This is a genomic window from Veillonella parvula DSM 2008 (assembly GCF_000024945.1).
GTDB classification, from domain to species: Bacteria; Bacillota; Negativicutes; order Veillonellales; family Veillonellaceae; genus Veillonella; species Veillonella parvula.
This window is the reverse complement of record NC_013520.1, coordinates 57,672-105,000: the sequence shown is the minus strand read 5'-3', so window position 1 is coordinate 105,000 and position 47,329 is coordinate 57,672. Positions and strand designations below refer to the sequence as shown.

The 47,329-nt window shown below is 40.5% G+C and carries 10 protein-coding genes, 1 rRNA gene and 1 pseudogene (1 of these 12 running past the window's edge); 2 read left to right on the top strand and 10 right to left on the bottom strand.

The window, feature by feature from the left end; all coding sequences use genetic code 11:
- The 5 genes from VPAR_RS00265 to VPAR_RS00245 form a co-directional block, all read right to left on the bottom strand.
- Positions 1 to 1,373: ribosomal RNA gene (locus VPAR_RS00265) — 16S ribosomal RNA — on the bottom strand; it reaches 190 nt to the left of the window's first position.
- 543 nt (positions 1,374 to 1,916) lie between these two features.
- On the bottom strand, positions 1,917 to 2,666 hold the full coding sequence (locus VPAR_RS00260) for a hypothetical protein (RefSeq protein WP_012863663.1): 750 nt from the start codon (positions 2,664 to 2,666) through the stop codon (positions 1,917 to 1,919).
- 90 nt (positions 2,667 to 2,756) lie between these two features.
- Complete coding sequence (locus tag VPAR_RS00255) at positions 2,757 to 13,040, bottom strand: ESPR-type extended signal peptide-containing protein (protein WP_012863662.1); 10,284 nt, start codon at positions 13,038 to 13,040, stop codon at positions 2,757 to 2,759.
- A gap of 520 nt (positions 13,041 to 13,560) precedes the next feature.
- A complete protein-coding gene (locus VPAR_RS00250) occupies positions 13,561 to 24,348 on the bottom strand; it encodes an ESPR-type extended signal peptide-containing protein (protein WP_012863661.1) in 10,788 nt (3,595 codons plus the stop codon).
- A gap of 464 nt (positions 24,349 to 24,812) precedes the next feature.
- Complete coding sequence (locus VPAR_RS00245; RefSeq protein WP_012863660.1) at positions 24,813 to 30,851, bottom strand: ESPR-type extended signal peptide-containing protein; 6,039 nt, start codon at positions 30,849 to 30,851, stop codon at positions 24,813 to 24,815.
- Between the two features lie 702 nt (positions 30,852 to 31,553).
- On the opposite strand from VPAR_RS00245, the gene VPAR_RS00240 reads away from it, so the two are divergent.
- On the top strand, positions 31,554 to 31,820 hold the full coding sequence (locus VPAR_RS00240) for a hypothetical protein (protein ID WP_004692901.1): 267 nt from the start codon (positions 31,554 to 31,556) through the stop codon (positions 31,818 to 31,820).
- A gap of 112 nt (positions 31,821 to 31,932) precedes the next feature.
- Here the strand turns inward: VPAR_RS00240 and VPAR_RS00235 are convergent, their stop codons facing one another.
- The 5 genes and pseudogenes from VPAR_RS00235 to VPAR_RS00215 form a co-directional block, all read right to left on the bottom strand.
- Positions 31,933 to 32,577, bottom strand: a complete 645-nt coding sequence (locus VPAR_RS00235) for a hypothetical protein (RefSeq protein ID WP_012863659.1) — start codon at positions 32,575 to 32,577, stop codon at positions 31,933 to 31,935.
- A 106-nt stretch (positions 32,578 to 32,683) separates the two neighbouring features.
- Entirely contained in the window at positions 32,684 to 38,131 is a 5,448-nt protein-coding gene (locus VPAR_RS00230) for an ESPR-type extended signal peptide-containing protein (protein ID WP_012863658.1), read from the bottom strand.
- A 419-nt stretch (positions 38,132 to 38,550) separates the two neighbouring features.
- Positions 38,551 to 39,192 (bottom strand): hypothetical protein, encoded by a 642-nt coding sequence (locus VPAR_RS00225; RefSeq protein WP_012863657.1) that lies wholly within the window; start codon positions 39,190 to 39,192, stop codon positions 38,551 to 38,553.
- Between the two features lie 75 nt (positions 39,193 to 39,267).
- Positions 39,268 to 45,705 carry a YadA-like family protein gene (locus VPAR_RS00220; RefSeq protein ID WP_012863656.1) on the bottom strand — a complete coding sequence of 2,146 codons (6,438 nt, stop codon included), beginning with the start codon at positions 45,703 to 45,705 and terminating at the stop codon, positions 39,268 to 39,270.
- A 99-nt stretch (positions 45,706 to 45,804) separates the two neighbouring features.
- Positions 45,805 to 46,233: pseudogene (locus VPAR_RS00215) on the bottom strand (YadA-like family protein); the annotation flags it as partial.
- 725 nt (positions 46,234 to 46,958) lie between these two features.
- Here VPAR_RS00215 and VPAR_RS09770 point away from each other — a divergent pair.
- A complete protein-coding gene (locus VPAR_RS09770; protein ID WP_012863654.1) occupies positions 46,959 to 47,225 on the top strand; it encodes a hypothetical protein in 267 nt (88 codons plus the stop codon).
- Positions 47,226 to 47,329 lie beyond the last annotated feature (104 nt).

Genomic DNA, 47,329 nt, shown 5'->3' with positions numbered 1-47,329 from the left:
GATTACTAGCGATTCCGACTTCACGTAGGCGAGTTGCAGCCTACGATCCGAACTGAGAGAGTGTTTCTCGGGTTTGCTCCATCTCGCGATCTCGCTTCCGTCTATTAACTCCCATTGTAGTACGTGTGTAGCCCAGGTCATAAGGGGCATGATGATTTGACGTCATCCCCGCCTTCCTCCGCATTGTCTGCGGCAGTCTCTCATGAGTTCCCACCCAAAGTGCTGGCAACATAAGATAGGGGTTGCGCTCGTTGCGGGACTTAACCCAACATCTCACGACACGAGCTGACGACAACCGTGCACCACCTGTTTTCTGGCTTCCGAAGAAGAGGAACCATCTCTGGTTCTGTCCATCAATGTCAAGACCTGGTAAGGTTCTTCGCGTTGCGTCGAATTAAACCACATACTCCACCGCTTGTGCGGGCCCCCGTCAATTCCTTTGAGTTTCAACCTTGCGGTCGTACTCCCCAGGCGGGGTACTTATTGCGTTAACTCCGGCACAGAAGGGGTCGATACCTCCTACACCTAGTACCCATCGTTTACGGCCAGGACTACCGGGGTATCTAATCCCGTTCGCTCCCCTGGCTTTCGCGCCTCAGCGTCAGTTTTCGTCCAGAAAGTCGCCTTCGCCACTGGTGTTCTTCCTAATATCTACGCATTTCACCGCTACACTAGGAATTCCACTTTCCTCTCCGATACTCTAGATCAGCAGTTTCCATCCCATCACGGGGTTAAGCCCCGAACTTTTAAGACAGACTGACTGATCCGCCTGCGCGCGCTTTACGCCCAATAATTCCGGACAACGCTTGCCACCTACGTATTACCGCGGCTGCTGGCACGTAGTTAGCCGTGGCTTTCTATTCCGGTACCGTCAATCCTTCTAACTGTTCGCAAGAAGGCCTTTCGTCCCGATTAACAGAGCTTTACAACCCGAAGGCCGTCATCACTCACGCGGCGTTGCTCCGTCAGACTTTCGTCCATTGCGGAAGATTCCCCACTGCTGCCTCCCGTAGGAGTCTGGGCCGTGTCTCAGTCCCAATGTGGCCGTTCATCCTCTCAGACCGGCTACTGATCATCGCCTTGGTGGGCCGTTACCCCTCCAACTAGCTAATCAGACGCAATCCCCTCCTTCAGTGATAGCTTATAAATAGAGGCCACCTTTCATCTTTCCTCGATGCCGAGGTTAGATCGTATGCGGTATTAGCAGTCGTTTCCAACTGTTGTCCCCCTCTGAAGGGCAGGTTGATTACGCGTTACTCACCCGTTCGCCACTAAGATTGATAGAAGCAAGCTTCCATCGCTCTTCGTTCGACTTGCATGTGTTAAGCACGCCGCCAGCGTTCGTCCTGAGCCAGGATCAAACTCTCCAAGATATCTTGAAGCTATTTGAATAGCTCATTATTTGTTGTCGTTACATTGAAGTAACTTTGAATTATGGTTGGTTTTGACTGTGTCAAAACCCGCACTCTGGCATATGTTCAATCATTATGATTGATTACCTATCATTGTTCAGTTTTCAAAGATCTGTGCCCCTTCATATGGGGTACTTGAATATAATAACATTTCCATATACTGATGTCAACAAAATTTGGACAAATTTTACGACAAATTTCAGGAAAATTTTACCATTATTTTTGTACAGTTTTACAAACTAATTTTACAGATTCAAAACTTAAGTTATATCACTTTTTCAAACATATCATATAGGGAGAATTTAAAATAAAAAGAAGCCGCAACAAGAATACATCTATTGCATTCTGTTGCGGCTTCTTGTCTATATGACAGTGTGTTTATAGAATCCCTTATTTGTGTCTCAACACTGTATATTAAAAACTTTTATATATAAGGTTATTGCAACTGCACATTCCTTATAACAAAAGCTATACATATAATGTGATTATATATGTATTAGATGATTAGTTATCTGTCTGAATCGCTTCACGAAGGTTAATTTCGTGCATGTCTCCAACAGAAGGTTCTTCTGCAGACATATTTTTTACAGTTTGTTTTGTAGCAAACCAAACTGCTTCGTTCATGTAATAACGCAATTCTTCATTAGATACATGTTCTTGATCTTGAGCCATGATATCAAGCATAGCATCTTCCAATGCTTGTGCTTCTTCATCAGTCAAAGGACCGCCAACGGCCTTTTGTTTTTGAAGCAATTCATTCATGCGATCAACCATGCTGCGCAATACATTGTAACCATAGCTATTTGTGTAACCTTGGTCCTTATCATATTTAGGGAATGTGTAATAGCTATACTCGTTTTTATTACGGTTTTCACCATTCCAGTTCAATGCAGTTTCTTGGCCATGTACATAACCTAAAGAATGTTTACGGAAATAATCAGCATAATTATGCTTATCTTTAGAATGTAACCATTTAGCTTCTTCTTTAGTTAACGCTTGATGATTATTCTTTTTGCTTTCAGCTAAAGCAATATGTTTTTCCGCATTTTCCCATGCTTTCACAAATTCATGGATACCTTGCACAGCCTGAGGGCTAGCCACAGGAACCAAGACAACAGAACCTGTTGTAGGCACTTTAGCTGGATTTGGTAAAAGCAATGGATCATCAAATGTAGCAGATGCCGCATTAACATGGAATACGCCACTGCCGAATAATACTGCCGCTGTGAAAGCAAGCAAAGTGGATTTTTTCATTATATATTCCTCTTTTCTATCAACGAATTAAATCGGGTGAGAGGACCCCCAAAAGGGAATCCTCAACCCGTAATGTTCAGCATGAACGTATTATAAACCTAGTCTTGCCATCATTGCAGCAATATTAGCTTTCATTTGTTCATTTTCAGCTTTCAAATCAGCTACTTCACCTTTTAATCCTTGATTTTCAGCTTTCATTGCAGCAAGTTCACGTTGCATTGCATATGTAGAACTGATAGGTCCTTTACGATAACGATCTGCAGTTTCTGCTTCGCCGTCTCTGTTACCTACTTTCCAAGTTACACCAGCATTTGCCATCATATGGCTATTGCTGCCTGCCCAAGCTACACCAGCATGTAACATCATGGATTCATTTTTATAATGAGCCACACCTAATGCCAATGCGGAGTCGCCACGGTAGTTACCGTAACCTGCCATGATTTGAGTAGGTTCGTAAGGGTCATAAGCCATAGGTTTCAATGCGGACAACGCGGAGGACATCGCACCAACTTGACGAACTTCGTTTACAACATTATTCATGCTGTTTGCAACACGATTAAGTTGGGAACCATTAACAGCATCAGTAGAAGTAGAGCTAATTTCGCCTGGAGCCACGTTAGTAATCTTATTACCGCCGTTGTTCAAACCAGAGCTTGTTAAGGATACGCTGCCACCACCATTATTCTTAATTGTGATACCGTTACCATTTGTCACAGTTGTATGACCGGAGTTATCCATAGTTGTAATGGAGTTAATACCAGTAATATCTTTTGCCAAACGAACATTCAAGCTGCCGTTGTTATCGGAAATAACACCGATATTGTTTGCAGTGGAAAGTTTGCTTTCATCAGTAACGCCACCTTTAACAGTCACTTTTTGACCTAGGTCACGATGGAATTCGCCTTTATCACCTGCAAAGTCTAAGCCAGCTTTCTTAAGGCCGTCGATACCTTTCTTCAAGTCACCGATGTTAGCACCATTTGTTAAGCTGCTGCTATTATCAGCAATATTGTTGATATCTTCGCCTTCGCCATAACCGCTTGCCATGTTAACAACTTTATTACCACCATTATTCAAGCCGTCCTTAGTCAATGTTACTGCACCAGTACCATCTTTAGGGGAACCTTGACCTGCTGGAGGAGTAGTAATTGCAACACCGTTGCTGCTAACAGTAGTAGTTACTTTAGTACCACCCATGCCGGATGTTACTACCATGCCATCTGCAGTTGTTCTTGTGCTCTTAGTCCGTTTATCAGTAGTTACAACACCATCAGCAGTCAATTCAGTGGCCTTAGTTGGATTATCTACAAGTACACCTTTAGCTGTTGTTTGAGTTGTATTATTTTGATTATCGGATACTTTCACATTACCTGCAGTAAGAGCAGTCGTATTACCTAATGTATCAGTGCTTGTAACACCTACACCATTTGTTACAGTAGAGTGTTGTTGATCGTCAGTAGTTGTAGTTACACTACGTAGGTTCAAGTCTTTTTTGATATCTACAGTGTATGTTTTGGACTTATCCGCATTTGTTGTAGATGTTACAGTTGTATTGCCGCTATCACCAGCTTTCACTGTTGTAGTTGCCGCCGCCATGCTGCTCTTTAACTGTTGAACGTTAACTGCATCTGTATCATTTACACCAGCTGCCACGTTAGTAATCTTTTGATTATTTGCGTTTAAGCCTTCGTTAGAAATGTATGTTTTACCGCCTACAGATACGCCCTTATCATCAAGAACAACTTGTTTGTTTGGATCGGAACCAACAGTTACGGAATCAAGACCTTTAAGGTTCTTAGCGAGTTTAACGTTCAAGTTGCCGTTTTCATTAACTACGCCAATGTTACCATTTGAAAGTTTAGAAGCATCAGCTTCGCCACCAGTAATATTCAATGTATCGCCAAGATCTTTATGAATTTTATCTCCAGAGTCGCCTTTGAAGTTCAAGCCTTTCTTAGTCAAGTCTTCAGTATTTTTATCAATTTTGTTGTCTACAACTTTCAATTGATCTTCTGTTGCAGCTTGACCGTTAGTGATCTTATTAGGATCCCAAGTTCTGTTAGTCAAATCATTAACAGTACCAGAACCACCATTGATAGTTACCTTACCGGAGTTGATTGTACCGTTTGTACCATTGATATTTACAGCATTAGCACCTTCGCCAGCTCTAATGATACCTGTTGTACCATCGAAATGAACTGATGTATTGCCAGAGCCCAATGTCACTGTGTCTTTCAAGTTTACAGTGTATGTTTTAGCTTTTGTAAGATCGTTGATTTCTTCTTCAACATGAATGTTCTTGCTACCTTTTACCTTAGTATCGGACGCAGCTTTTACTTCGTTCAATTGTTTAAGGTTAACAGCATCGCTATCTTCTGTACCAGCTTTAACGTTTTTGATTTGTGTATTGTTTGCATTGAAGCCATTGTTTGTAACAAATGTATTACCGCCAATTGTCAAACCATTATTGTTAATAGTTGTTTGACCAGTTGTTACGCTATTCAAGCCTGTTAAATCTTTTGCAAGTTTAACATTCAACTTACCGTTTTCGGATACAACACCGATATTGTTGTCAGACAATTTAGCTTTATCAGTAATGCCACCTACAACATCCAATGTTTGACCAAGATCTTTATGGATTACTTCGCCAGAATCAGCTTGGAAGTTCAAGCCCTTCTTAGTCAAGTCTTCAGTGTTCTTATCGATTTTGCTATCTACAACTTTCAATTGATCTTCTGTTGCAGCTTGACCAGAAACAATATTTCCTGGAGTCCAAGTTTTGTTAGTCAAGTTGTTTACAGTACCGTTTGCACCGTTAACTAGAACTTTACCTGCATTAATGTTGCCTGTTACACCATTGATAGTTACTGCATTCGCACCGTTACCAGCTTTTACGATACCAGTTGTACCGTCGATGTTAACAGCTGTGTTACCGGAACCTAATGTTACAGTGTCTTTCAATGCAACTGTGTAAGTTTTAGCTTTTGTAGTTGGATCTACAGCTTCATCAACGTCGATGTTTTTACTACCTTTTACTTTTGTATTAGATGCAGCTTTTACATCGTTCAATTGTTTAACATTTACAGCATCATTATCTTCCACGCCAGCAGTTACGTTTTTAATTTGCGTATTGTTAGCGTTGAAGCCATTATCTGTAACGAATTGTTTGTTGTTGATTGTCAAGCCATCGTTGTTGATAGTTGTTTGACCAGTTGTTACGCTGTTCAAACCTGTTAAGTCTTTTGCAAGTTTAACATTCAACTTACCGTTTTCGGATACAACACCGATATTGTTGTCAGACAATTTAGCTTTATCAGAAACGCCACCTACAACATCCAATGTTTGACCAAGGTCTTTATGAATTAATTCACCAGAGTCAGCTTGGAAGTTCAAGCCTTTCTTACTGTTGTCTGTAACTTTTTGATCTACAGATTTCAATTGATCTTCTGTTGCAGCTTGACCGTTAGTGATGTTATTAGGATCCCAAGTTCTGTTAGTCAAGTTGTTTACAGTACCGTTTGCACCGTTAACTAGAACTTTACCGGAAGTGATATTACCAATTGCACCATCAATTGCAACTTTACCAGCATTGATTGTGCTGTTTACGCCGTTGATAGTTACTGCGTTAGCGCCGTCACCAGCTTTTACAATACCTTTTGTACCGTCGATGTTGACTGCATTATTACCGGAACCTAATGTTACAGTGTCTTTCAATGCAACTGTGTAAGTTTTAGCTTTTGTTACATTATCTACAGTTTCATCAACATTGATGTTTTTGCTACCTTCTACTTTTGTATTAGATGCAGCTTTTACATCGTTCAATTGTTTAACGTTAACAGCATCATTATCTTCTACGCCAGCTGTTACGTTTTTGATTTGCGTATTGTTAGCATTGAAGCCATTTGCTGTAACGAATTGTTTGTTATTGATTGTCAAGCCATCATTATTGATAGTTGTTTGACCTGTTGTTACACTGTTCAAGCCTGTTAAATCTTTTGCAAGTTTAACATTCAACTTACCATTTTCGGATACTACACCGATGTTGTTGTCGGACAATTTAGATTTCTCAGTAATGCCACCTACAACATCTAATGTTTGACCAAGATCTTTATGAATTAATTCGCCAGAATCAGCTTGGAAGTTCAAGCCTTTCTTTGTCAAGTCAGTGCTGTTGTCAGTGATTTTCTTATCGACAACTTTCAATTGGTCTTCTGTTGCAGCTTGACCGCTTGTGATATGTGCAGGATCCCAAGAAATGTTTGTCAAGTTGTTTACAGTACCAGTAGCACCGTTGACAGTCACTTTACCGGAGTTGATAGTGCCGTTTGTACCATTGATAGTCACAGCATTAGCACCGTCACCAGCTTTTATGATACCTGTAGTACCGTTGATGTTGATTGCATTATTGCCAGAACCTAAAGTTACATTGTCTTTCAACGCTACTTTGTAAGTTTTAGCTTGTGTATTAGGATCTACTGTGGAGTTAACATTGATGTTTTCGCTACCTTCTACTGTAGTGTTGGATGCATTTTTAACTTCATTCAATTGATTCAAGTTAACTGCATCATTACCGTCAGTACCAGCTTTTACGTTTTTGATTTGTGTATTGTTAGCATCAAAACCGTTAGCTGTAACGAATTTCTTACCACCAATTGTTAAACCTTCGTTATTAATTGTTGTAGCGCCAGTTGTTACACTTGTTAAGCCAGTCAACTCTTTAGCGAGTTTAACGTTCAACTTGCCGTTTTCAGATACTACACCGATGTTATTGTTGGACAATTTAGATGCATCAGAAATGCCACCGTTGATATCCAATGTTTCGCCAAGATCTTTATGAATACTTGTAGCGTCATCGCCTTTGAAGTTCAAGCCCTTCTTAGTCAAGTTGCTACCGTTGTCAGTGATTTTCTTATCAACAACTTTCAATTGGTCTTCTGTTGCAGCTTGGCCGCTTGTGATATGGTCAGCATCCCAAGTGATATTTGTTAAGTTATTTACAGTACCTTTAGCACCGTTAACAAGAACTTTACCGGAATTGATATTGCCTGTTGCACCGTTAATCGATACGTTACCAGCATTAATTGTGCTGTTTGTACCGTTGATAGTTACAGCATTATTGCCTTCGCCGGCTTTCACAATACCTTTTGTACCGTCGATATTAACAGCTGTATTGCCGGAACCCAATGTTACTGTGTCTTGTAAGCCAACTGTATAAGTCTTAGCTTTAGTAAGTGGATCTTCAGAATCAGTTACATTGATGTTTTTGCCTGCTTTTACAACAGTTTTAGCTGCCGCTGCGTTGTTGGATACTTCTTTCAACTGTTTAAGGTTAACTGCATGGTTATCCTCAGTACCAGCTTTCACGTTTGTGATTTGAGTATCGTTAGCATTGAAGCCATTACTTGTAACAAATGTGTTGCCACCGATTGTCAAACCATTGTTGTTAATAGTTGTAGCACCAGTTGTTACGCTGTTCAAGCCTGTCAAATCTTTAGCAAGTTTAACATTCAATACGCCGTTGTTATTTACTACGCCGATATTATTTTCTGAAAGTTTAGATGCATCAGCTTGACCGCCAGAGATTTTCAAAGTTTGACCAAGGTCTTTATGAATTGCAGTACCTGCATCACCTTGGAAGTTCAAGCCTTTTTCTACGATTTCAGTTTTTGTAGTATCAATTTTATTATCTACTACTTTCAATTGATCTTCTGTAGCAGCTTGACCATTAGTAATAGCTTTAGGGTTCCAAGTTCTGTTAGTTAATTCGTTAACAGTACCTGTAGTACCATTGATAGTTACTTTACCGGAGTTGATAGTACCATTTGTGCCATTGATAGTCACAGCATTATCACCAGTGCCAGCTTTCACGATACCTGTTGTACCGTTAATATTGATAGCTGTATTACCAGAGCCTAATGTTACTTCATCTTTCAAGCCTACAGTATATGTTTTAGCTTTAGTTACATTGTCGATGCTTTCATCAACTTTAATGTTTTTGCCTTCAGCTACTTTCGTATTTGCTGCAGATGCACTGTTGGATACTTCTTTCAATTGTGCCAAGTTTACTGCATCGCTGTCGATTGTACCACGAGCAACGTTAGTAATCTTGTTACCACCATTATCTAAACCGGATTTAGTAAGGGATACGGATGCATTGTTTGTAGCACCGTTGCTGATAGTTACACCGTTAGAAGTAACTTTTGTATCGCCTACAGTTACGCTATTCAAACCTTTAAGGTCTTTTGCCAAACGAACTTTCAAGTCGTTAGAACCATCAGATACAACACCGATATTGTCTTCTACAGTTAATTTGGATGCATCTGTGATACCACCTTTAACGTTTACTTGTTCACCAAGTTTTTTATTGATTACGTTACCGGAGTCAGCACCGAATTTCATGCCTTTATTGATCAATTCTTCTTTAGTTTTGAACAATTGGCTGCCATTGATAGCATCTTTAGATGTAGCTGTTACAGCACCGTCTTTTACATTTGTAATTGTAGTACCGTCAGCACCTTCCAATGTTACCTTAGTTTTATCAACAACACCGTTATTGATGTCATATTTAACAGCACGATCTGTCAATTTATCTACGGAAGATTTGGATGCAATGTTATTGATTGTAACTTGTTCTTTAACACCTGCATGGTTTTTATCCTCTACAGTCAAGGATACTTCACCATTGTCGTTTACCTTGTAGGAACCGTCAGCGCTAGAGTTTCTTACAAGACGATAGTCAGTTGCACTGCTACCTTGTTGAGTAATTTGTTCGCTAACTTTTTTCAACTGATCTTCAGTCGCAGCACGACCGGATACGATAGATGTGGAATCCCAGTTTTTATTGCTCAAGTTAGTTACATAATTACCAGTTTCGCTTGCATGTTTCGTATTTTGAACAGTTTGAGAGCCCATTACAACAGCACCAGCAGTCACTCTGCCTGCAGTACCATCAAGAACTACTTGATTGTTACCACTACCCAATGTCACTTTGTTGTTCAAACGAAGATCATATTTAGCACCTTCAGTGCTTGTAGCAGGAGTAGTTGTCAATTTGAGGTTATCATCGGAAACAGTTACTTTTGAATGTTTACCTGCTTCAATTTTCACATCATGTAATTGACTACCATTTACAGCATCTGTAGAAGTAGAGGATACTTCGCCGGCTTTCAAGTTAGTAATTGTTGTGCCACCTTGGCCTTCCAAAGTAACCTTGTTTTTATTAATAGTAGTACCGTTAAGATCATATTTAACAGCACGTTCTGTCAATTTATCCAATTCAGTTTTGGATGCGATATTGTTGATTGTTACCGTATTAGCAGGGTTGTTAGGATGAGCTTCATCTTTAACTTTCAAATCAACTTTATTGTTTTCTACAGAGTAAGAACCATCTGCAGAATTTGTATTGTTGATCAAGCGGTAATCTGTTTTAGCTGCATTAGTAGTCTTGATTTCATCAGACACTTTTTTCAACTGATCTTCAGTTGCTGCACGACCAGATGTGATAGTAGGGTTTTGAACATTCCACTCTTTATTGTCCAAACCAGTTACATAGTTTTTATTGTCGCTATGTTTACCTACACGAACAGAACCTGCAGTTACGCTGTTCAAACCTGTTAGATCTTTTGCCAACTTAACATTAAGGTTACCGTCTTTAGCTACAACACCGATGTTGTTGTCTGTTAAAGCACCGGTATTTGCACCACCTGTAACGCCCAATGTATCACCAAGTTGTTTATTAATTTTAACATTGTCATCGCCTCTGAAGCTCAAGCCTTTAGCGATTTTATTAGTGTTATTTGTGATATTAGTAGTATTGATATCTTGTTGCTCTTTAGAAGCAAGGTTCGTCAACTTAACTTGTCTAGGGTTGGAACCATCAGCATCAGCAACAGTCAATGTCATGCTACCATCAGCAGCTACTTTATATTCGCCGTTGCTACCAGCTGCAGGGTTTGCAATCAAACGGTAGTCAGTTTTGGAAAGACCGTTAGAGATTTTAGAGATATCAACATCGAATGTTTGATTGTCATTACGTGTCAATGTCAATCTCTTACCGTCATTGGATACTGTACCGGATGTAACATACGTATTTTTCAAACCTGTTACTTCAGCAGTCAAACCATTTGTACCGGTCATGTTAATTTTGCCGTTACCGTTTGCTTCATACGTAGCAGCACCACGTTGTAAGTATTTATCGTATTTTGCAGCAATACGAGAAATATCACCTATATTAGCCGCATTTGTTAATGTATCGCCGCCAGATTGTACATTCGTGATTTGATAACCACCAGCATTGATACCGGTTCTGCTCATAGAAACTTTACCAGTTGTAACGGAGTTGAAGTTTGCATCATCAACTGTTGCAACCGTAACATTATCTCCGGCGCCTTCTAATTTAATATTATTACCAGCGTTAAAGTTCACTGTACGATTAGGAGCTTTTACGTCTTTAACCTTTTGGCCATTAACTTGAAGTTCCCAACCGGAGTTTGCGGATTTAATTGCTTCATGAACAGTGTTTTTACCTGTATCACCAATGTTAGTCATGGTGATAGTACCGTTTTGGTCAACTTTAGCATTACCGCCTAAGATATTCTTAGTGCTGTTAGCTACATTGCCCACTGCATTAGCAACGCCATATAATTGGCTACCGTTAATAGCATCTGTAGATTGTGCATTCACACGACCAGCTGCTACGTTAGTAATTGTACGTTTTGTAGAAGTATTACCTACGCTAACTGTGGAATCAGCAGTATCACCAGCATAGTTATATTTCAAACCATTAATTGTTTCACTAGCTGTGCTTACAGGGGCAGCTGTTGCAGAATTAGCACCTAATGCAACGCCACGAACGTTATTTACTGTTGCTTTGCTACCGAGAGCTAAGCCTTCGTTTTCTTGTACGCTTGCTTCGCTACCAATTGCTACCGCATCAGTTACTTCTTTTTTCGCTTTAAGTTGTGTAATTAATTGATCGTTATCTTTATAAACTCTGCTATCTCGAACACGTTCTAATGTACCAGCTTGAGCGCTTACGCCCAATGCGATAGAACGGGAACCAGTTGCTTGTGCATCATCACCGATAGCCACAACATTTTTCTTGTCCCCATCTTGAGTGCTTAAAGCACTCGCTTCACGACCCATAGCAATAGAACCGTAACCTTCGGAATGAGCATTGTTACCGATAGCTGTGGAACGTTCGCCTAAAGCCCATGCTGCATTACCTGCAGCCACAGAAGACCCGCCTAATGCATATGTATCATTACCAAGAGCAACGCCGGAACCACCATGAGCACGTGCAGAGTTACCTACAGCAACGGAGTTATTTACTTTATATTGAGGGTCATTTTGAATACCTGCTTCAGCATTATTACCAATCGAAACACCGTCTACCGCATATGTTTTAGCATTGTTACCAATTGCTACCGCGTTATCACGATAATGAGCAGCACGATTACCAATGGCTACACCTTGTATTCCCTGAGAAAGGGCATTACTACCGATAGCTATGCCATGAGTAAAGTTTTCGCCTTTATAATTTTTACCAGCTACAACATTAGCACCTGTACCCATAGCTATGCTATCATCAGTATTTGATTTAGCACCTTGACCGATAGCAATAGCACGATCTGCATTAGCTTGAGTATTAGTTTTTTCATCATATGCTGTATACGGTGTACCTTTTGCGTCTGTCAATGGATCAGGATTTGCAGAACCGATAGCAATAGATTGATTACCTGTTGCTAATGCAGAGTGCCCCATAGCCAAGCTAGCTTTACCCTGTGCAGATGCAGCTGTACCGATAGCTGCCGCATATTGTTCGCCAGCATAGGCTTGACGCATCATAGCCAAGGAGTTAAAACCTTTTGCTTTAGCAGCAGAGCCAACAGCAATAGCACCGATTTGTTCAGATTGAGCATAATGGCCTAAACCGATACCCAACGCACGAGATTGAGAATAGTCACCGATAGCAATACCGGACACAGACCCATCATTAGAACGGGCACTAGCATTATTACCAATTTGAATGCCGAACACTTTATCATTGGTATATAAATGGCCATTACCTTTATTGCCCGGAGTTTTATAATCATACATCTGAATATTAGGGGCACCTTCATCAGGTTTCAACCAAGTCAACCCACGATCATCTTTAGGCCCAGGACTGATGGAAAGCCCTCTATCCGCAGTATAAGCAGATGCCAACCCACTACCGCAGGTTAAAACCATAGCCGCTAAGCCAACTTTTACCGAAGCTTTTGCGGAATTACTAACAAAGCTTTTGGAGCCACGAGTATGGCTTTTTGCAATTTCAGATACAACGACATATGCGCCCCGTACCTGACTCCAAATTACCCTATAAATACGATTCATTTAGTAGTACCTACCTTTCACACAGTTTTATAAGGGATTCTAAAACCAACACTAAAACACTAAAAATAATAAAATTTTCATCAAAAATTTAATTACTATACATATAAAATATCAGATTAGTTTATGAATGTAAATATATTTTTTTCATATTTCGCTCATTTATTTTCAGAACTTTAAACTTCTTTTAAAAATTGATTTTCTTACTCATTTAAATATATTTTCAATCATAAAAACCCTTACAACAATGGGCCAAACAACACTTATAATCTAAAGCTAATGATTTTATAGTAAATTAATCACATTTATAATTTTCGATTAAAATTATATGTTCTGTATTATACACTATTATGAAAAGTTTGTGAAGTCAAACACAAAAAAAGAACGAAAGTCCTTTCACAGTAGACTTTCGTTCTTTCATTTTATATACCATATAGGGTTAAAATCATCTAATTTTCATGGGTATTTTCTGGTACATCAGCTCGCTTTTTATCACATGAACGTAAGATGAAACAGATATGAATTACATGCCTAAACGACTCATAATAAGAGCCAATTGTCGCTTAGTTTCTTCGTTATCTTTCTGTAGACGAAGATTATCTTCTTTTAATGCCGCATAGTCTGCAGTTAATTTTTCATCCTGCGCTTTCATGCGTGCATTTTCAGCTTTCAAAGCAGTCATTTCATCCTGCATTACGTACATAGAACTGATAGGACCGCCCTTGTAGCGTTCAGGAATAGCCTTCTTCTCATCAGAAGAACCGAATTTACGAGTTACACCAGCATTCACCATATTATGACGACTACCAACAGATACGCCTGCATGGAACATAGTGTCTTCCGATGTGTAGTGAGCAACACCTAAAGCTGCTGCAGTTTCGCCTCTGTAATTACCAATACCAGCCATCACTTGAGTTGGTTCTAACGGATCATATTGAATCGGTTTCAACGCAGACATAGCCGCCGCATGAGCACCTACACGTTGCGTTTCGCCCGCCACGGAATTAATAGCATTGGCCATGCCCTCCGTAACTCCTTTCAATTGATTTACGTTAACCGCATCCGTACCGTTTACACCAGGACCTACATTGCTAATTGTTTTACCACCATTATTCAATCCGTCTTTAGTAAGACTTACAGTGTTACCGCTAGCAGGAGTAATAGTTATACCACTGCCGTTTACAACCGTAGAGTTACCTGCAGCATCCTTAGTCGTTACGGACGTAAGACCTTTCAAATCTTTCGCCATACGAACTTTAAGATTAGTGCCGTCAGATACAACGCCTACATTATCTTCTGTAGTCAACTTGCTAGCATCAGTAATACCACCGATTACGTTTACCTGTTCGTTAAGCTTTTTGTTAATCACATTACCGGAATCACCACCGTATTTCATACCATCGTCTTTGGTTGCCACTTGATGTGTCTTGCCCTGTTCATCTTGGTACTTAATACGAGTAATAGCATTACCTCCTAGATCAGAATCGCCCTTATCAGCAGTAATATCTGCATTGCGACCATCTTTACCGGTTAAACCGATATGACCAACGCCGTCTTTACCGAACATAGATACAGCATCTTTACCGTCTTTACCTGTAATAGCTACTTTACCGTCTGTACCATTCGCAGCGTCTGGACCTGTAATGGAAACGCCATCTTGACCGTTTTTTCCGACTTTCACCTTATCAGTCGTTACCGTATCGGCAGTGACCGTTTTGGTAGTAACGCTATCGGTCTTAAGATTCTTAGCCATTTTAATAGTAACATTACCATTTTCGGCTACTGTTTTGATATTTTCACCGGAATAATCACTATCAGCCCCTTGACCTTCACCTTTGATAGTAACCTTTTGACCTAAATCACGGTGGAAATCGCCTGTATTACCGGCAAAATCCATACCTTTCTTCGTAATGTCATCACCTAAGTTATTAATCTTATTATCCAAGGTTTTATGGGACTTCTGCAATTGATCTTCTGTAGCAGCACGACCACTTGTGATATTGTTAGGATCCCAATCTTTGTTTTCCAAACCTGTCACATGACCGTCCTTGCCATCAACAGCGACTTTACCTGCAGCAATCTTACCATCTTTACCGTCGATAGTTACCTTATCACCGGCCTTAATTGTACCGTTTGTACCGTCAATCGCAACATTGCCAGCCTTGATTGTCCCCTTATCGCCATCGATTTCAACTTTATCACCGGCTTTGATGATGCCTTTGTTGCCATCGATGGTAACCTTGTCACCAGCTTTGATAGTACCTGTTGTACCATCCATTGCAATTTGTTTCGTAGGATTAGTCCCCATTGTTACTTGGTCTTTAAGGCCCACTTTGTAATTTGTAGAACCATCCGCATTAGTGGTCTTATCTACTTGGACATTATTACCTGCCGTTACTGTTGTAGTAGCTGCTGCTGCCGCTTTATCCAATTGGGATTTATTAACCGCATCCTTAGAATCAGTACCATCAGCTACATTCGTAATCTTCTTATTAGACGCATCGATACCGCCCTTCGTCATGGATGGACCGTTGGTAATCTTTACGCCGTCTTTTGTAACAGCAGTCAACGGATTGCCATCCTTATCTTGAATGGTCATACCTTCACCATTTACAACGGTTTTACCGTTTGCACCATTAGTACCATTGTTGAAAGTTATGGAATCTAGACCTTTCAGATTTTTTGCCAAACGAACATTAAGGATATTATTTTTACTAATAACACCAATATTGTTTTCGGTCAACTCAGATTCATTAGTGACACCACCCTTAATGTCCAATTGTTCATTAAGTTTCTTCTTGATGGTAGTACCGGAGTCGCCACCATATGCCATGCCATCATCTTTGGTTGCCACTTCATGAGTTGTGCCATTTTCATCTTTGTATTTAATGCGCGTAATTTCATTTCCATTGAGATTAGCAGACCCTTTTTCAGCAATAATATCCGCACTTTTACCGTCTTTACCGCTTAATCCGATGTGACCAACACCGTCTTTACCGGACATGGACACAGCATCCTTGCCGTTTTTATCTGTAACAGCTACCTTACCGTCGGTGCCATTCGCCGCATCTGGACCTGTAAGAGATACGCCATCCTTACCGTCTTTACCGACTTTCACGGATTCAGCCTTAAGATTTTTGTTCATCTTCACATCGATAGTCGTGTTACCTGTTGCTGCATCTTGTTTGATGAAAGTCTTAATATTGTCACCACTATAGTCGGTATCAGCAGCTTTACCTTCACCTTGAACAGTGACAGTAGAGCCTAATTTATTGGTTTGTACACCGCCTACATTGGCATTGAATTTGAGACCTGTATCAGTTTGACCTGCCAAGGCTTGTTTCAATTGATCCTCTGTTGCTGCACGACCGGATACGACTTTACCTACATCCCAAGTCTTATTATCAAGACCTGTTACATAATTACCAGTATTAGCAGGAGTTGCGCCATCAGATTGTTTACCCATAGTTACAGTGCCGGCTTTCACAGTTTCCGCTGCAGTAACAGATGTAACATTAAGATTTTTCTTCAATTTAAGGCCAATCTTTGTATCATCGCCAGTTTGACTAATTTCTGTCGTAATATTATCGTCGCCGTTTACCGTTACCTTAGAGCCTAGTTTATTAGTTTTTTCAGCGTTATTATCCGCATCAAAACGAAGGCCTTTATTGGTAAGTTCAGTCTTAGCGTCACCAATATTTTTGTTGAGTTCAGTTTTAGTATCACTGATATTTTTATTCAACTCAGTCTTAGTATCGCTAATGTTTTTATTTAACTCAGTTTTAGTGTCATGCAATTGACCGCCGTTGATCGCATCTTTGGAATTCGCCGCCACATCGCCATTAGCAACATTGGTAATCTTCTGGTCGTTCGCATTGATGCCGTTTGGAGATACATAAGTCTTACCGCCTACGGTCAAACCACCACTATTGATGATTGTGCCACCAGCTGTTACGCTGTCCAAACCAGTCAATGTTTTTGCCAACTTCACGTTCAATGTGCCTGTGCCATCAGATACAACGCCAATATTGTTATCCGTTAAATCTGTAGCCGTAGCTCCACCTTTAATGGCAACAGTACCACCTAGTTTCTTGTTGATAGTCGTACCAGAGTCACCGTCAAAGTTCAAGCCTTTATCAACTTCGGATTTAGACGCCACATCTTTAATCGTTACGGTTTTTGTTTGATCAGGATGATTCTTATCTTGAACTGTCAATGCTACGTCACCATTGGCATCTACAGTGTAGTCACCATTGGAGCCTGCCGTAGGATTAGCAACGAGACTGAAGTCCGTTGCACTAGCACCTTGTTTCTTAACTTCATCACTAACCGTTTTCAATTGGTCTTCCGTTGCTGCACGGCCAGATGCAATCGTAGGGTTATCAATGCTCCAAGCCTTATTATCAAGACCTGTTACATAGTTGCCCATATTAGCAGGGCTTGCACCATCGGACTGTTTACCCATGGTTACAGTGCCGGCTTTCACAGTTTCCGCTGCAGTAACAGATGTAACATTAAGATCCTTTTTCAATTTGAGGCCGATCTTCGTATCGTCACCAGTTTGTGTAATTTCTGTGGTGATGTTATCGTCGCCGTTTATCGTTACCTTAGAGCCTAGTTTATTAGTTTTTTCAGCGTTATTATCCGCATTGAAACGAAGTCCTTTATTGGTAAGTTCAGTCTTAGCGTCACCAATATTTTTATTCAACTCAGTCTTAGCATCACTAATGTTTTTATTTAACTCAGTTTTAGTGTCATGCAATTGACCGCCGTTGATCGCATCTTTGGAATTCGCCGCCACATCGCCATTAGCAACATTGGTAATCTTCTGGTCGTTCGCATTGATGCCGTTTGGAGATACATAAGTCTTACCGCCTACGGTCAAACCACCACTATTGATGATTGTGCCACCAGCTGTTACGCTGTCCAAACCAGTCAATGTTTTTGCCAACTTCACGTTCAATGTGCCTGTGCCATCAGATACAACGCCAATATTGTTATCCGTTAAATCTGTAGCCGTAGCTCCACCTTTAATGGCAACAGTACCACCTAGTTTCTTGTTGATAGTCGTACCAGAGTCACCATCAAAGTTCAAGCCTTTATCCACTTCGGATTTAGACGCCACATCTTTAATCGTTACGGTTTTTGTTTGATCCGGATGGTTCTTATCTTGAACTGTCAATGCTACATCACCGTTGGCATCTACAGTATAGTCACCATTGGATCCCGCCGTAGGATTTGCAACAAGACTGAAGTCCGTTGCATTAGCACCTTGAGTTTTGATAGCTTCAGTAACTGTCTTCAATTGATCTTCTGTTGCAGCACGTCCCTTGACAGCAGTCGGATTAGTTACGCTCCATGCCTGATTATCAAGACCAGTCACATAGTTACCCATATTAGCAGGAGTTGCACCATCGGATTGTTTACCCATAGTTACAGTACCGGCTTTCACAGTTTCCGCTGCAGTAACAGATGTAACATTAAGATTCTTCTTCAATTTGAGGCCGATCTTCGTATCATCACCGGTTTGCGTGATTTCCGTCGTAATATTGTCGTCTCCGTTTACTGTTACCTTGGAGCCTAGTTTATTCGTTTTTTCGTCGTTATTATCCGCATTGAAACGAAGTCCTTTATTGGTAAGTTCAGTCTTAGCGTCACCAATATTTTTGTTGAGTTCAGTTTTAGTATCACTGATATTTTTATTCAACTCGGTCTTAGTATCACCAATATTTTTATTCAACTCAGTCTTTGTATCAGCGATATTTTTGTTTAACTCAGTTTTGGCTTCATGTAATTGACCGCCGTTCACCGCGTCTTTGGAGTTAGCCGCCACGTCGCCATTAGCAACATTGGTAATCTTTTGGTCGTTCGCATTGATGCCATTTGGAGATACATAAGTCTTACCACCTACGGTCAAACCACCACTATTGATGATTGTGCCACCAGCTGTTACGCTGTCCAAACCAGTTAATGTTTTAGCTAACTTCACGTTCAATGTATTGCCGTCGGATACGACACCAATATTACCATCGGTCAAGTTCGCAGCCGCTGCACCACCCTTGATGCTAAGTTTATCGCCCAACTGTTTGTTAATTACAGCGCCGCTATCTCCATCAAAGTTAAGGCCTTTAGCAATAGTCGTATTGATGGTAGAAATAGCATTTCTATTGGTCGTAATATCTTGCGTATTTTGAGCGATATTTTGCTTATTTTGTGCAATGTCAGTTGTGTTTTGAGCTATTTTATCCTTGTTTGTACTAACTTGCGTATTAACAGATTTCAACTGATCTTCCGTTGCAGCACGACCACTTACAGCTTGCGGATTATTTACATCCCAAGCAGTATTGGTTAGGCCAGTTACCGTGCCTGTAGTACCATCAACAGATACAGGATTAGCAGTGCCTAAGGTAATTTTATCGCCTAGTCCGATTGTAAATTCCTTACCGCCGGCTGCATTTGTACCTTCTTCTACAGTGATATTGCTGTTTTTAGCTTTCACAGTACTTGCCTTAGCAGTTCCACCGATAGCATCCTGCAACTGACTGAAGTTAACCGCATCAGTAGGATCTGTGCCTTTTGCTAGACCGGTAATCTTTTGATTATTTGCATTGATACCGTTTGGCGTTACGTAGGTCTTGCCGCCTACGGTCAAACCACTACTATTAATGGTTGTTCCACCAGCTGTTACGCTATCCAAACCGGTTAATGTTTTAGCTAGTCTCACATTTAATGTGCCGCCATCGGACACGACACCGATATTATTATCCGTAAGATCTGCCGTAGCACCACCTTTAATGGTAACAGTGTCGCCCAATTTTTTATTAATCGTAGCACCGCTATCGCCGTTAAAGTTTAATCCTTTATTGATATTAGTTACATTTGTATTAACCTTATCATTAACGGATTTCAACTGATCTTCCGTAGCAGCACGACCACTTACAGCTTGAGGATTATCCGCGTTCCAAGACTTATTATCGAGCCCTGTCACAAAGTTACCGTTTGCACCGCCAGCACCACCAGCTTGTTTGCCCATAGTCACAGTGCCAGCTTTCACAGTATCAGTAGCAGTAACAGTAGTAACATTAAGATTTTTCTTTAATTTAAGCCCGATCTTAGTATCATCACCGGTTTGACTGATTTCTGTCGTGATATTATCATCGCCATTTACCGTTACCTTGGAACCCAATTTATTGGTCTTAGCACCGCCTGTGTCCGCATCAAACTTGAGGCCTGTATTGATCACATCATTTTTCGCGGTCGAAATATTATTGTTTAGCTCGGTTTTTGCATTATCTATATTGCCGTTCAGTTCGGTTTTAACGTCATTAATATTTTTATTGAGTTCAGTTTTGGTATCACCGATATTTTTGTTTAATTCAGTTTTAGCATTATTAATATTGTTATTTAATTCGGTTTTAGCCGCATGAAGTTGACCGCCGTTAACTGCCTCTTTGGAATTAGCCGCCACTTCACCATCAGCAACATTAGTTATTTTCTTGTCATTCGCATTAATACCGTTCGGAGTTACATAGGTCTTACCGCCTACAGTCAAACCACTACTATTGATAGTTGTACCCCCAGCCGTTACGCTATCCAAACCGGTTAATGTCTTAGCTAGTTTTACATTTAATGTGCTGCCATCAGATACGACACCGATATTATTGTCCGTCAAATTCGCAGCCGCTGCACCACCCTTGATGCTAAGCTTATCGCCCAACTGTTTGTTGATTGCAGCACCGCTATCTCCATCAAAGTTAAGACCTTTAGCAATAGTTGTATTGATTGTAGAGATAGCATTTTTATTGGTCGCAATATCTTGTGTGTTCTGAGTAATATTTTGCTTGTTTTGTGCAATATCAGTCGTATTCTTACCAATATCAGTAGTATTTTGAGCTATATCAGTCTTGTTCTTAGTTATATCTTGTTTATTCTTACCGATATCAGTCGCATTTTGAGCAATGTCAGTTGTGTTCTGAGCTATTTTATCCTTATTTGTGTTAACTTGCGTATTAACAGTTTTTAACTGATCTTCCGTTGCAGCACGACCACTTACAGCTTGCGGATTATTTACATTCCAAGCGGTATTCGTAAGGCCTGTTACAGTTCCAGTAGTTCCATCCACATTTACAGGATGTGCCGTACCTACCGCAAGTTTATTACCCAATCCAACAGTGTATTCCTTACCACCATTCACATTGGTACCTTCTGTTACGCTTACATTCGCGTCTTTCCCTTTTACCGTAGTGGCCTTGGCAGTACCACCGATAGCATTTTGTAATTGGCTGAAATTAACCGCATCATCAGGCGCTGTACCATTAGCAACACCAGTAATCTTTTGATTATTAGCATTGATACCTGTTGGAGATACATAGTTCTTGCCACCTACAGTCAAGCCAGCACCATTGATAGTCGTACCACTTGCAGTCACACTGGTCAAACCCGTTAATGTTTTAGCTAGCTTCACATTTAATGTGCTGCCGTCGGATATGACACCAATATTATTATCTGTTAACTTCGTAGCAGGGGCACCACCCTTAATAGTTAGTGTTTCACCTAATTGTTTCTTGAAAACTGCCCCGCTATCACCACCAAAATTCAACCCCTTTTCAATTGTTGAATTGATTGAAGAAATAGCACTTTTATTTGTCGCAATATCTTGCTTGTTCGTTGCAACATCTTGTTTATTCTTATTGATATCAGCAGCATTCTTAGCAATATTAGCCTTGTTTGTATTAACTTGCGTATTAACAGTCTGCAACTGACTTTCCGTTGCAGCGCGACCGGTTACGGCTTGAGGATTATTAACGTCCCAGCTGTTATTAGTAAGTCCTGTTACATTGCCTATAGTGCCGTCCACGGTTACAGGACGCGATCCGCCTACGGAAATTTTCTCGCCTAAGCCAACAGTATATTCCTTACCACCATTTGCATTGGTACCTTCTGTTACGATTACATTTTTATCTTTTGCTTTCACAGAAGATGCCTTAGCAGTGCCGTTGATAGCATCTTGTAGTTGACCGTAATTAACCGCATCACTATATGATGTACCAGTAGCAACACCAGTAATTTTTTGATTATTAGCATTAATGCCTGTTGGTGTTACATAGTTTCTGCCACCAACAGTCAAACCGCCAGCATTAATAACCGTACCACTGGCTGTTACACTGTCCAATCCGTTCAAAGATTTTGCCAATTTCACATTTAATGTGCCATTACCATCTGATTGGACATTGATATTATAATCAGATACAGAACCTACGTAATCACCTTTTATTTTTACTGTTTCACCTAATTTTCTGTTGCTTACAGGCCCATTGTCACCGGCGAAGCTAATACCTTTATCAAGGGCGGTGTTAATAGTAGCAATATCTCGTTTATTCTTATTGATGCTCTGGCTATTGTTGCTAATATTATGTGCATTAGTATCAATCGATGATTTATTACTATTAACCTTATCATTAACCCGCTTTAACTGATCTTCCGTAGCAGCACGTCCTGTAACAGGTGCTGGATTATTTACATTCCATGATGTATTGGTAAGACCTGTGACCGTTCCTGTACCACTATCTATGGTTATAGGATGCGAGGCCGCCCCTTTCCCTACAGTGATCTTATAGTTTAAGCCAACAGTATACTCCTTACCACCTTTCGCCGTTGAGTTTTCTTTTATCGTAATATTACCATCATCATTTGCTTTTACTATGGCTTCTTTAGCTGTACCGTTAATTGCACGCTGCAACTGACCGTAGTTAACTGCATCCTGACTACCGCTACCGTCTGCAACACCTCTAAGCTGTTGATTATTGGCATTAAGACCACCTGTTGACACATAGAGTTTACCGCCTACAGACACCCCTTTATTATCAATCGTAGCAGTTCCTGCTGTTACGCTATCCAAACCAGTTATTTTTTTAGCCAATTTCACATTTAGTGTGCCATTTCCGTCTGCTTGAACCCCAATATTGTTGTCAGCCAAAGCACCGCTAGCGCCACCTTTTATTCTTACTGTGTCACCTAATTTTACTTGGTTCTGAACAAAGTTATCCCCATAAAAAAACAATCCTTTATCGATATTGTCTTTATTATATCTAATAGCATCGTGGATTGTGCTTTTACCTGTAAAGCCGATATCGCTCATCGTTAATTTACCGGTATCAGGATCGAGCGCTGCATTACCGCCAAGGATATTTTTAGTAGTAGTGGCTAAATTGCCCAAGCTATTTGCTACGGCATATAGCTGACTACCATTAATAGCATCTGTAGACGAAGGATTCATACGCCCTGCTGCCACATTTGTAATCGTACGTTTTACCGTATCATTACCGATACTAACAGTAGAATCCGCATTGCCACCAGCTAAATTCTTATACCACAAGCCATTTACAAGCTGATTCGGTGTACTATGAGTATCCGCAGTCGCAGAATTAGTACCTAATGCAACTGAGCGATTATGATTTTTATTTACCGTCGTATTTCTACCGAGAGTAACGCTATCCTCTGCATAGCTAACTGCACGATTACCGATGGCAATGCTATTTTTCTGAACTGAGTCAGAATCTGTACCAATAGCTATAGAAGAATCCTCACGGGCATTACTTTCCCAGCCCATTGCAATGGAGTTGAGTCCTACTGCATAGGAGTTTACACCAAGAGCTCTGGACCCTTCGCCCTTAGCTTGTGCATTATTACCAATTGCAACGGCCCATTTACCTCTTGCCTGCGACCCGTTACCCATTGCAACGGCACCACCGGCAGCAGCTTTAGCATTATTACCAAATGCCATGGAGGATCCACCCCAAGCTCTGGCATTGGTACCAAATGCCTGATCATTATCGGCACCCACATAGTTACCGGCCTCATCGTATCCAGCCCAGGATGTATTACCAAGGGCAAAGCCATTTAAAGAAGCTACTTTTGTCAAATTACCGATAGCAACACCATTATTTACTTCAACGTTTGCATTTCTTCCGATGGCAACACCTTGTACATTACCAACACCAGCCCTATTTGCTCTTGTAACAGTAGCACCTGTACCCAATGCCACACTGTTATCCGCCATTGCTGTACTATTGTCACCTATCGCTACAGTACCATTTTTAGCTTGAGCGCCGGCCCCTTGCACAATAGTACTCCCTTGCACGATCATTGGGGACATCACGGACATACACAAAGCCGCAGCAATTACAGGTCCTGACATCTTGGCAAATACCGATGTCATTGTCGAACGTTTCGACATATTCTTCGCTGTTTCAGCTACAACGACATAACATCCTTTTGTACGACTCCAGATTACTTTAAAAATTCGGTTCATCTCGTCTTACTCCTTGCATAAAACTATCAGATTATATGAATATAATAAAATATTTTATAATTATTTTAAAAAGTAAAAATGCAGTTAATATATGGCTATTTACCGATGCATATTATATTAAACATATCATATTCTGTGGTAAAAGTAAAAAATTTTTCACTCTACACTCACTTCTAAATCATAAATATTTATGAATATACAAAAACTCCGCCATATACCTTATGAATATGCTAAATGTACTAATTTTTTCGCATAAAATTAACTTCATGAAAAAAATGTATTTCACCTTAGTAAACTATTATGATCTAACTATTACTCACCTATTTTAATTACATTACAAAATACCATGACATATATATGCTCAAATAGCCATTAAATCTATTTTTTGCATGCAAAAAGGCGCCAAAAGCATTTCGCTTTTGGCGCCTTTTATAAGCACTGCTGTATCAATATGTTATTTCATATTATTTCAAGCCCGCTTGTTGCATCAATAATGCAATTTGTGCTCTCATTTCTTCATTGTCGCGTTGTACTTTTTCGTACTTAGCTTTCAAAGCAGTCATTTCATCTTGCATTACGTACATGGAGCTAATAGGGCCACCTTTGTAACGTTCAGGAACTGCTTTCTTCGCATCGGAAGTACCGAATTTACGAGTTACACCAGCATTTACCATGTTATGGTGGCTACCAACAGATACGCCTACATGGAACATTGTATCTTCTGCTGTGTAATGTGCAACGCCAAGAGCCGCCGCAGTTTCACCTCTGTAATTACCGATACCGGCCATCACTTGAGTTGGTTCCAATGGATCATATTGAATCGGTTTCAATGCAGACATAGCCGCCGCATGAGCGCCTACACGTTGTGTTTCGCCCGCTACGGAGTTAATAGCATTAGCTAACCCATCTGTAGCACCTTTCAATTGATTTACGTTAACTGCATCCGTGCCGTTTACACCAGGGCCTACATTGGTAATTGTATTACCGCCGTTATTGAGGCCATCTTTAGTAAGACTTACAGCATTACCGCTAGCAGATGTAATCGTTACACCGCCACCGTTCATAACTGTAGTATTACCTGCAGCATCCTTAGTTGTTACTGTTTCAAGACCTTTCAAGTCTTTCGCCATACGAACCTTAAGGTTGCCAGTACCATCGGATACGACACCTAAATTATCTTCTGTAGTCAACTTGCTAGCATCAGTAATGCCACCTACTACATTAACTTGTTCGTTAAGCTTTTTCTTGATTACGGAACCGCTATCGCCACCGTATTTCATACCATCATCTTTAGTTGCCACTTGGTGGGTCTTACCGTTTTCGTCTTGGTATTTAATACGAGTGATGTTGTTACCGTCTAAGTCTGGATCACCTTTATCAACGGTAATATCCGCATTACGGCCGTCTTTGCCAGTTAAACCGATATGACCAACACCATCTTTACCGGACATAGATACAGCATCTTTACCGTCTTTGCCTGTAATGCCTACTTTACCGTCTGTACCGTCAGCACCGTTAGGACCAGTAATGGATACGCCGTCTTGACCGTTTTTGCCAACTTTTACCTTATCAGTAGTTAAGCTGTCAGTCTTAAGGTTTTTCGCCATCTTGATAGTAACATTACCATCTTGGTCGGCTACTGTTTTAATATTTTCGCCGGAGTATTTATCGTCAGACTCTGTACCTTCACCTTTGATAGTAACCTTTTGGCCTAAATCACGGTGGAATTCACCTGTATTACCGGCAAAATTCATACCTTTTTTCGTGATTTCATCACCTAGGTTAGTAATCTTATTATCCAAGGCTTTGTGAGATTTTTGCAATTGATCTTCTGTAGCAGCACGACCGCTTGTGATGTTGTTAGGATCCCAATCTTTGTTTTCCAAACCTGTCACATAACCGTCTTTACCATCAACAGATACCTTGCCTGCTGCAATCTTACCATCTTTACCGTCGATAGTTACCTTGTCGCCAGCTTTAATGGTACCGTTTTCACCGTCAATTGTTACATTGCCAGCTTTAATAGTACCTTTGTTGCCGTCGATTGTAACTTTATCACCAGCTTTGATAGTGCCTGTAGTACCGTCCATCGCGATTTGTTTTGTAGCATCAGAGCCCAATGTCACTTGGTCTTTGAGACTTACTTCATAGTTCTTGGAACCATTCGCATTGGTGCTAGGTGTTACAGTAATATTATTACCTGCCGATACAGTTGTAGATGCAGCTGCTGTAGCTTTATCCAATTGAGATTTATTAACTGCATCGTTAGGATCTGTGCCGTCAGCTACATTCGTAATCTTATTACCACCGTTATCAAGACCGTCTTTTGTGAGGCTCACTGCATTACCACCAGCACGATTGATGGTCATGCCATCACCATTGATAACAGTATTATTGCCGCCGTTTGTGAAAGTAGCAGACGTCAAGCCTTTCAATTCTTTCGCCAAGCGCAATTTCAATGTATCGGAACCGTCAGAAACAACACCGATGTTGTCTTCAGTCGCTAATTTGCTTTCATCGGAGATACCGCCCTTAACATTCACTTGATTGTTAAGTTTCTTTTTAATCACATTACCTGTATCGCCACCGTACATCATACCATCATCAAGGGTTGCAAGCGTATGTGTATTACCGTCTTTATCTTCGGTCACTAAACGATTAATGCTTGTACCATCTACACCATTTTTAGCGTCGCCACCTTTAATAGTAACGCCGTCTTGACCATTTTTACCAGCAATTGCCACACTATTAGCTTTGAGGTTTTTGTTCATCTTCACATCGATAGTTGTGTTGCCATCTTGATCTTGTGTGATGAAAGTTTTAATGTTTTCACCGCTGTAGTTAACATCAGCATCAGCACCTTCGCCCTTAACAGTAACCGTAGAGCCAAGTTTATTAGTTTTTACGCCGCCACTGTTAGCGTCGAATTTCAAACCTTTATTAGTTAATGCGTCTTCGCTATCTTTGATTCTATCTTTCAAGTAATCCACATTAACTGCTTCACTGCCGTCGTTGCCAGTAGCATATGCCAAGTTAGTTACATGAGTGCCACCCACTTTATTAGCATAGGTAGGACCTTCGTAACTTACTTTAGTTTTATCAACAGTGCCAGCAGGATCCAAGTCATACTTAACAGCACGATCTGTCAATTTATCGAGGCTAGATTTAGAGGCAACGTCCTTAATCTTAACAGTTTCTTTACTACCTGCATGGTTTTTATCCTCTACAGTTAAGTCAATATCACCGTTAGAATCAACTGTATAAGCCTCATCTGCAGCAGCTGCATTTTTCACCAAACGATAATCTGTAGCAGCAGCACCTTGGCTCTTAACAACATCGCTGATCTTTTTCAATTGATCTTCTGTAGCTGCGCGACCACTTACAGGATTAGATGTGTTCACATCCCAATCTTTATTATCAAGGCCTGTCACATAATTTTTAGTATCAGCGTGTTTACCCATTGTTACGCCGCCAGCTTTCACGGTATCTGTAGCCGTTAATGTTTGAACATTAAGATTTTTGTTCAATTTAACGCCGATCTTAGTATCGTCGCCGGTTTGTGTGATTTCAGTAGTGATGTTGTCATCACCGTTTACAGTCACCTTGGAACCGAGCTTGTTCGTTTTTTCGCTGTTATTATCTGCATCGAAACGAAGGCCCTTGTTGATAAGTTCATTTTTAGCATCGTGTAATTGACCGCCGTTGACTGCATCTTTGGAATTAGCAGACACATCCCCGTTAGCAACATTCGTTACCTTTTGGTCATTTGCATTGATACCTGTTGGAGATACATATGTTTTACCACCTACAGTCAAACCGCTGTTGTTGATAGTAGTACCACCAGCTGTAACGCTATCTAAACCGCTTAACGTTTTCGCCAATTTCACATTCAATGTGCCATTGCCATCAGATTCAACACCGATATTACCGTCGGATAATGTGCCTGTTGCACCGCCTTTGACAGACAGTTTTTCACCTAATTTTTTATTGATAACTGCACCGGAGTCACCATCAAAGTTCAAACCTTTATCAATAGCAGTTTTATTAGTGTTAACTTTATCATTAACCTTTTTCAACTGATCTTCTGTAGCACCGCGACCGGATACAGCCACAGGATTATCTACATTCCAATCTGTATTTGTAAGGCCTGTTACATGACCAGCATCACCGTCTACAGTTACAGGATGTGCTGTACCTACAGTAATTTTATTACCTAAACCAACAGTATATTCCTTACCGCCTGCTGCGTTTGTACTTTCTGTTACAGTTACATTCGCATCCTTTGCTTTTACAGTGGATGCTTTAGCTGTACCACCGATAGCAGCTTGTAATTGGCTATAGTTAACTGCATCATTAGGGTCGCTACCATTAGCAACATTAGTAATCTTTTGATTATTCGCATTGAGACCTGATGGAGATACATATGTTTTACCACCTACAGTCAAACCACCATTATCAATCTTAGTATTACCAGCTGTAACGCTATCCAAACCTGTCAATGTTTTAGCTAATTTAACATTCAATGTACCATTACCGTCGGATTCAACACCGATATTACCGTCGGATAATGTGCCTGTAGCACCGCCTTTAACAGTTACAGTGTCGCCTAATTGTCTGTTGCTTACAGTACCTGTATCACCAGCAAAGTTCAAGCCTTTATTAATTTTTGTATTAATGTTGGAGATATCTTGCTTGTTTTGAGCAATATTATTGGCATTGTTTGTGATATTTTGCTTATTATCTGCAATAGCTTGTTTATTCTTATCAATTTGGTCCTTATTAGTATTAACTTTATCGTTTACTTTTTTCAATTGATCTTCTGTAGCCGCGCGACCAGATACAGCCACAGGATTATCTACATTCCAGTCTTTATTTTGAAGGCCTGTTACATGGCCTGTAGTACCATTAATCGTTACAGGGTTCGCTGCACCTATTGTAACGGTGTTACCCAAAGTCATGTTAATAGTTGTATCACCATTAGCTTGTGTAATTGCGGCATTGATATTACTGCCATCACCTTTAATAGTAACTTTAGAACCTAATAGGTTGTTTTTCGCACCACCTGTATTAGCATCGAAGTTAAGACCTTTATCAATAGTGTCTTTATTGAATTTAATAGCATCATGAATCGTGCCTTTACCTGTGTTACCGATATTGCTCATCGACAAGTTACCAGTATCAGGGTCAAGCGCTGCATTGCCACCTAAAAGGCCTTTTGTAGTACTTGCTAAATTACCCAAGGTATTTGCAACACCATATAATTGGCTACCATTGATTGCATCTGTAGATTGTGCATTTACACGACCTGCAGCCACATTTGTGATAGTACGTTTTAGTGTATCGCTACCTACACTAAGTGTGGAATCAGCAGAACCGCCGGCATAGTTTTTATACCATAAGCCATTTACCAATTGATTTGGTGTGCTTACCACATTAGCAGTCTTGGAATTAGCACCTAATGCAATAGATCTCTGTTGATTAGCATCAACTTGCGCATTACGACCAATAGCGATAGCATCTTCAGATGCTACATTTGCACCAGTACTCATAGCAATAGAGTGTGCTGTAGTCGCTGTTGTGCTTTCACCAATAGCAATGGAAGACTCACCACTTGCCGTACTTGTCCAACCCATTGCAACTGCATTAGTAGCATCAGCTGTAGAGTTAGCACCAATAGCACGGGCACCTTGTGCCATTGCCTTTGCACCGTTACCAATAGCTACGGCCCAATCGCCGCGAGATTGAGAACCATTACCCATAGCAATGGCACCACCTTTAGATGCCTTCGCATTATTACCGAATGCCATGGAGGAGCCACCGTAAGCACGCGCATTAGAACCAAAAGCTTGGTCATTATCAAGACCTATCAATTGATTGTTTTCATCATAACCGGCACGTGCATTGTTACCAAGGGCAAAGCCATTAGTGGATGCCACGCGTGTTTCATTACCCAAGGCCACACTGTTATTCGTAGTGGAACGAGAATTATGACCGATAGTTACAGCTTGTGCGCCATCAGCACTAGTACCGGAACCAACCGCAATTGCATTAACAACCTTAGTCGTTGCACCTTGACCGATAGCGATACCGCCTGTTCTTTGATTTGCAGGAACATCTTTTCCTTTATTAACGTCAACAGTTACAGTTGCACCTTGACCGATAGCGATCCCACTCTGCGTTTTACCTTCATCAGTATCACCTCTACCTACAGATGCATTAGTACCGATTGAAATACTATAGTCACCCTTAGATGCCGTATTATCACCGATAGCGATACCACCGTCATTTTCAGCTTGTGCACCGTTACCTCTTGTAATAGATGCCCCCAAGGCATCCGTAGGCATCATAACACCCGTCAACATAACGGCAACCGCAGTAGCGCCTACCATTTTAGAAAATACAACCGACAAAGAAGAACGTTTCGTCATGTTCTTTGCTGTTTCTGCCACAACGACATAACAGCCCTTTGTGCGATTCCAAATCACTTTAAATACTCGATTCATTAATCTTTCTCCTATAAAACTTATAAAACTTACTAACTAACTATCTACATATTTAATGAAATAACAATGATGTATCGATGATGTATTGAGAATTCATCGACATTCTTGAATGTGTATATCTAAAATACCATATATTACGGGAAATGTAAACTTTTTTTCATTTTATTTTCATAAAACTTTTGTGTTTAAGTTATTAATAATTTCGATAAAATTAAATATACTGAATATTCTGCATAAATGCTGTATTTTTTTACTATTATTCACCAACTTTCATAATAATACTAATATGCTCCATAATTATGTACCAATATCACATCATATATAACCAATTTATTTTCTCTTCATCATTCTGATTTATGATAGACCATATAATAGAATGATATCTTTTCATAAACAGATATCGTACAGTGTTTCTGCCATTTTGACTCAATGTACGTACACAATTACTACATACCTACTTAAGCCAATTAACTATTGCACAATCAATAAAGGTAGCATTTTATTATATAGTAAAAGGAATGACAGGTGAAATTCAAATCGCCGTCATTCCTTTTTTATTCTAAGGCACTCTAAAGGCGTATTGGCGGGCTTTATAGGCTTTATAGAAATAGAGCATATGTGTATAAAAACAATTTATACGATTACTCCATGTGTTTTTTAATTTTTATTGTTATACTGAAAGCAGAAAGGAGGAAGAAATCTATGTCAGAACTCAATATCTTACAACAAAATATAGATAAACCAAATACGGTTACAGAAGAAGATATCGTAGTTACACGAGATAATCAAACTTTCACAATCAAAGGTCGCTTTAATGGGGAAGAAGGCGTATTCACATATGATGCGGACGTTCAACCTAACGATCAGTTACAATTTCTGCATCACAATTTTACGGCCATCGTAAAAAAAATTACATATAAGGTGATTCAAGGTCAGCGAATCACATTGATTGCAAAATTATATGCATAAAAATATCGGGGTATTGTTAATACAAACAACACCCCGATATTTTTTATCGGTCATACAATTATAAGAAATACAATACAACAACACTTAATTCTTATAATTGAATCATCTAACATTATTGAATTGTCGGTGCATTAATCGCTTTGCGAAGGTCCACTGTGTGAAGTTCGTCCATCGCAGGAGCTGCTTTTTCATCTACAGGTTTCACGCGATTATTGCCGTCTTTCATAGCTTCGTTCAAGCTGAAGATGACCATTTCGTTCATGTAGAAACGCAATTCGTCATCATGTACATTGGCCGTATTGCGATCCAAGATGTCGATGATTTGTTGCGCATAGTCCAATTTAGCCTCTTCAGATACAGTCGCATGTTCTGTAAAGAACTGTTTGTAATCGTTGTACAAACGATCTAACGCCATGCGCGCATAGCTGTCGTTTTTATAACGATGGCTCACGATGTACCAGCTGCGACGAACGTTCATGTAATACAACACATTGTTACGGTAACGCTCTTGACCAGTCATAACGCGGGAATCATCCATGATGCGCTTGCCCTTTTGGTCCAATTGGAATTGTGTGAAAGCATTCACTACGTCCCGAACTTCTTCGCTAGGTACAGGAACAGCCACTTCTGCTTCAATCACGTTTAATGGTTCAGCTGGTTGTTCCGGCATCATCAATCGATCTTGAGCCGCATCCGCTTGACCTACCGCACACACACAAGCAAGTGCCAATACAGGCATAAATGTTTTGAATTTCATAAATCCTCCTAATGATGAGCCGCCTCCCAAAGGGCGGCTTTCATATTCCTTACATGATTCTTACATGACTAGAGTATACTAAATAACCCATTTAATCAAGTCAAATTTACTTTGTAAGCCCTGCTTGTTGCATCAACAATGCAATTTGAGCCTTCATTTGTTCATTATCTTCCTTCACTGAAGATAATTCATTGAGGCTTTCTTGCATGCGTGCATTTTCAGCTTTCAACGCTGTCACTTCATCTTGCAACACATAAACGGAGCTGATAGGGCCACCTTTATAACGTTCTGGAATCGCTTTCTTCGCATCGGAGTTACCGAATTTGTGAGTTACACCGGCATTCACCATGTTATGGTGGCTACCAACAGATACGCCTACATGGAACATAGTGTCTTCTGCTGTATAATGTGCAACGCCAAGAGCCGCTGCCGTTTCACCTCTGTAATTACCGATACCGGCCATTACTTGAGTAGGCTCCAATGGATCGTATTGAATCGGTTTCAACGCAGACATAGCCGCCGCATGAGCACCTACACGTTGTGTTTCACCCGCTACAGCATTGATTGCATTCGCCATCTTATCTGTTGCGCCTTTTAATTGATTTACGTTAACCGCATCAGTACCGTTTACGCCAGGGCCTACATTGGTAATTGTATTACCGCCGTTATTGAGGCCATCTTTAGTAAGACTTACAGCATTACCGCTAGCAGGTGTAATTGTTACACCGCCACCGTTCATAACTGTAGTATTACCTGCAGCATCCTTAGTTGCTACTGTTTCAAGGCCTTTCAAGTCTTTCGCCATACGAACCTTAAGGTTGCCAGTACCATCGGATACGACACCTAAATTGTCTTCTGTAGTCAACTTACTAGCATCAGTAATACCACCCACTACATTAACTTGTTCGTTAAGCTTTTTCTTGATTACGGAACCGCTATCGCCACCGTATTTCATACCATCATCTTTAGTTGCCACTTGGTGGGTTTTACCGTTTTCGTCTTGGTACTTAATACGAGTGATGTTGTTACCGTCTAAGTCTGGATCACCTTTATCAACGGTAATATCCGCATTACGGCCGTCTTTACCAGTTAAACCGATATGACCAACACCGTCTTTACCGGACATAGATACAGCATCTTTACCGTCTTTACCGGCAATACCTACCTTGCCATCTGTGCCATTCGCGGTATCAGGGCCTGCGATAGATACGCCATCTTGACCATCTTTACCAACATTAATAGTGCCTTTGTTACCGTCGATTTCAACCTTATCACCAGCTTTGATTGTGCCTGCATTACCATCGATGGCAATTTGTTTCTTCGGATCGGAGCCTAATGTTACTTGGTCTTTAAGGCTTACTTCATAGTTTTTAGAACCATTCGGATTGTCGCTTGGTGTAACCTTAATATTATCGCCTGCTGTTACCGTTGTAGTCGCAGCAGCTGCAGCTTGATCCAGTTGAGATTTATTGACTGCATCAGTTGGAGCTGTACCTTTAGCTACATTAGTAATCTTGTTACCACCGTTATCCAAACCATCTTTAGTTAGACTCACAGGGTTACCACTAGCAGGTGTAATCTTCATGCCGCCACCATTTACAACTGTAGTGTTGCCTGCAGCATCTTTAGTTGTTACTGTTTCAAGGCCTTTCAAGTCTTTTGCCATACGAACCTTGAGGTTATTGCTACCATCGGATACGACACCTAAATTGTCTTCTGTAGTCAACTTGCTAGCATCAGTAATACCGCCGATTACATTTACTTGTTCGTTAAGCTTTTTGTTGATCACAGCACCGCTATCGCCACCGTATTTCATACCGTCATCTTTGGTTGCCACTTGGTGTGTTTTACCATTTTCGTCTTGGTATTTAATACGCGTGATTTCGTTGCCTTCGATATCAGGATCACCTTTTTCAGCAGTAATATCCGCACTTTTACCGTCTTTACCGCTTAAACCAATGTGACCTACACCATCTTTACCGGACATGGATACAGCATCTTTACCGTTTTTGCCAGTAATGCCTACCTTGCCATCTGTGCCGTTCGCCGCATCAGGACCTGTGATAGATACACCATCCTTATTATCACCTTTGCCAACTTTTACAGACTCAGCTTTAAGGTTTTTGCTCATTTTCACGTCAATCGTCGTATTGCCTGTTGCTGCATCTTGTTTGATGAAAGTCTTAATATTTTCACCGCTATAATCGGTATCAGCAGCTTTACCTTCGCCTTTTACGATTACGGTAGAACCTAATTTACTAGTTTGTACACCGCCTACATTAGCATCAAATTTAAGACCTGTTGCAGTTTGATTTGCCAAAGCTTGTTTCAATTGGTCTTCTGTTGCAGCACGACCAGATACAACATTCCCTGGATCCCAAGTCTTATTATCAAGACCAGTAATATAGTTGCCTGTATTACCAGGGTTCGCACCATCAGCTTGTTTACCCATTGTTACGTCGCCTGCTTTCACAGTGTCCGTAGCCATAACAGATCTAACATTAAGATCTTTCTTTAATTTAAGAGCAATCTTAGTATCATCACCAGTTTGAGTAATTTCTGTAGTGATGTTGTCATCACCGTTTACAGTTACTTTAGAGCCTAATTTATTCGTTTTTTCATCGTCATTATCCGCGTTAAAACGAAGGCCTTTATTGATAAGGTCTGTTTTAGTATTATCAATTTTATTATTTAAATCATTCTTGGTATTCGTAATTTGGTCACCAAGATCTTGCTTAACTTGATGTAATTGACCTCCGTTTACAGCATCTTTAGAGTTTTGTGCTACATCGCCGTTAGCAACATTCGTTACCTTTTGGTCATTTGCATTGATACCATTTGGAGATACATAATTCTTACCATCTACGGTCAAACCGCCGTTATTGATAGTAGTATTACCAGCTGTAACGCTGTCCAAACCAGTCAATGTTTTAGCCAATTTTACATTCAAAGTACCTGTACCGTCGGATACAACACCGATATTGTTGTCAGACAATGTACCTGTAGCACCGCCTTTAACAGCAACCGTATCACCTAATTTCTTATTGATTGTTGCACCAGAGTCCCCATCAAAGTTCAAACCTTTTTCAATAGTTTTATTGATAGTAACGATATCACCAGCATTCTTTGCGATATTTTGCGTATTATTAGCAATATTACCGGCATTTGTTGTGATATTTTGTTTGTTATCAGCGATTGCTTGTTTATTTTTGTCGATTTGATCCTTATTTGTATTAACTGTATCGTTAACCTTTTTTAACTGATCTTCTGTAGCAGCGCGACCAGGAACAGCCACAGGATTGTCTACATTCCAGTCTGTATTTTGAAGGCCTGTTACATGTCCTGCATTACCATCTACAGTTACAGGATGTGCAGTACCAACATTGATTGTATTGCCTAATCCAACAATATATTCCTTACCGCCTGCTGCATTTGTACCTTCTGTTACAGTTACATTTGCATCTTTTGCTTTCACAGTAGGCGCTTTATCGATAGAGTTAATCACATTTTGTAATTGACCATAGTTAACCGCATCATTAGAGTTAGTACCATCAGCTACATTGGTAATCTTTTGGTTGTTTGCATTGATACCGTTTGGAGATACATAGTTTTTACCATCTACGGTCAAACCGCCGTTATTGATAGTAGTACCACCAGCTGTAACGCTGTCCAAACCGGTCAATGTTTTAGCCAATTTAATATTTAACGTATCAGTTCCGTTGGAAACGACACCGATATTGTTATCTGTCAATTTAGTTGCGTCGTTTACACCGCCCACAACATTAGTTTGTTCGCCTAATTTACGAGTGAATTTATTGTCTGCAGCACCTGCAGCTTTTACATCACCTGCATAAGATACGCCTTTTTCCACTTCCGTTTTAACTGCAAACAATTGGCTGCCATTGATAGCATCAGTGGATGTAGCAGAAATACGACCGGCCGCTACATTAGTAACAGTCCGTTCCATGCCTGCCTTGCCTACACTTACTGTGGAAGCAGGATTTGTGCCTGCAAAGTTATGAGTTGCCCCATTGATTGTTGCAGAAGGAGTAGCCACAGCCGCTGCTGTTTCAGAGCCATTACCGATAGCTACGGCATTGTCATTAGCTACTTTCGTATTATTACCAAGAGCTAAACCGTTAGCCCCTGTTACAGTAGCACTATTACCTAGAACCATGCCATTGTCACCGGAAATAGTAGAGTTATTACCTACTGCATAGGAATTATCCGTTGTAATGGTGTTTTTATAACCAAACGCACCCGCCGTATTACCTTTAACCGTACCTGCAGTAACCTTTTTAATTTTATCGCCATTAGCTTCTGTAATTTCTGTAACAGTAGCAGTCCCTACCGTATTGTCACTACCGATAGCATATGCATTATTACCGTAAACCTTATTACCTTTACCAAGAGCACCTGCGGATGCACCGGATAGAGTTGCATTCGTCATATCAAAGCCCACTGTATTTGTATCGCCGAGAGCTGTGGATTTCTCCCCATAAGCACCAGCCTGACTACCGATAGCAAGAGAGTTATTCCCCCAGCTACGAGCCATAGCACCGATAGCGGTGCTAGCCACACCTTTTGACAAGGAGTTAGCACCGATAGCATTAGAACCCGTGCCTAAAGACTGCGTCATCATACCAATAGCAAGGCTGGCATTTCCGATAGATGCAGTATTTACATAGTTCTTACTATCATTAAGAGCTGCTGTACCCAATCCACCTGGATGCAACGCAGCCACTTCACGGTTAAAGTTTTTCTGCGTACCTGGAACCGCTAAATCAGGAATAGCCTTATATAAATCAGGCTTTGCCTGATCGATATCATCACCGCCGATAGCGATAGAAGACTGACCAATAGATCTTACATCACCGCCGATAGCGACAGATTGTGTGCCATATACCTTCGCTACGCTACCGATAGCTACAGATTGTGAAAACAGCTGTCCATCACCATCAGCAGTAGCATTTCTTCTAATTATATTAGCTTCTGCTGCAGCACCGATGACTACGTCACCACGAGAACCGTAAGAAGCGGCTTCTGCACCCATTACAACTGCACCGGATCCAGGTTGTTGATGATACTTGGAAATCGTGCTCTTCGCTTGACGACCTATTACAATATCGCCATTTTCCTTTGCAACTGACCCTTGACCAATAGCAATAGTACCCGCAGGATATGGAACCTTCACTCGTTGTTGACCTTCAGCCTTTGCACCATTACCGATGGCAATACCATTTTCACTTGTTGCTAATGTAGTCGCGTCATTACCTACAGCCACAGACTTAGCACCTGCGGATTTCGCATTATCACCGACTGCAACGCTATTGCTACCAGTAGCAGCAGCGCCAGGGCCTTGTACTACATTTGCTTCTGCAATTCCCGATACTAAACACCCCGTAATAGCAAACGCGCATAAAGCCGCACGGAAAGTAATGCTCGTTCTTGCAGAATTCACACTAGCTTTACCGCCACCACTCTTAACTAACTCAGATACTACAACGTAGCAATTTTTAGCTTTACTCCAAATTACATTATAAATTCGATTCATGTTATTCCTTTCTCACGAACTACCGATTCTACCGGTTACGCATTATGTTTATAGCCTCATATAAAAACAAAATAAAAGAAGAAGTAATAGACATAAAAAATCATCTACACTTCTAACATAAAACAATAGTACTCAATACTATAGTTTAAGTACTATTACGTATATCTTTTCCTTTAAGATACTCACTCTAGTGACCACTATATCAAAAATATTCAATATTGTAAACAACTTTTTCATGTTTCATTCATTTTTATAGTTTATTTAATAGATTTAAAAAATAAGATAGAAATTCTTCATCTTTTCTATATATTTATGGAATTAAATTTACATATTCAAATATGAAAGATTTAGTCTATGTATGACAAAAGCCGAGGCGGTTTGTGCCTCGGCTTTCATCATATGATATAGTCTAAATTTTATTAAATTGTTGGTGCATTAATCGCTTTGCGAAGATCCACTGTATGAAGTTCGTCCATTGCAGGAGCTGCTTTTTCATCCACAGGTTTCACGCGATTATTGCCGTCTTTCATAGCTTCGTTCAAGCTGAAGATAACCATTTCGTTCATGTAGAAACGCAATTCATCATCATGTACATTGGCTGTATTGCGATCCAAGATATCGATGATTTGTTGCGCATAGTCCAATTTAGCATCTTCAGATACAGTCATATGTTCTGTAAAGAACTGTTTGTAATCGTTGTACAAGCGGTCTAAAGCCATGCGCGCATAGCTGTCATTTTTATAACGATGGCTCACGATGTACCAGCTGCGACGAACGTTCATGTAGTACAACACATTGTTACGATACCGCTCTTGACCGGTCATAACACGGGAATCGTCCATAATACGTTTGCCCTTTTGGTCCAATTGGAATTGTGTGAAAGCATTGACTACATCGCGAACTTCTTCGCTAGGTACAGGAACAGCCACTTCCGCTTCAATCACGTTTAATGGTTCAGCCGATTGTTCTGGCATCATCAATGTATCACGAGCCGCATCCGCTTGACCTACCGCACACACACAAGCCAGTGCCAATACAGGCATAAATGTTTTGAATTTCATACTTCCTCCTTATGATGAGCCGCCCCCGAAGGGCGGCTTTCATATTCCTTACATGACTAGACTAAGAATTCTCCCTTATTTAGAAAGACCCACTTGTTGCATAAGTAATGCGATTTGAGCTTTCATTTCTTCATTATCTCGTTGTACTTGATTGTATTTAGCAGTTAACTCTAGGTCATGTTGTTGCATACGAGCATTATCAGCCTTAACGGAAGATAATTCGTTGAGGCTTTCTTGCATGCGTGCATTTTCAGCTTTTAACGCAGTCATTTCATCTTGCATTACGTATATGGAGCTGATAGGGCCACCTTTGTAGCGTTCAGGAACCGCTTTTTTAGCATCGGAAGTACCGAATTTACGAGTTACACCAGCATTTACCATGTTATGGTAGCTACCAACAGATACACCTACATGGAACATAGTGTCTTCTGCTGTGTAATGTGCAACGCCAAGAGCCGCTGCTGTTTCGCCTCGGTAATTACCGATACCGGCCATCACTTGAGTTGGTTCCAATGGATCGTATTGAATAGGTTTCAATGCAGACATAGCTGCCGCATGTGCGCCTACACGTTGTGTTTCGCCCGCTACAGAATTAATAGCATTAGCTAACCCATCTGTAGCACCTTTCAATTGATTTACGTTAACTGCATCCGTGCCGTTTACGCCAGGGCCTACATTGGTAATTGTATTACCGCCGTTGTTGAGGCCATCTTTAGTAAGACTTACAGCATTACTGCTAGCAGGTGTAATTGTTACACCGCCACCGTTCATAACTGTAGTATTACCTGCAGCATCCTTAGTTGTTACTGTTTCAAGACCTTTCAAGTCTTTCGCCATACGAACCTTAAGGTTGCCAGTACCATCGGATACGACACCTAAATTGTCTTCTGTAGTCAACTTGCTAGCATCAGTAATGCCACCCACTACATTGACTTGTTCGTTAAGCTTTTTCTTGATTACGGAACCACTATCGCCACCGTATTTCATACCATCATCTTTAGTCGCCACTTGGTGGGTCTTACCGTTTTCGTCTTGGTACTTAATACGAGTGATGTTGTTACCATCTAAGTCTGGATCACCTTTATCAACGGTAATATCCGCATTACGGCCGTCTTTACCAGTTAAACCGATATGACCAACACCGTCTTTACCGGACATAGATACAGCATCTTTACCGTCTTTACCTGTGATACCTACTTTTCCGTCTGTACCGTCAGCACCGTTAGGGCCAGTAATGGATACGCCGTCCTTACCGTTTTTGCCAACTTTTACCTTATCAGTAGTTAAGCTGTCAGTCTTAAGGTCTTTCGCCATCTTGATAGTAACATTACCATCTTGGTCGGCTACTGTTTTAATATTTTCGCCGGAGTATTTATCGTCAGACTCTGTACCTTCACCTTTGATAGTAACCTTTTGGCCTAAATCACGGTGGAATTCACCTGTATTACCGGCGAAATTCATACCTTTTTTCGTGATTTCATCACCTAGGTTAGTAATCTTATTATCCAAGGATTTGTGAGATTTTTGCAATTGATCTTCTGTAGCAGCACGACCGCTTGTGATGTGGTTAGGATCCCAATCTTTGTTTTCCAAACCTGTCACATAACCGTCTTTGCCATCAACAGATACCTTGCCTGCTGCAATCTTACCATCTTTACCATCGATAGTTACCTTGTCGCCAGCTTTAATGGTACCGTTTTCACCGTCAATTGTTACATTGCCAGCTTTAATAGTACCTTTGTTGCCGTCGATTGTAACTTTATCACCAGCCTTGATTGTGCCTGTAGTACCGTCCATCGCGATTTGTTTTGTAGCATCAGAGCCCAATGTCACTTGATCTTTAAGACTTACTTCATAGTTCTTGGAACCATTCGCATTGGTGCTAGGTGTCACAGTAATATTATTACCTGCCGATACCGTTGTAGATGCAGCTGCTGTAGCTTTATCCAATTGAGATTTATTAACTGCATCGTTAGGGTCCGTGCCGTCAGCAACATTCGTAATCTTATTACCGCCATTATTTAAGCCGTCTTTTGTAAGACTTACTGCATCGCCACCAGCACGATTGATGGTCATACCATCACCATTGATAACAGTATTATTGCCGCCGTTTGTGAAAGTAGCAGACGTCAAGCCTTTCAATTCTTTCGCCAAGCGCAATTTCAATGTATCGGAACCGTCAGAAACAACACCGATGTTGTCTTCAGTCGCTAATTTACTTTCATCGGAGATACCGCCCTTAACATTCACTTGATTGTTAAGTTTCTTTTTAATTACATTACCTGTATCGCCGCCATACATCATACCATCATCGAGCGTTGCAAGTGTATGTGTATTGCCGTCTTTATCTTCAGTCACTAAACGGTTAATGCTTGTACCATCTACACCGTTTTTAGCGTCGCCACCTTTAATTGTAACGCCGTCTTGACCATTTTTACCGGCAATGGCCACACTATTAGCTTTGAGGTTTTTGTTCATCTTCACATCGATAGTTGTGTTGCCATCTTGATCTTGTGTGATGAAAGTTTTAATGTTTTCACCGCTGTAGTTAGCATCAACATCATTACCTTCGCCCTTAACAGTAACCGTAGAGCCAAGTTTATTAGTTTTTACGCCGCCACTGTTAGCATCAAATTTCAAGCCTTTATTAGTTAATGCGTCTTCGCTATCTTTGATTCTATCTTTCAAGTAATCCACATTAACCGCTTCGCTGCCATTATTGCCTGTAGCATACGCCACGTTTGTTACGTGAGTACCACCAGTTTTATTAGCATAAGTAGGACCTTCGTAACTTACTTTAGTTTTATCAACAGTACCAGCTGGATCCAAGTCATACTTAACAGCACGATCTGTCAATTTATCAAGGCTAGATTTAGAGGCAACATCCTTAATTTTAACAGTTTCTTTACTACCTGCATGGTTTTTATCCTCTACAGTTAAGTCAACATCGCCGTTAGAATCAACTGTATAAGCACCGTCTGCAGCAGCTGTATTTTTCACCAAACGGTAATCTGTAGCAGCAGCACCTTGGCTCTTAACAACATCACTGATTTTTTTCAATTGATCTTCTGTAGCTGCGCGACCGCTTACAGGATTAGATGTATTTACATCCCAATCTTTATTATCAAGACCAGTTACATAGTTGTTAGAATCAGCGTGTTTACCCATTGTTACGCCGCCAGCTTTCACGGTATCTGTAGCCGTCAACGTTTGAACATTAAGATTTTTGTTCAATTTAACGCCGATCTTAGTGTCATCGCCGGTTTGCGTAATTTCAGTAGTGATATTACCATCACCATTTACTGTTACTTTAGAACCAAGTTTATTCGTTTTTTCAGCGTTATTATCAGCGTTGAAACGAAGACCTTTGTTGATAAGTTCAGTTTTAGCATCGTGTAATTGACCGCCGTTTACAGCGTCTTTGCTACCTGCACCTACAGTACCATCAGCAACATTGGTAATTTTTTGATCGTTCGCATTGATACCTGTTGGAGATACATAGTTCTTACCACCTACAGTCAAACCGCCGTTATTGATAGTAGTACCACCAGCTGTAACGCTATCTAAACCGGTTAACGTTTTAGCCAATTTCACATTTAATGTACCGTTACCATCGGATGCAACACCGATATTACCGTCAGACAATGTGCCTGTAGCACCGCCTTTAATGGTAACAGTGTCGCCCAATTTTTTAGCACCTGTAGTCCCCGTATCGCCTGTGAAAGTAAGACCTTCTGTATCTACTTTTGTTTTAGCATCTACACCTTTTTGGATATCGTCTTTCGCCTTTTGGCTAAGATCAACAGCAATATCATTGCCATTAAGTGTCGTCGTTACACCTACTGTCGTTGTTGGTGCCGCATTGGCAGAACCTTTAATATTTACAGTAGAACCATCCGCTACATTCGTTGCTGGGGCAGTACCATCTGAAAGTTTCCAGTCATAAGAGCTATCTCCTACTGCTTTTTTCAAGTCTGCAATCGTTGCTGCATTTTTCAATGTGTTAGCGTCAGCCGTATCTAATGTTTGCGTACCTAAGCCACTTGCTACATTTGTAATCTGTTTACCACCCGCATCAATCCCGGTATTTTTATCGATAATGATAGGGCCTACAGTTATTTTATCTGTGGTTACGCTTGTACCAGTGATAGCCGTTGTACCATTAGTAAAACCTGTATTGTTGATAGTTGTTGCCCCTGTTTTTAAACTGCCATTAGCACCAAGATCAACATCTTTTTTCAATTTAACAGTTAATGTATCATCGCCATTAGAAACAACACCAATGTTATTATTTGTTAAATCAGCTTCGTTAGTAACACCACCAACAATATTCGTTTTTTCACCTAATTTTTGAGTGAATTCATTAGCACCTGCTGCAGCCGCTTTTACATCACCTGCATATACAATACCTTTATTAATCTCTTCTGTAACAGCAAATAACTGGCTGCCATTAATAGCATCTGTAGATGTAGCACTAATACGACCTGCTGCAACATTTGTGATTGTACGTTCTGCGCCACTCTTACCCACGCTAACAGTTGAATTAGGAGCAATACCTGCAAAATTATGAGTAACCCCATTTATAGATGCTGATGGTGTTCCTACTGCTACTGTCGTTTCAGAATTAGCACCTAGTGCTACATCATTTGCATTATTGGCTTTTGCATTGGTACCAATAGCCACACCTGCAACACCAGTTACTGTAGATTTATTGCCTAGAATCATAGCATCATCAACAGTCACTGTATTATTATTACCAATTATACGAACATTATTAATAGCACCTGTAAATGTGTTGTTATTACCAAAAGCACCCGAGTTATTAGCTGCCACGATACCATTGTTGTTACCGATAGTATACGTACCTGTCCCCGTAATCGTTGTTGGGTCACCAATAGCCCCGGAATGTGCACCAGATACAGTATTACCTGTACCAATGGAAATAGCATCTTCCGCTTCTGCTTTCGCACCTTTACCAATAGCAATACCTTTTGGTGCATTTTTCGCACTAGCTTGGTCGCCAATAGCAATTGCACTCTCACTATTCGCAGCTACGGAAGATGTATACCCTACCGCAACACCTTTATTAGAAAGAACTTTAGCTTCACGACCTACCGCTGTTATGCCGGTGAAAGTACCTTTATTAGTGCCGGGTGCATTATCAGCTACATTATAATTACCAATAACTACATTATCCGCACCCAATACATCACGACCAGCATTTTTACCAATAAAAATACTGTCATTACTTTTTTGTAAACTACTTGTATCAATGCGAACCGTACCATCATTAGGTGCCATGGTGGCAGTGGATTGTGAACCTGCCTGGTACCCGATAGCAGTCGTATAATCACCTGCAGCTAATGAGCTAGTACCTATAGCAGTAGCACCTTTTTCACCATGTGCAGTAGATAATGTACCTAATGCATAAGTATCTGCTTTTTCTACTTTAGAACCCCAGCCAAGAGCTACGCCATTAAGTGCATTAGCACCTGTGTAACCCCCTAGTGCTGCCAAAGAATTTTCACCATGTGCCCGAGATTCACTACCAAAAGCAGTGGATTTTTTACCGTAAGCATGAGAGCCTGCACCAAAAGCTGTAGAGGCCGTGCCATTAGCTACCGTCCAGTTCCCAAAAGCTGTGGCATATGTACCATTAGCAACCGACTCATTACCAAAAGCTGTTGCTACCACGCCATTTGCTTCTGTAGAATTACCAAAAGCCGTTGCCTGTATATTTGTTGCTTTCGACTCGAAACCAAACACCGTAGATAGCGAACCTGACGCTATATTTTTAGCACCAAAAACAGTACTATTTTCACCAGAAGCTGTATTATTAGAACCAAAAGCTGTCGCTGATTTAGCAGATGCGATATTCTCTAAACCAAAGGCTGTGGCCTGCGTACCGCTAGCTATAGTACGAATACCAAATGCTGTCGCATCTTCACCCTTAGCATTGGTTTTATAACCAAAAGCTGTCGCATTCTTTCCCTCTGCTATTGTTTCAGAGCCAAACGCGGTAGACTGTTCTCCAGATGCCTTTGTATTATTACCAAACGTAGTACTGTTACTACCACTGGCTTCAGTTTGATAACCAAAAGCGGTTGCCGATACAGCATTTGCTTTTGTTTCATAACCAAATGCTGTTGCACCTGTTGCACCTGCTGCTGTAGATGTGCCATTACCAAAAGCAACGGAGCTAACGCCATTAGCCGTCGTTTTCGTCCCAAGAGCAAAAGAGTTTTTGGCTAACGCCTTCGCTTCAGAGCCCATAGCAACAGAAGAAGCCCCTGTTGCCTGACTATTATCCCCTACAACAATACTATTCTCTCCAGTTGCCTTATTTTTATAACCAATCGTTGCCACATAGTTCCCAGTAGCAGTATTCTGATCTCCTACATTAAGACTTGGTGCTGACAACCCCGCCGCATCAACTTGAATAGCTGGAAAACACGTTGTCGTTACACATGCACCTACACATAAATAGACTAATTTTTTCTTATCCATCTTCATCTTTCACCTCAACCTAACATATTAAAAACACTATCACAGTTAAAATATACAATTATGTTCCCCTTAAAATGAAATTTTGATACTCCCTAAAAGCCGTTCGCTCTCCATAGGACCTCGTCTATACATATCTGGTACAGAGGCTTCTGCACTACGATTGCCAAATTTCCAAGTCACACCTGCGTTAGCCATTAAATGATTATCACCACCACCTGCATAAGAAACACCGGCGTGTAATAGCATAGATTCATTCTTATAATGTGCTAAGCCTAATGAAACGGCAGTAGAGCTGCGGTATGCACCAACACCAGCCATAATTTGTGTAGGTTCTAACGGATCATACTGAATTAGTTTTAATGCAGAAAGAGCTGCCCCCAAGGCATCCGTAGGCATCATAACGCCCGTCAACATAACGGCAACCGCAGTAGCGCCTACCATTTTAGAAAATACAACCGACAAAGAAGAGCGTTTCGTCATGTTCTTCGCTGTTTCCGCCACAACGACATAACAGCCCTTTGTGCGATTCCAAATTACTTAAAATACTCGGTTCATTAATCTTACTCCTATAAAATCAAACTAACACTATCTATATAAATAAAAATTAAAGAAAAAAATAAATCGACTTATGATTGAAATTACATCGATTTTGATAAAAGTATATACTTAAAATACCACATATTTACTGGAAATTGAAACATTTTTTCATTTTATCTTCATGATATAATGAGTTTAAATTATTAATATTTTAGTTATATTTAAATGTATTATATATAATGTATGATTATGATCATTCACCTGCTTTCACCGGGAATAGTCAGCCCCTGATTATGAAACAATATCATCCGATGCCGGATAAATTTATTTTCTCTTCATCATCCTGTTTTAAGATGGACCATATAATAGAATGGCATTTCGTCATAAACGGATATCGTACACGGCAATTTGCCATTTCGACTCAATGTACGTACACAATTACTACATACCTACTTAAGCCAATTAACTTTAGCACATTACACATGTCTATGAAGGTAACATTCTATTATGTGAGAAAAGGAATGAGCGGTAAAAACCATATTACCGGCATTCCTTTTCTGTTTATTTTCACGGCGCACCATCGACGAATCAATGGACTTTGCGGGCCTTGTTGCGGACTCCATAGAGATAGAGCATAGGTATATGAAAACTATTTATAGAAAATCTCCATGTGTTTTTTAACTTTTGTTGTTATACTGAAAGCAGAAAGGAGGAACTCATCTATGTCAGAACTCAATATCTTACAACAGAATACAAATCAACCGAGTCCGGTTGCGGAGGAAGATATCGTAGTTACACGAGATAATCAAACTTTCACAATCAAAGGTCAGTTCAACAGGGAAGAAGGCGTGTTCACATACGACACGGACGTTCAACCTAACGATCAGTTAAAATTTCTGCGTCACAACTTCACGGCCATCGTAAAAAAAATTACATATAAGGTGATTCAAGGTCAGCGAATCACATTGATTGCAAAACTATATGCATAAAAAATCAGGGGTATTGTCAATACAAACAACACCCCGATTTTTTTTACATAATAGCCCGATTTTCGGTCTTAACATAATAAGATTACAACACAACAACACTTCTT

Coding starts and splice junctions, on each gene's coding strand:
- VPAR_RS00260 (WP_012863663.1), bottom strand. CDS start 2,666: ATGAAAAAATCCACTTTGCTTGCTTTCACAGCGGCAGTATTATTCGGC.
- VPAR_RS00255 (WP_012863662.1), bottom strand. CDS start 13,040: ATGAATCGTATTTATAGGGTAATTTGGAGTCAGGTACGGGGCGCATAT.
- VPAR_RS00250 (WP_012863661.1), bottom strand. CDS start 24,348: ATGAACCGAATTTTTAAAGTAATCTGGAGTCGTACAAAAGGATGTTAT.
- VPAR_RS00245 (WP_012863660.1), bottom strand. CDS start 30,851: ATGAATCGAGTATTTAAAGTGATTTGGAATCGCACAAAGGGCTGTTAT.
- VPAR_RS00240 (WP_004692901.1), top strand. CDS start 31,554: ATGTCAGAACTCAATATCTTACAACAAAATATAGATAAACCAAATACG.
- VPAR_RS00235 (WP_012863659.1), bottom strand. CDS start 32,577: ATGAAATTCAAAACATTTATGCCTGTATTGGCACTTGCTTGTGTGTGT.
- VPAR_RS00230 (WP_012863658.1), bottom strand. CDS start 38,131: ATGAATCGAATTTATAATGTAATTTGGAGTAAAGCTAAAAATTGCTAC.
- VPAR_RS00225 (WP_012863657.1), bottom strand. CDS start 39,192: ATGAAATTCAAAACATTTATGCCTGTATTGGCACTGGCTTGTGTGTGT.
- VPAR_RS00220 (WP_012863656.1), bottom strand. CDS start 45,705: ATGAAGATGGATAAGAAAAAATTAGTCTATTTATGTGTAGGTGCATGT.
- VPAR_RS09770 (WP_012863654.1), top strand. CDS start 46,959: ATGTCAGAACTCAATATCTTACAACAGAATACAAATCAACCGAGTCCG.